Source organism: Methanobacterium petrolearium (assembly GCF_017873625.1).
GTDB lineage: Archaea > Methanobacteriota > Methanobacteria > Methanobacteriales > Methanobacteriaceae > Methanobacterium > Methanobacterium petrolearium.
In genome coordinates this window covers 173,014-222,368 of the sequence record NZ_JAGGKL010000005.1, presented here as the reverse complement: position 1 = coordinate 222,368, position 49,355 = coordinate 173,014, and the positions used below count along the sequence as shown (strand labels likewise).

At 38.3% G+C, this 49,355-nt stretch carries 45 protein-coding genes, 2 tRNA genes and 1 pseudogene (1 of these 48 running past the window's edge); 15 read left to right on the top strand and 33 right to left on the bottom strand.

Translation table 11 applies throughout. The annotated features are described in order from the left end of the window. Positions 1 to 118: AsnC family protein (locus J2743_RS06530; protein ID WP_209625777.1), on the bottom strand; the 118-nt coding region annotated here is incomplete at its 3' end. A gap of 128 nt (positions 119 to 246) precedes the next feature. On the opposite strand from J2743_RS06530, the gene J2743_RS06525 reads away from it, so the two are divergent. After that, entirely contained in the window at positions 247 to 3,543 is a 3,297-nt protein-coding gene (locus J2743_RS06525; protein WP_209625761.1) for a DUF11 domain-containing protein, read from the top strand. Positions 3,544 to 3,618: 75 nt separating this feature from the next. Here the strand turns inward: J2743_RS06525 and J2743_RS06520 are convergent, their stop codons facing one another. The 6 genes from J2743_RS06520 to J2743_RS06495 all read right to left on the bottom strand — a co-directional run bounded on the left by J2743_RS06520 (position 3,619) and on the right by J2743_RS06495 (position 9,336). Continuing rightward, positions 3,619 to 4,482, bottom strand: a complete 864-nt coding sequence (locus tag J2743_RS06520) for a damage-control phosphatase ARMT1 family protein (RefSeq protein ID WP_209625760.1) — start codon at positions 4,480 to 4,482, stop codon at positions 3,619 to 3,621. A gap of 96 nt (positions 4,483 to 4,578) precedes the next feature. Then, positions 4,579 to 5,634, bottom strand: a complete 1,056-nt coding sequence (locus J2743_RS06515) for a site-2 protease family protein (RefSeq protein ID WP_245248105.1) — start codon at positions 5,632 to 5,634, stop codon at positions 4,579 to 4,581. Further along, positions 5,624 to 5,824: a MoaD/ThiS family protein gene (locus tag J2743_RS06510; RefSeq protein ID WP_209625759.1), complete on the bottom strand. Its 201-nt coding sequence runs from the start codon at positions 5,822 to 5,824 to the stop codon at positions 5,624 to 5,626. The genes J2743_RS06515 and J2743_RS06510 overlap by 11 nt, the downstream gene beginning before the upstream one ends. A 164-nt stretch (positions 5,825 to 5,988) precedes the next feature. Beyond that, a complete protein-coding gene (locus tag J2743_RS06505; protein ID WP_209625758.1) occupies positions 5,989 to 6,462 on the bottom strand; it encodes a hypothetical protein in 474 nt (157 codons plus the stop codon). A gap of 248 nt (positions 6,463 to 6,710) precedes the next feature. Further along, entirely contained in the window at positions 6,711 to 7,634 is a 924-nt protein-coding gene (locus J2743_RS06500) for a TIGR00269 family protein (protein ID WP_209625757.1), read from the bottom strand. 118 nt (positions 7,635 to 7,752) lie between these two features. After that, on the bottom strand, positions 7,753 to 9,336 hold the full coding sequence (locus tag J2743_RS06495) for a dihydropteroate synthase-like protein (protein ID WP_209625756.1): 1,584 nt from the start codon (positions 9,334 to 9,336) through the stop codon (positions 7,753 to 7,755). Between the two features lie 394 nt (positions 9,337 to 9,730). Between J2743_RS06495 and porC the strand changes: the two genes are divergently transcribed. The 6 genes from porC to J2743_RS06465 are packed head-to-tail and all read left to right on the top strand — an operon-like array spanning position 9,731 to position 13,479. Continuing rightward, the gene (gene porC / locus J2743_RS06490) at positions 9,731 to 10,255 is read left to right on the top strand and encodes a pyruvate synthase subunit PorC (RefSeq protein ID WP_209625755.1); all 525 of its coding nucleotides are present in this window, start codon (positions 9,731 to 9,733) and stop codon (positions 10,253 to 10,255) included. A gap of 18 nt (positions 10,256 to 10,273) precedes the next feature. Continuing rightward, positions 10,274 to 10,516 (top strand): pyruvate synthase subunit PorD, encoded by a 243-nt coding sequence (gene porD, locus J2743_RS06485; protein ID WP_209625754.1) that lies wholly within the window; start codon positions 10,274 to 10,276, stop codon positions 10,514 to 10,516. A 1-nt stretch (position 10,517) separates the two neighbouring features. Further along, the gene (gene porA, locus J2743_RS06480) at positions 10,518 to 11,666 is read left to right on the top strand and encodes a pyruvate synthase subunit PorA (protein WP_209625753.1); all 1,149 of its coding nucleotides are present in this window, start codon (positions 10,518 to 10,520) and stop codon (positions 11,664 to 11,666) included. Then, positions 11,667 to 12,530 carry a pyruvate synthase subunit PorB gene (gene porB, locus J2743_RS06475; protein WP_209625752.1) on the top strand — a complete coding sequence of 288 codons (864 nt, stop codon included), beginning with the start codon at positions 11,667 to 11,669 and terminating at the stop codon, positions 12,528 to 12,530. Between the two features lie 11 nt (positions 12,531 to 12,541). After that, on the top strand, positions 12,542 to 13,045 hold the full coding sequence (locus tag J2743_RS06470) for a 4Fe-4S dicluster domain-containing protein (protein WP_209625751.1): 504 nt from the start codon (positions 12,542 to 12,544) through the stop codon (positions 13,043 to 13,045). Positions 13,046 to 13,047: 2 nt separating this feature from the next. After that, positions 13,048 to 13,479: a 4Fe-4S dicluster domain-containing protein gene (locus tag J2743_RS06465; protein WP_209625750.1), complete on the top strand. Its 432-nt coding sequence runs from the start codon at positions 13,048 to 13,050 to the stop codon at positions 13,477 to 13,479. A gap of 132 nt (positions 13,480 to 13,611) precedes the next feature. On the opposite strand, the gene J2743_RS06460 is transcribed toward J2743_RS06465, so the two are convergent. Next, on the bottom strand, positions 13,612 to 15,666 hold the full coding sequence (locus tag J2743_RS06460) for a histidine kinase dimerization/phosphoacceptor domain -containing protein (protein ID WP_209625749.1): 2,055 nt from the start codon (positions 15,664 to 15,666) through the stop codon (positions 13,612 to 13,614). A gap of 278 nt (positions 15,667 to 15,944) precedes the next feature. Here J2743_RS06460 and J2743_RS06455 point away from each other — a divergent pair, with 278 nt between their 5' ends. The 3 genes from J2743_RS06455 (at position 15,945) to J2743_RS06445 (ending at position 19,347) form a co-directional block, all read left to right on the top strand. Further along, a complete protein-coding gene (locus J2743_RS06455) occupies positions 15,945 to 17,495 on the top strand; it encodes an MFS transporter (RefSeq protein WP_280904481.1) in 1,551 nt (516 codons plus the stop codon). 29 nt (positions 17,496 to 17,524) lie between these two features. After that, positions 17,525 to 18,349 carry a phosphate ABC transporter substrate-binding protein gene (locus J2743_RS06450; protein ID WP_245248103.1) on the top strand — a complete coding sequence of 275 codons (825 nt, stop codon included), beginning with the start codon at positions 17,525 to 17,527 and terminating at the stop codon, positions 18,347 to 18,349. A gap of 152 nt (positions 18,350 to 18,501) precedes the next feature. Then, the gene (locus J2743_RS06445; protein ID WP_209625774.1) at positions 18,502 to 19,347 is read left to right on the top strand and encodes a fumarate hydratase; all 846 of its coding nucleotides are present in this window, start codon (positions 18,502 to 18,504) and stop codon (positions 19,345 to 19,347) included. An 804-nt stretch (positions 19,348 to 20,151) separates the two neighbouring features. On the opposite strand, the gene phoU is transcribed toward J2743_RS06445, so the two are convergent. The 8 genes from phoU to J2743_RS06405 all read right to left on the bottom strand — a co-directional run bounded on the left by phoU (position 20,152) and on the right by J2743_RS06405 (position 25,977). Continuing rightward, positions 20,152 to 20,835, bottom strand: coding sequence for a phosphate signaling complex protein PhoU (gene phoU, locus J2743_RS06440; RefSeq protein WP_209625747.1), 684 nt, complete (start codon positions 20,833 to 20,835; stop codon positions 20,152 to 20,154). Position 20,836: 1 nt separating this feature from the next. Next, the gene (locus J2743_RS06435) at positions 20,837 to 21,280 is read right to left on the bottom strand and encodes a DUF2226 domain-containing protein (RefSeq protein ID WP_209625746.1); all 444 of its coding nucleotides are present in this window, start codon (positions 21,278 to 21,280) and stop codon (positions 20,837 to 20,839) included. Between the two features lie 3 nt (positions 21,281 to 21,283). After that, positions 21,284 to 21,952, bottom strand: a complete 669-nt coding sequence (locus tag J2743_RS06430) for a phosphate signaling complex PhoU family protein (RefSeq protein ID WP_209625745.1) — start codon at positions 21,950 to 21,952, stop codon at positions 21,284 to 21,286. A 13-nt stretch (positions 21,953 to 21,965) separates the two neighbouring features. After that, positions 21,966 to 22,721 (bottom strand): phosphate ABC transporter ATP-binding protein PstB, encoded by a 756-nt coding sequence (gene pstB, locus J2743_RS06425; protein ID WP_209625744.1) that lies wholly within the window; start codon positions 22,719 to 22,721, stop codon positions 21,966 to 21,968. Between the two features lie 3 nt (positions 22,722 to 22,724). After that, complete coding sequence (gene pstA / locus J2743_RS06420) at positions 22,725 to 23,579, bottom strand: phosphate ABC transporter permease PstA (protein ID WP_209625743.1); 855 nt, start codon at positions 23,577 to 23,579, stop codon at positions 22,725 to 22,727. Between the two features lie 42 nt (positions 23,580 to 23,621). Continuing rightward, positions 23,622 to 24,497, bottom strand: a complete 876-nt coding sequence (pstC, locus tag J2743_RS06415) for a phosphate ABC transporter permease subunit PstC (RefSeq protein ID WP_209625742.1) — start codon at positions 24,495 to 24,497, stop codon at positions 23,622 to 23,624. A gap of 389 nt (positions 24,498 to 24,886) precedes the next feature. Then, on the bottom strand, positions 24,887 to 25,030 hold the full coding sequence (locus J2743_RS06410; protein ID WP_209625741.1) for a hypothetical protein: 144 nt from the start codon (positions 25,028 to 25,030) through the stop codon (positions 24,887 to 24,889). A 107-nt stretch (positions 25,031 to 25,137) separates the two neighbouring features. Then, positions 25,138 to 25,977, bottom strand: coding sequence for a phosphate ABC transporter substrate-binding protein (locus J2743_RS06405; RefSeq protein ID WP_209625740.1), 840 nt, complete (start codon positions 25,975 to 25,977; stop codon positions 25,138 to 25,140). 186 nt (positions 25,978 to 26,163) lie between these two features. Between J2743_RS06405 and J2743_RS06400 the strand changes: the two genes are divergently transcribed. After that, on the top strand, positions 26,164 to 26,973 hold the full coding sequence (locus J2743_RS06400; protein ID WP_209625739.1) for a citryl-CoA lyase: 810 nt from the start codon (positions 26,164 to 26,166) through the stop codon (positions 26,971 to 26,973). A gap of 128 nt (positions 26,974 to 27,101) precedes the next feature. Here the strand turns inward: J2743_RS06400 and J2743_RS06395 are convergent, their stop codons facing one another. The 7 genes and pseudogenes from J2743_RS06395 to J2743_RS06365 all read right to left on the bottom strand — a co-directional run bounded on the left by J2743_RS06395 (position 27,102) and on the right by J2743_RS06365 (position 32,841). Further along, positions 27,102 to 28,562, bottom strand: a complete 1,461-nt coding sequence (locus J2743_RS06395) for an MFS transporter (protein WP_245248101.1) — start codon at positions 28,560 to 28,562, stop codon at positions 27,102 to 27,104. A 699-nt stretch (positions 28,563 to 29,261) separates the two neighbouring features. Next, positions 29,262 to 29,612, bottom strand: coding sequence for a hypothetical protein (locus tag J2743_RS06390; protein WP_209625738.1), 351 nt, complete (start codon positions 29,610 to 29,612; stop codon positions 29,262 to 29,264). A gap of 329 nt (positions 29,613 to 29,941) precedes the next feature. Beyond that, positions 29,942 to 30,841, bottom strand: a complete 900-nt coding sequence (locus J2743_RS06385; RefSeq protein ID WP_209625737.1) for a phosphate signaling complex PhoU family protein — start codon at positions 30,839 to 30,841, stop codon at positions 29,942 to 29,944. A 20-nt stretch (positions 30,842 to 30,861) separates the two neighbouring features. Beyond that, positions 30,862 to 31,491 (bottom strand): hypothetical protein, encoded by a 630-nt coding sequence (locus J2743_RS06380; protein WP_209625736.1) that lies wholly within the window; start codon positions 31,489 to 31,491, stop codon positions 30,862 to 30,864. A 286-nt stretch (positions 31,492 to 31,777) separates the two neighbouring features. Next, positions 31,778 to 32,582 (bottom strand): annotated as a pseudogene (locus tag J2743_RS06375) (metallophosphoesterase family protein). A 61-nt stretch (positions 32,583 to 32,643) separates the two neighbouring features. After that, positions 32,644 to 32,716: transfer RNA gene (locus J2743_RS06370), tRNA-Thr, on the bottom strand. Positions 32,717 to 32,758: 42 nt separating this feature from the next. Next, a tRNA-Leu gene (locus J2743_RS06365) sits at positions 32,759 to 32,841 on the bottom strand. A gap of 205 nt (positions 32,842 to 33,046) precedes the next feature. On the opposite strand from J2743_RS06365, the gene J2743_RS06360 reads away from it, so the two are divergent. The 3 genes from J2743_RS06360 to J2743_RS06350 all read left to right on the top strand — a co-directional run bounded on the left by J2743_RS06360 (position 33,047) and on the right by J2743_RS06350 (position 35,862). Then, positions 33,047 to 33,223, top strand: a complete 177-nt coding sequence (locus J2743_RS06360; protein WP_209625735.1) for a 4Fe-4S binding protein — start codon at positions 33,047 to 33,049, stop codon at positions 33,221 to 33,223. Beyond that, positions 33,213 to 34,361 (top strand): NAD(P)/FAD-dependent oxidoreductase, encoded by a 1,149-nt coding sequence (locus J2743_RS06355; protein WP_209625734.1) that lies wholly within the window; start codon positions 33,213 to 33,215, stop codon positions 34,359 to 34,361. Before J2743_RS06360 ends, J2743_RS06355 begins: the two co-directional genes overlap by 11 nt. A gap of 148 nt (positions 34,362 to 34,509) precedes the next feature. Next, positions 34,510 to 35,862, top strand: coding sequence for a HEAT repeat domain-containing protein (locus J2743_RS06350; RefSeq protein WP_209625733.1), 1,353 nt, complete (start codon positions 34,510 to 34,512; stop codon positions 35,860 to 35,862). A 144-nt stretch (positions 35,863 to 36,006) separates the two neighbouring features. Here the strand turns inward: J2743_RS06350 and J2743_RS06345 are convergent, their stop codons facing one another. The 9 genes from J2743_RS06345 to J2743_RS06305 all read right to left on the bottom strand — a co-directional run bounded on the left by J2743_RS06345 (position 36,007) and on the right by J2743_RS06305 (position 47,503). After that, positions 36,007 to 36,477, bottom strand: a complete 471-nt coding sequence (locus J2743_RS06345) for a 4Fe-4S dicluster domain-containing protein (protein ID WP_209625732.1) — start codon at positions 36,475 to 36,477, stop codon at positions 36,007 to 36,009. Positions 36,478 to 36,523: 46 nt separating this feature from the next. Then, positions 36,524 to 37,915: an acetyl-CoA decarbonylase/synthase complex subunit gamma gene (gene acsC, locus J2743_RS06340; RefSeq protein ID WP_209625731.1), complete on the bottom strand. Its 1,392-nt coding sequence runs from the start codon at positions 37,913 to 37,915 to the stop codon at positions 36,524 to 36,526. Positions 37,916 to 37,927: 12 nt separating this feature from the next. Further along, positions 37,928 to 39,091 carry a CO dehydrogenase/acetyl-CoA synthase subunit delta gene (cdhD, locus tag J2743_RS06335; protein WP_209625730.1) on the bottom strand — a complete coding sequence of 388 codons (1,164 nt, stop codon included), beginning with the start codon at positions 39,089 to 39,091 and terminating at the stop codon, positions 37,928 to 37,930. Positions 39,092 to 39,107: 16 nt separating this feature from the next. Beyond that, entirely contained in the window at positions 39,108 to 39,860 is a 753-nt protein-coding gene (locus J2743_RS06330) for an ATP-binding protein (RefSeq protein ID WP_209625729.1), read from the bottom strand. 95 nt (positions 39,861 to 39,955) lie between these two features. Next, entirely contained in the window at positions 39,956 to 41,362 is a 1,407-nt protein-coding gene (gene cdhC, locus J2743_RS06325) for a CO dehydrogenase/CO-methylating acetyl-CoA synthase complex subunit beta (protein ID WP_209625728.1), read from the bottom strand. An 86-nt stretch (positions 41,363 to 41,448) separates the two neighbouring features. Beyond that, positions 41,449 to 41,970: a CO dehydrogenase/acetyl-CoA synthase complex subunit epsilon gene (gene cdhB, locus J2743_RS06320; protein WP_209625727.1), complete on the bottom strand. Its 522-nt coding sequence runs from the start codon at positions 41,968 to 41,970 to the stop codon at positions 41,449 to 41,451. After that, on the bottom strand, positions 41,971 to 44,331 hold the full coding sequence (gene cdhA / locus J2743_RS06315; RefSeq protein WP_209625726.1) for a CO dehydrogenase/acetyl-CoA synthase complex subunit alpha: 2,361 nt from the start codon (positions 44,329 to 44,331) through the stop codon (positions 41,971 to 41,973). Positions 44,332 to 44,590: 259 nt separating this feature from the next. Next, entirely contained in the window at positions 44,591 to 45,715 is a 1,125-nt protein-coding gene (locus J2743_RS06310) for a type II secretion system F family protein (RefSeq protein ID WP_209625725.1), read from the bottom strand. Positions 45,716 to 45,877: 162 nt separating this feature from the next. Next, positions 45,878 to 47,503: a TadA family conjugal transfer-associated ATPase gene (locus tag J2743_RS06305; protein ID WP_209625724.1), complete on the bottom strand. Its 1,626-nt coding sequence runs from the start codon at positions 47,501 to 47,503 to the stop codon at positions 45,878 to 45,880. A gap of 183 nt (positions 47,504 to 47,686) precedes the next feature. Between J2743_RS06305 and J2743_RS06300 the strand changes: the two genes are divergently transcribed. Then, positions 47,687 to 48,562 (top strand): class I SAM-dependent methyltransferase, encoded by an 876-nt coding sequence (locus J2743_RS06300; protein ID WP_245248099.1) that lies wholly within the window; start codon positions 47,687 to 47,689, stop codon positions 48,560 to 48,562. Positions 48,563 to 48,638: 76 nt separating this feature from the next. On the opposite strand, the gene J2743_RS06295 is transcribed toward J2743_RS06300, so the two are convergent. Beyond that, on the bottom strand, positions 48,639 to 49,355 hold the 3' portion of the coding sequence (locus J2743_RS06295; protein WP_209625722.1) for a tripartite tricarboxylate transporter permease. The gene runs 531 nt beyond the window's last position; the window shows 717 of its 1,248 coding nt (coding positions 532-1,248); the start codon falls outside the window, past its right edge; its stop codon occupies positions 48,639 to 48,641.

Below are 49,355 nucleotides of genomic sequence, written 5' to 3'. Positions count from 1 at the left end.
CAAGACGTTTGGCGATCTTTCTATAAGACATTCTACCATCTTCGTTAAACAAACTAATGATTTTACGATCTATATCATCAATTTCCACTGTATCTGTCTTTTTTTCATTTTCGTTCATCTTGATCACCAATTATATAAACATTGTTTAGATTTTATGGATATGATTACCGATTTATTATGTATTATTACAAAATTGTTGCAAATAATTTAAATACTAGTTTGTAAAAGTTACTATGAGGTGATCAAATGGGTTTGCCCACTATTAAATACAGAAATATAGATCTAAAAAATGAACAGGGGGTGAAAATAATAAAAAATCAAACAACTCGCTTATTTCTAGTAGCACTTAGCTTAGTATTTGTATTTACACTTTGCAGTGCAGTTTCTGCAGCAGAAGATCCCACATTGAATACTACCATCGGTTCTTGGGAAACGTCAGGATTGGACAGTAACAATGTAAATGTAGGTCCCAATCAAACTTTAGTACAAGTAAGGGTTGAAAACAACGACACTACTGATGCTCATGACGTTAATGTTACTTTCACATGGGATAACACACCTTCACCTAACTACATTAATTTAGCTCAAGGTGAATCAACTGTTAAAAATCTGGGAATCATAACTCCTGGAGAAGTTAAATATGCTTTTTTCCTAATGGAAATAACACGTGCTGATGGTATTTATCCTGCAGGGGCGTATTATCAGAACAGAACATTCACCACCACTACAGCAGGCAGTAACACTCCCACCTACACCAACCCCAGTTACATATTTGGTGAACGGTTAATATCCCAAAATCGTAACAATATACTCTCAGTTACTACTTCTAACCCTAACCCATCACCTGGCGAACTATTTACAGTGACTGTGACTGGCAAAACAGCTTCAGCAAATTACCAAACAGTTAATATGCCTTTGATTAACTACGATCCTGCTTCAATACAGCCAGTTAATGTGACAACAACATACGGTGCTAATGTAACTGACCTTTTGAAAATCGATACTCCAAATACTACCAACTTCGTATCAGTATGGACCTTTATAGCCCTGGCTGAAGGGACACAAACCCTGTACTCCTACATACACGACCATAGTGGAAACAGCGATCACTACAATTCAGATTACGGGGATGAAGTAGTGGTAGTTAATGTAACCAACAGGGCGGATTTGGTTATCTTGAAGACAGTTGGTGACAGTAGTACCAATGTAGGTCAAATAATACACTATTATCTTTCAGTGACTAACAATGGCCCCAATAATGCGACAGGAGTAGTGGTACTGGATACTTTACCCAGTCAAGTTACTTTCATATCTGCAACTCCATCAGCAGGTGTTTCAGTTGTGGGTAATCTGCTGACTTGGACCATTGACAACCTGGATGTTGATGACATAGTTACTCTGGATATTCTGGTTAGAATTGACCAGGCCGGAGAATTTACCAACATCGCCAATGTAACTGGAAATGAACAAGACCCCAACCTCTCCAATAACCATGATTCTGTAACAGTGAATGCACAACAACCCACCGCAGACTTAGGAATATCCAAAACAGTTGATAAATTAGTTCCTCACCTGGGGGATACTGTCACCTTCCATATTGTGGTGACCAATGATGGTCATGATGAAGCCACAGATGTGGTGGTTAGTGACATTTTCCCGGCTGGCTTAATTGGAATAAACATCGGCACTCCCAGTCAGGGTACTTTTACATTCATAGGTGGAATTTTAACCTGGAATGTAGGTAATCTTGCACCGGAAGCATCAGCCAACTTGGAAATAACTTCTGTGGTGAACCAAACCGGTACTATAATCAACACTGCCAATGTAACCGCAACCACCTTTGACCCTTATCCAGATAACAACAACTCCACGGTGACTGTTAATGGTCAACCAGTTGCTGATCTGGGAATTATCAAAGAAGTTAACAACAACAACCCTACCCAGGGACAATCTGTGAGTTTCACTTTAGCAGTTTATAACAACGGACCCAGCACTGCAAACAACATCAAAGTAACTGATCTTTGGCCCATAGGCCTTGGAACTCCCATCGAAGACAGTATTTCAGCAGGTACCTGGTCTTTCACACCACTCATTGGAGATCCTCTTTACTCAGGAATCCTATATTGGAACGTAACATCTCTAACCAGTGGAAGTTCTGCTCAACTGGTAATCAATGCCACTGCAGATCAATTGGGACAGCTAAACAACACTGCCACTGTAACTGGAGATGAATATGATCCCATCATGACCAACAACCATGCTCTGGTGACTTTAAATGTTGAAGAACCTTACATACCAGTAACATCACTATCCATGCAAAAAATCGCAGATGTAACCATGCCCCCAGTGGGGGATGTGGTAACTTTCACCATCCACATAACTAACAACGGACCGGACACTGCATACAACGTGGTTGTAGACGATGCCATACCTGCTGGACTAATTTACATAACTGGATCAGCAACTCCATCTGTAGGTAACGTCAACTATGCAGGAGGTATTCTAAGTTGGTTTGGATTTGATCTGTTAGATGAACAAACAGAATACTTGACATTTCAGGTAAACACCACCACCCAGACAGGTTTCATAACTAACCTCGCCAATGCCACAGCCTATGCTAATATCACTGATCCCAACACCAAAACAGAAGCTTCAACTGGTGAAACTATTGAAGTTCTTCCGGTGGCAGATATTGGTGTGGAAAAAACTGGTACTCCTACCACCCAGAACTATGGACAGGAAGTCACCTATCATATCAGTGTAACCAACTATGGTCCTAACGATGCAACTGGAGTGCATGTTGTTGATCTGTTACCGGATCAAACTTCACTTCTCTTTGTTCGTGTGGCTAACATTTCACAGGGTACTTATGATTCTCTAAGTGGAATATGGCAGGTTGGTGACCTGGCTAATGGAACTTCAGCAACCATAGATCTAGTATTCAAAGTAAACAGAACCAACACTACTTTAAACAACACTGCCACTAAGACATATGCTAATGAATTAGATCATAACACCAGCAACGACTCTTCAGAAGCTAGTGTGGAGGTACCTCCAGCAGCAGATCTATCCATCACCAAAGCCGTGAGTAATCCTCAGCCCTACGTGCATGAAACAATAACCTACAAATTAATTGTCCAGAATCACGGGCCAGATGATGCTACCGCTGTTTATGTGGTGGACCAGTTACCAGCAAGTGTTAACTACGTCAGTTCAAGTGCTAATTATGGTTCTTACAACCATAATACAGGTATTTGGACCATAGGTGATCTACCTAGTGGTGCAGTGGCTCAACTGAATATTGTAGTGACTGTTGAAAAAGTTGGACCTATTGAAAACCATGCCCACGTATATTCCAACACTTATGATCCGATCATAAACAATCAAGATGCCTATGCAACAGTAACTGTTCATTCTACAGAAGAACAAGTTGAAGTTTCTGCAAAAACTATAGGCATGCAAAAAACTGGTGTTCCATTCGGAATTTTGGTTTTAGCCTTGTTGATGATCCTATCTGGTTGTGTGATCAATAACAAAAGGTAAACTTTAAAAAAATTGTACTCGGGGAACTTATTCTTTTTAATTCCCCATATTAATCCTTTTTTATAAAAATTTCAGTTAATTTAATTTTAAAACCACATTTCCACCAAGCTCAGCCGGGATATCCCGGGCAATTGGTTGACATTTAACATTTAAAAGACAGAAAACTGGTTTATCACCCAGGCCCATCTCAGTCAAACCTTCATAGTTGCCCAAACCCTTGGCTATAACCAGATCAGCCATTTCAAATTCCTGTTTGAAATCATCGGAAAGATCATGGTATATTACACCTATAGAGTCCGTGCCAGTGGTTATTAGCCGGGCCACTTCATCGAGACCTACATCCAATGCTTCTTTCATACAAGCATCGTTGAGAATTGGATCTTTTTTAAGAGCTACCGTGACTTCAACATTATATTCCTGAAGTTTTTTGAGGAGTAACTTGTCAAATACTATTTCACCCACATTATCCGCAAGATAAAGAACTGTCTTGGCTTTTTTGAGATCTTCTTCCAGTTGGGATGTGTGATCAATGGCCAGATCCTTTTCTACCGTAGACATTACCCTACCTTCAATATCTGATTTCAACCCTAATGCCCCGAAATCCAAAACATTCCCGGCTATAGCAACTTTAAGATAGTTTTTTAGTGATTTATCGTTGTCCAGTAACTTTTCCACTTGGGGCAGGAATTGGAGAGCGATTTCATCAGATTTTATCCGTAAATCATGGTATGGATCAGGATTTCCCGTCTCTTTTTTGATGGTACGATGTATCTTGGTACCTATCTGATTGGACACAGCTCCTTTTCGGAATTCGCTGCATAATATTTGGTTTATTTTTTCTGTAACTTGCATTTTAAGATCTTCATCATCTGTTGCCAGATCCAGGGCTTCTCTTGACTGGCGCAGGAAACAAGATGCGCATTCATAGTGAACTTTCAATTTATCACCTTATTATTGATAGTGTCATAGTTCATTAGATTTAGTTTAATTGACTTAAAATTAATTGATTACTCTAATTTGATTCTATGGTATTTATTATAAAGTACTGACCGGGGCTGGTGAAAGGCAGAGAATTAAAATTACCAACATCAATACTGCTATTATCTTTCTATTCCGGTTTAGAAGGACAACATTATCTAGAGCACCGGGATGGCTCTTCCCCATAAAGAAAATGAAAACCATCAGCGCGGCCATCAAATACCATCCCAATATAGTGGTTATCATTATTCCAAGGACTGAGATAAATTTGTGTATATTTTGCCCGAAAAGAGACCGTGATATGTGCCCACCATCTAGGAAAGCGACAGGCATCAAATTAAGCATGGTGACCAGCATCCCTGCCCATCCTGCGAAAACTATAGGGTGAGCAACTATATCCTTATCAAATGTGTAGTTTGGAATTACAATTTGACTGATTATTTTTATAATTAGGGGATCTGGAAACATCACATCCACATTTTGAGTGGTTAACACAGTTGAATAATATAATCCTATGAAAAGCACCGGGATGGCCACTAGAAATCCGGCTAAAGGACCACTATATCCCAGGTCAAATAATGCATTTCGATTGGGAATTGGAGATTTGATATTAATTAGAGCCCCAAATGTTCCAAGAAATGTAGGTGCAGGTATAAAATAAGGTAAGGTAGCATGAACACCATGTTTACGCGCTGCAAAATAGTGGGCTAATTCATGAGCACCAAGTATCACCAATAATGCAACTGCAAATTCCAGAGCTTCCCAAATATTTCCAGAAGCAATATAAAAATATCCTGCAAATACAGTGGTGCAAATAGTAACCAGAAGAAGAATAACATTAAAATGAATTTTAGATTTGCCTTTTTCCTGTTTTTTACCTATATTAATTTTGTAATGATTACCATCCTGATTTATGTAAGGAACAAAGCCATGTTCTCCGAGTTCTCTTATCAATGCTTGAAAACTTTGGGGATTATAATCTCCTACAATAAAATAAGATTCTTTACCATCTTCACCATTAAAAAATCCGATTAATGGAAAATGGTGCGAAATTGATTGTTCAATCAGGTGAAAATCATCCACAGATACACTTCCAGATTGATTATCCGCCATAAATTACTTTTATTACTTCAATAATGTCGCCATCTTCGATGATCTCTTCTTCCATGATGATGGACTGATTTTTCTTTACCACAACTGTTTCTACAGGTATTTCCATCATCTGAAGTAAATTTTTAATTGTTTTTCCTTCCTCAACATCCAGTTTTTTTTCATCTTCCCCGATGATAACTTTTATTTCCATGATGTTCAAATCCTCAAGCATTTAATCTCAAGTCATTAATCACTTGGTCATTCTTGATTTTTTTTATAAATTTTGATTTATTATTCGAAAAATATTCAAACCACATTTTTTACCATTATTTTATAGAATGTTGTTTATTGAATGTTGTTATGTGGATTATGTGGTTAACATTGATATTCTTTAATTACTCCTTTGTAATTTATTGCAGTTTCTACAATGGGGCCTTTAACCACGAAAACACAAGCTTTGTTACTTCCCCTAATAGAAAGTAATTTATCACCTTCTTTGATATTAAAGCAATTTAATGTTTCTAACGGTAATTTAAGAATTCCGTGTTTATTTATATTAACCCAACAATAGTGTCTGCCTTTCCATTTAACAGGTCTTCCTTCCGGTAATGAATAATTCTTGAATTCAGGGTGATCCAATAGTAAACCTTTCATAATGGATTGTTCTATTAATTTTTGTCTAGATACAGCAAATCCACCGGAAGTTTTACTTCCCGATAATAAAATTAATTTATCTTCTCCATGTAAACCATATTCCCTAATTACATCATCCGGTATTTGTACACAGCCTTCTTTTCCAATTTTAGACCATCCGAAAACAAATTTTCCCCCTTTAACAAGTTGTGGCATGACTAATCCTTCCCTGTTCCCATATTCCCTCTTATAAGTTCTGTAGTATAATTAAGCTTCATCTTAATTCCTACATATGACTCTGACTTCCCTATTCTGCAAGTCATCAATTTTTTTTCTATAAATGAATTATTATGATTATATGTTGATTCAATTTTTTTAAGCCAATAATAATTTAAAAAATGTGACTATTTGAATTTATAACTCTATTGAAGTACTATTTAAACTAACTCCTCATCATTAATTTGTTACTCATCATCCCACAACCTGCGAAAACTGCAGGCCTTGCAGATTTCACCCGTGGAAGGCTCGCCACATATCCTGCAAACTCCCATAGAACCTTTTTGAGAAAATTCTTTTTTAAGTACGGGTTTGATCTTATCAAAACCCCGCAGGGTAGAGTACATTATGGTGGGATGGTCCTGGCTGATCTGTTTAATGAAAGTTCCTATTTTCGCCCGGAAAGAATCTCCAGCATATGGACATCCTGCCAGATGAACGGGTAGATCACGGGCTAAGGTATAAAGTGCAGTTTCTTTCTCAGGGATCTCTCTGAGAGGTTTAATTTTAGGGGTGAAACCTTCATAACCTGAATCTGAACAGGCACCAATTCGAGTTAAGTTGTGGATGTTTCCTTCCAGGTAGTTCATCAGTATGGACTGAGTTTCATCATCCAGGTTGTGTCCGGTGGCGATCTTGGTGGCATTCTCTTCTCGGGCAATTTGATTTAAGATCCATCGTCTAAACACACCACAGTAAGTGCAGGCATTTCTATCCCCTGAAGTTGCCATTATCTCATCAAGAGTATGACCAACATAGTCCTGAAAAGAAACTATCCTGTGCTCAACACCTGTTTTTTCCGCATTTTGAGCTGCTATTCTAACTCCTTCATCTCGGTAGCCACTGATTCCTTCATTAATGGTTACTGCCACTAGATCAATGATCCTTCTTTTCCGAAGACTGTTTAATATGTCTAAAACCATTACACTATCCTTACCACCGGATAGGGCAACTAGAACTTTGTCTCCTTTTTTGATAAGTTTCTGTTTGCGAATATCTTTCAGGACTTTTTCCTGAATGGATTTTATGAAACATTCCTGACAAAGCATCTGCCCCGACTGCTTCCTCTTAATGATGATCTGAGGGTTACCACATTTATGGCAAATATCCATTCACATATACTCCTTCTATTTTGTATACTTCTAATTTGCTAGATCATTCTGTTAATATAATGAGTATGAAACTGGAAGATAATTTAAACTGAATTTAATAAGATTTTTACTCTAGATCCTAGATCTGATACTCCATGAATTTATGGAAAATTGGGAAATCCTGAACATAATTTTTACCAAGTTTAAGAGCATCTTCTGCTTTTTGAAGCTCCTGACCCAGATAAGCAGCATGTTCAATCCTTGAAACCAGTTCTCTTTTTATGATTTCATCATATATTTCCTTAGCAGTCTGTCCATAAATCACCAGGGTGGGCTGCATTTTATGGTAGTGAACTGTCATGATCCTCCCGTCCACGAGGTTAATTTTAAAACTACCCGCCGGATCCCGTACGAATTTATAGTTTGCCACTCCTTCTATTGTGGGAGCGTCAATTTCCTCAAGAATTGTTTCTCCTCTGCGTTTATCTTTAAAGACCAGAAGATTGATTCCCAGATCCTTGGGTATGGAACCTCTCATTTTAGCCAGGAACATCATTTTTGACGAAACTGCCAGTTCTTTCACACTTCCTAATGTTTTACCACTTTCTTCCGGAGTGAATAGGACGCTAGCCCCGAGTTCCATGGATATCCCTGCCAGAAGAGCATTGACCCCCACTGAATCAACATCTAAAAGTTCGGTGACATTTCCAATACCAAAAAAAATGGGACATGGATCTAGTCTAGTTGCTTCTTTGAATTTTCGGCAAGCTATAATGGAATCTACCATACTTTTACTGTTAAGGGGGTCAAGTATAGGGTCTGCTATGACTTTTATTCGGTTACATTTCTTTTTCAAATCTATTAGGGATTTAACTCGTTCCTCAATAGTTTCCGGTACCCATCCTTTCTGATAATCTGTTGGTAGGATGACTGCAGGTATGTTTTCCTCGTGAAGATATGGTAGAACCTCCTGATAATTCCCGTGATCAAGACTTAAAACCATGTCAACCCCGGAATCAGCAGCAACCCTGATTTCTTCTGTTTGTAGAGTATCTATGCTCACCGGTACATCCAAGTTTTCTTTTAGAAGTTTAACCATTGGTGGTATCTTGGAAGCCATGTTTTCTCCAGCTATCATTCCAATATCCACCATATTGGCGCCGGATTTAACAAAATATTTGGCACGTTTTAGAAGTTCTTCATGACTCAGGAGGGGTGCATTAGCTATTTCAGCCAATACTCGCATGGGAAAATCTTCACCAACCGGTAGATCACCTACTAAAATGTTTCCATCTTTTTTAAGGAGTTTTTTGGTATTTTTTTTGTCCTTTTCAAAATCAGAGATATATTTTAGGGCTCTTCTTCTCTGCTCTTCTTCAATGAGTTTATCTGCAGATTTTTTTGTGGATAAATCCAGTTTATCCACCATTTCCAGAACAATGTCCAGGTCAGCAGCATCTGTGGATCCTTTATATGCTGGTATTCCTATTTCTTCTTGAATAGGACTTACATCCTTTCGAATAAGCCCCGGAGTTAGGATCATGTCCAGTGATATTAATTCATTCTCTGGTAAAGTTCGCAACTCTCTAATCATTTTGTTAGGAGTTAAAAAGGCAGCTATGGGTGTTTTAACCATATGAACCTGGACATCATGGGCGGATTTTAATGATGCATCCTTAACAAGACCGCTTGCAAGTTCACCGGTTATTATCAGTATTTTCATTGGAATATTCCCAAGCATTTTTTAGAAATGATTTTCTATATTTTCATAGTGCTTAAAAAGTATATAAAGATAAAAAAATTTCCCCATGATTTTAAAAAAAAGAAACTTGTTTTTTTAGAATTTTTTTGGGGAAAGTGTGGTGCAGATAATTAAAAAAAATAGATGGAAAAAATGATAAATTCAAAAGGAGTATACTAACTCATTAAAAATATTTAAGACCCTAATTTAAAAAACAAAAGAATTTAATCCAATATTTTTATAAAAAAAAGATAATTTAAACTAATAGAACATTTAAACTGCGTTTGATGTCTAACTTCACTTCATAATAATACCCACCAACATGTATATATATGTATATTTATAATGATTAACTATGAGGAATGGAGGTAAATAGATGATCGAGATTCGCTTTCATGGACGCGGCGGTCAAGGAGCAGTAACTGCCGCAGAGATACTGGCAAAAGCAGCATTTGAAGACGGTAAATACTGTCAAGCGTTCCCATTTTTTGGTGCCGAGCGAAAAGGTGCACCAGTCATGGCTTTTACCAGAATCAATGACAAACCAATAAGAAGAAGATATCAAGTTTATAACCCCGATCACGTTCTTGTATTAGATGAAACTCTACTTGAGGCTGTAGATGTATTATCTGGCCTTAAAAAAGGAGGTAAAGTAATCATTAATACGAAAGAAGATTTAAAATTAGGTGATACTGAAGTATACACCATTGATGCCACTGGAATTGCTTTAAACGTGCTGGGAGTCCCTATTGTAAACACGGTGATGTTAGGATCCTTTGCCAAAGTAATTGGTGGGGTTTCCTTAGATTCAATTATAAAAATAATCAAAGAAACATTCCCAGGTAAAGTTGGGGAGAAAAACGCTGAAGCAGCTAAAATCGCCTTCGAAAAGGTGAAATAACAATCAAAAGGTGATCTAATGGTAAACATTGGAGCGTGTGTTAAAGAACCAGGTAGCACCCGAAATAACAAAACTGGAAGCTGGAGAACCTTTAAACCCATTCTCGATAAGGAAAAATGTATTGATTGTGAGAATTGTGTTCTTTTCTGTCCTGAAGGGTGCATAAACAAAGATTATGATATAGATTACGATTACTGTAAAGGCTGTGGCATATGTGCAGAAGAATGCCCAGTTAAAGCTATAAAAATGGAGAGAGGATAAAATGGTTAAAAAAGTTTTCACTGCAAACCGATCCGTTGCAGAAGCTGTTAAACTAGCTAAACCAGAAGTAGTTCCTGTTTATCCCATAACCCCTCAAACCACAATATCTGAATATTTAGCCCAGTTCGTGGCAGATGGTGACCTGAAAGCCGAGTATATTCGAGTAGAATCAGAACATAGTGCTATCAGTGCTGCTTTAGGTGCTTCTGGAGCAGGAGTGCGAGTTTTCAGTGCGACTTCTTCTCAGGGTTTGGCCCTGATGCACGAAATCCTCTTTGCAGCAGCAGGTATGAGGAGTCCCATTGTTCTGGTGGATGCTAACCGAGCATTATCTGCACCACTAAGTATATGGAACGACCAACAGGACACCATATCTGAACGTGACTCAGGATGGCTACAAATTTACGCAGAAAATGCCCAGGAGGCATTGGACGCGGTGTTAATAGCTTACCGGGTAGCAGAAGACCGTGAAGTGCTCTTACCATGCATGGTCTGTATTGATGGATACTTCCTAACCCACACTGTGGAACCTCTGGATGTACCAAGTCAAGAAGAGGTAGATAGGTTCTTACCTCCTTACAAACCATATGCCTTCCTTGACCCTGAAACCCCCATGTCCATAGGTACTTTCACTGACCCTGAATATTACATGGAAGCACGTTATGCAATAGAAGAGGCCATGGAACGGTCAAAAAAAGTCATAACCAAGGCAAATAAAGAGTTTGCAGAAGTATTCGGTAGAAAATATGATTTTGTTGAACCATACCAGTGCGATGATGCAGAAACAATCATAGTAGCCATGGGATCTGTTTGTGGCACTATAAAGGATGTTATAGATAATCTTAGAGATGAAGGAGAGAAAGTGGGCCTATTAAAAATCAGGGTGTTTCGCCCATTCCCTACTGAAGAGTTGAAAGAAATCCTGGAAAAAGCATCCAAAGTGGCGGTCCTAGATAAAAATATCTCATTTGGGATGGGAGGAGTGCTTTACAATAACATTAAAGCAAAAACCAATGCCAACGCCTATGGATTCATAGCAGGATTAGGTGGAAGAGACATAACACCAGAATACATCAGAGAAATGGTTGCAAAAACTAAAAATCCCACCCATGATGTTGAATGGATAGGACTCAAAAAGGAGGAAGTCTAAATGGAAATCAGTGAACAAGAATTCCTGGCCCCTGGACATCGAGGATGTGCAGGTTGCGGAGCCACCGTGGGAGTTAGGTTAGCTCTGAAGGCACTGGGAAAAAACACTGTGGCTGTTTCTGCCACCGGGTGTTTGGAGGTTATAACCACCCCCTACCCAGAAACTGCCTGGGACATCCCCTGGATACATGTAGCCTTTGAAAACGCTGCAGCAGTAGCATCTGGAGTTGAAAGAGCTCTCAAAAGTCAGGGAAAAGACGCACAAGTAGTTGCATTCGGTGGAGATGGTGGAACTGCTGATATTGGACTGCAAGCCCTATCTGGAGCCATGGAAAGAGGACATAACATTATTTACATCTGTTACGATAACGAGGCTTACATGAACACTGGTGTGCAGAGAAGTGGAGCCACACCTTACGGTGCCTCAACTACCACCAGCCCTGCAGGTAAAGAGAGTTTCGGAGAGGACAAACCAAAAAAGAATATCCCCATGATCATGGCTGCCCACGGAGTGCCCTATGTGGCAACTGCCAGTATATCTTACCCTGAAGACTTCATGAAAAAAGTTCAAAAAGCCAGGGCAACTGATGGACCCGCCTATATTCACCTTCACCAGCCATGTACCACTGGTTGGGGTTACGACCCATCAAAAACCATTGAAATGGGACGTCTGGCTGTTGAAACTGGTTCATGGATACTTTATGAGATCGAAGATGGAGACTTCCGTGTTACTTACCGTCCCCTGCAGCGCAAAGCAGTGGATGAATATTTAATGACCCAAAAACGTTTCAAACACCTCACTGAGGAGGAACGAGACCGTATCCAGAAAAATGTGGATGCACTCTGCACCGAACTTAAAATATAGGAGGCTTAGCCTTGGAGAAGATAATAATCCAGCCAGATCTCTGTGATGGGTGCCTGGACTGCCAGGAAGCATGCGCCAAGCTCCATGGAGCTTCAGGGATTTTGGTAAGGGAAGTGGAAGGATCATTTTATCCCATCATCTGCCAACAGTGTGAAGACGCACCCTGTGAGCTGATCTGCCCTACTGATGCAATCAGCAAGGAAGGTATTGATAAAGATAAGTGTATTGGCTGTGGATTATGCATGATGGTCTGTCCCTTTGGTGCAGTGGTGATTCACGAGCGAAAAGCTCAAAAATGTAATCAATGCCCAGATCTTGGTACACCTGCCTGTATAAAAGCCTGTTCCAAACGAGCTATAACCAAAGTGGACACTGATAAATTGCAAGCAGAAAAACAACGCAAACATATTGAAAAAATCACTGGCATCGGCAAAAAGAAACGAAAAAGTTCAGAACTTATCAACGTGATGACCGCCAACACTAGGGCCAAAAAAGCCCTGGATAAGGAGGCATAATTATGAAGGAACTGGTTTCGCGACCGGAACTCTGTGATGAGTGCGGTAAATGTGAACGTATATGTCCCAAAAACGCTATCAGAGTCATCAACGGAGTTCCAGTGTTTTGTCTGCACTGTGCCGAAGACCGTGCCCCATGTATGACTGTCTGTCCTGAAGGAGCCATTGAGAAAGTCGAAGGCGCAGTAATCATTCATGAAGAAGATTGTATTGGCTGTGGACTCTGCAGAGATGCCTGTCCTATTGGAGCCATTCAACTAGATGAGTGTGGGATAGCCCGTAAATGCGATCTCTGCATTGACCGTGACGAACCACTCTGTGTTTCTGTGTGTCCTAAAGAAGCTCTTAAAATGAGTTCAGAGGATATATTAACTGATAAACGGGACCGTATAGCCAAAGAACTGGAAAAAGTCAAGATGATCATGAAATACTGATTGATCATCACTTATTTTTTATTCCGATATTTATTTGAGTTTATAGCCTAATTCCATTTGTTCCTAGTATCTTCCCTTATTAAATTTTGAATATCCCAAATAGAATATTGATTGTGTTAATTCTTTTAATAATTAAATCCGTTTCATATAATTAAGTTCTTTAAATTGAATTTCAAAACGTGTCCCATTAACAATTTTAACCTTAATTTTTCCTTCTAACTGTGTTGTTAGAGCATCGATAAGCTTCATGCCCATGGTTTTTGGATTATGAATATCAAAATCTTCAGGTAATCCAATTCCATCATCTTCAACAATCAAAGTAAACTCATCTTGGCAAGTAGGTTCATCTTCAGATGTAGATGAAAACAGCTCAACCTTTATTGTTCCTTTTTCACCAGGTTTAAAAGCATGTTTTATGGAATTACTTACCAATTCATTTATCAAAAGACCTAATGGTACTGCGGTGTCAATATTTAACATGACCTGTTCTGCCTTTATTTTCAGCCTTATTAAGTTGATGTCCACATTATGAGATGCAAATAGTCCTGCAGTCAATCTTTGGATATATTCCCCTATATTGATATGGATCATGTCCTGTGAATGATAAAGACCATCATGAACCATTGCCATGGACCTGATTCTGTTTTGACTCTCCAGTAAAACACCCTTCAAATCATTATTACTAGTATGCCTAGCCTTCATGTTCAGCAAACTTATCATGATCTGCATGTTATTTTTAACTCTATGATGAATTTCCCTGAGAAGTGCATCTTTTTCTTTCAAAGATTTTTTTAGCAGAGTGATATCCATTAAAGAAGCTAAAAGCTGTTTAGTGCCTGGAATGGTTGTTACTGTAAGATGAACATCTTTGAATTTTCCTTCATTATCTAAAAAACGAGCTTCGTAATTTCGTGGAACTAAATCAGGTTTTGTTTTTCTCATCTTATTGAATTTTCGCATTTTTTCAATATCTTCTGGAAAGAAATCTTCCCAACTTTTTATATCCTCCACTTCTGCCTTTTTAAAGCCAGATAAATTCTCAAATTCTGAATTGATCAATGATAAAGTCCCATCCTCTTCAATTATGATCATAGCCGTGCCGGTGTTATAAAAAATATTTCTGTACTTCATCCTACTTTGCTGAATTTCGTTCCAAGAACGTTGCAAAGAGATTAATAAACTGTTAATGGAAATAGAAAGCTTAGAAATTTCGTCATGTGTACCGTTTGTTGGTAAACGCTGGGATAGATCATTGGTTTTAGTTATTTCCTGTACCTGGTTACTGAGTTTATTCACTCTAAATAGAACAATTCGATCCAGGTAGATGAGTATTACGAAACCTAAAACTAGTCCAATAACTAAAAAGGAGATGATTGAATAGATCAAAGTTTCCTGACCTTTATTTTCAACATAAAGATTTTCTGACATTTTGACCTGAAAAATAGCACGCCCTTGGCTGTTTCTCAGTAACGAAAATCCATTTATAGTATCATTTTCCGTTCTTTTTATGATTATAGGAGAACTGTATGAAAAACCACGATTTACATCATGAAAAGTGGGAACTGCATCACCAGTTATGAATGGAGTTATTTCCAAAGATAACCCTGGAATTTTAGTTAACTGGCTATCTTCAGGGAACTCTAAAGAGCGTCCTAAAATTAAATAACTGCCTTGTGATCCTGAAATGGGGTTTGATGAAACAAGATATGTGCCTGATGAAAGTAAAAGAATCCCTTTACAACTATTGTTATTGATGTCTGAATCAGGATTATCTGAATATGGAAACGAGTTATTTTTGGCTAAATAACTTTTTAGATCGTCAGATAGATTCCCATTTTGACTATTGAAGGCATCATAATATATCACGCCGTCTGACGAGGATGAGATTATTACGAAATCAATACCAGTGCTATTAAAGATATATTTGGTTTCTGGATTTAAGGCATAACTTTCTTCATCATACAATGATGATTCACCCATAGCTGCCCAATGTTTACTAAGTGTATTTAACTCATCCAAATCTTTGAATAGTAGATCATTTATGCTTTCAAGATCTTTTTGAGTACTTTCATCCTGTATTTCAGAAAGACTTCCCATTAAAAGACTTTGAGATATAACATAAAGCGCTAACACAAGTAATACCAGTGATATCGCAATGGTAATCAAAGTACGTCTACGCAAATTCAATGATTTCACCACAAATTATGCAATTATGCACATTACCCAATTATTAATTTTTATCATTCCTCAACAAATTTCATATTCGTCATGGATTTTTGTAAGCTGAATTATGAATCATCACTCTATTATATTTTTTGCTATTTGCACAATTTAATTCTCAAAGTAGGAACATAACTTAAAAAAAATAATCGAGAAACTAGAATCCCCTGACATTTATACACAATATGTGAATTATAGTTCTAAATTAGTAAACTATTTATGTGATTTTTGTCACAACCTTGTTTATGTCACTGAATATTATCAAACTCCAAGTATCCCTGGAAAGCCCACACCAAATGTGGCTTGTTTTGCTTGCCATTTGTTTGGTAAATTTCATGTTCAACTTTTACATTGGTCTGGTCAATGTTTGCTTACCCACAATAACCGAATTTTTTGGTGCCAGTGTTATGACTGCCACTTGGATATCCAACATTTACTTGCTATGTCTCACTGTATCAGTGATAATTCTGGGCAGGATAGCTGGAATGTGGAGTCGTAAGAAATTCTTCATGTTGGGAACAATAATATGGGTTTGTACCTCTTTAAGCTGTTATTTTGCCACTTCCGCCGACATGTTAATAATATTAAGAGGTATTCAAGGTTTTGCTGCTGGTTTCATGGCAGCAGTATATTATGCAATATTAGACAAAACATTCCCAAAAGAAAAACTGGGACTGGCAATGGGCTGCCTTCTGGTAGCCTTATCCGGAGGATATGCCATTGGCCCTCTGGTAGGGGGCTATATTGCAGCATATCTAGGCTGGCAAACTATATTTTTAACTGTTATACCCTTTGGTCTTCTGAGTGTCTGTGTTTACCTATTTACTGCCCAGAACCCACAGGCTGATAAAGATTTCGAATTATTGGAAAAGAAAGAAAATTACGAAAACGATCATCCTCCCCTCTCCAAACAGAAGATCTGGTCCATACTCATGGATTATAAGGGAGCTATTTTACAAGCAATTTTTCTTTTTACATTGACTTATGCACTTATATTATCCCAGCAGTTCGGATTGAGCATTAATGACATAATTTTACTGGCAATGGCCCTGATTTTCGGAGGATTATTTGTCTGGGCAGAAGCAAAACATGAAGAACCCTTATTTAAATTCACTGTGTTTCGAAGCATCACTTTCTCTGCATACATCACCGGGCTCCTCTTAAACTACATCATATTATATATGGCATTTTTTACTCTGCCTTTCTACTTCCAAAAGGTTATGGGAGTTCCAGTTAATGTATCAGGGATACTTATCAGCATTATAATGTTTACAGCCATGTTTTTATCAATTATTGCTGGTGGACTTTCTGATAGAATTGGAGTAAAACCCCTGGTAATATCCGCTAGTGTTGCCTGTATAATAGCTTCAACTCTTATTTACACCTTTCAATCCACAACCAGCATTCCTTACATAATTGTGGGACTTATAACTTTAGGATTTGGATACGGCCTTTATCAATCCCCCAACAATAAAATGATAATTTCTGTTGTACCAGAAACCTTCAAAACCCAGGTTTCAGCAATGATGACCCTAACCAAAAACCTTGGATCTGTTTTAGGTAATTGTTTTGCTGGATTGATATTAAGTACAGCCATTTCACAAACTGCATTAAGTGGGAAACTTACCCTGGTGGGAGTACAAGCCACCGAGTTCATTACCGGCTTAGAGAGAGTATTCCTTTTTGGAGTGATATGTAGTGTAATCCTGCTAATTTCAACTTTTGACCTTCAAAAGTACTTTTCCCAACCTATAAAAGCGTCCATAAAGATAAAAAATACTATCAAATCCCAATAATACCGTTAACTATTTATGGTGAATAAAAAATGGAAAACATGAACATGTACCTGTTAATACTTGTTATAATAGTAGCGGGGCTAGTTTTTGTGTCATATATTGTAATAAATGACTCTGACAACCATGAAATAAAAATTGTAGGTTCCACTACAGTACAACCAGTAGCAAAAGCTCTGGCCCAAGCATACATGGAAAAATACCCTGATGTAAAGATAACTGTCCAGGGTGGAGATTCACTGGTAGGAATCAAATCAACCCAATCAGGGAATGCTGATATTGGAACTGCCTCTAGAAATTTAACCAAAGAAGAAAGTGAATGCTTAACACAATATCAAATCGGGACCGATGGTATTGCAGTTGTAGTTAACCCTAATAATCCAGTAAACAGCTTAACCACAGATCAATTAAAAGGAATTTATGAAGGTAAAATCACCAACTGGAAACAAGTTGGTGGAAAAGATGAGACTATAACTGTTATCACTAGAGAAATAGGTTCTGGCACTCGCCTGGCATTTGAAGATATACTATTTGGCAGGGAAATAGAACAAAATAATGTCACCACCATAGCCATATCAACCCATCAAGTTATGCAAGATGTAGCAGTGATTCCCAGTGCTATTGGCTATCTATCTACAAATTCTTTGAATCCTGATCTCAAATTATTAATGATGAATAATGTTTCTTTGAGTAAAAAAAATGTAGATAATGGTAAATACACATTACAAAGGCCAATAATTTTTTTAGTCAAAGGAACACCAACAGGAGTGGTGAAAGATTTCATCGACTTCACATTAAGCCCAACAGGACAATCAATAATTAATAAGACTGAATATAACTCTATCAGCAATAATTAATCCCAAATATGAGTATTGAGTTGTAAAATATTGGAATCCTCCAAATATATCTCATTAAAATATAGTTCAAATGAATAAAGTATCAACCTATTCACAAGGATCTATTTTAGAAACTGTTATTAAACTCTAGAATAAACTATTTATCCATGCCAATGATACATCAATCCCATGTTGAAGAACTCACATGTCAGTTGTACGAGGAAGCAGTCATTAAACTCCCCTCTGATGTTAAAAAAGCTATTGAATATGCCTATAACTCTGAAAAAGATGAAACAGCTCTTTTAAACCTCGAAGCCATACTCGAAAATATAAAAATTGCTGAAAAGCAGAGTATACCCTTATGTCAAGACACTGGTCTACCTATTATCTTTGTAAAAATGGGTGATGTGGATGTGGAAAACCTGAAAGATGGTTTAATAAATGGTGTGATGAAAGCCACTAGCAAGGTGCCACTTCGTCCTAACGTGGTGGATCCCCTTACCCGTCGAAACACGGGAAATAACATTGGTCGCCACATTCCACAGATAGATGTTGAACTGGTTGATGGTGAATTACTTGAAATAACCGTCTTCCCTAAAGGTTTCGGTTCGGAAAATAACAATGCTCTAAATATGGCCCTTCCTGGAGAAGGAAAAGAAGGCATCAAAGACTTTGTTCTGGAAACTGTGCTAGCTGCAGGTGGTAAACCATGCCCCCCCATTGTGGTAGGTGTGGGAATCGGCGGATCATCAGATATGGCACTTAAACTAGCCAAAAAAGCCCTCCTACGAGAAATTGGAGAACATCATCCCGAGGAACGCATGGCCAATCTCGAAAAAGAAATGTTAGAAATGGTCAACTCCACAGGCATTGGACCTATGGGAATGGGCGGGAAAACAACTGCACTGGATGTTAAAATAGAGTATGCAGACACCCACACTGCTGGACTTCCCATCGGAGTTTGTATCCAGTGTTGGGCTGCCCGTAGGGCTACAGGTATCTTAAAAATTGAAGATTAATTGATTAGTACAATTTCATATTTTATTACCTTCATACACCTATTCACGTTTCACAATATTTCTTGTTCAATTTGAAGAGCATTATTTTTCTTTTTTCCAACCATTTAACTAAAATTACTTCTAAGATTTATATTTATTAACCTCCATTGTTTAACTCATCTTCTACTGCGGCAACTAAAATGTATTCCTGGTTAGTGTAATCATCTAACAGTTATTGAAATATTTGGGTTATTGTTTAGGTAGTTTAGGATATCCCTTCTTAACTGAAGTTTTAAATTTCATTTTTCCACTTATTTTCAACCTATCAATCCTTTTTTGTGAATTTAATGCCTCAAATTCGATGAAATAATGCAAAACCACCTAATTGACATATATTTCCATCACAACCAACATTGTGACACAAATTATGATCTATTTTACACTTGAAGTGTATGTCTAACATGATTAGTTAAAGATTTAGAAAACAACCACAAATAACAAAATTTGACAGAACCAGAACAAAAAAAAGATGGCATAAAAAGCTAAAAATCTATTAACATCTTATAATGATTTTATTCATTTTAAAAAGGATGTTATCAGTTTAAACTTGATTAAAACACATCAATAAAAGTTTCAACAGGTTAATTCAGTAACTATATCAACTTCATAGTTTTAACTTAACGTTTAACTGTTGTCTAATTTAAAACATCTGCCATATTAAACGAAAACTGCAAAATAGACTAAACACTTAATTCACTTCAAAAAGCATATAATGCCCATATAAATAAAAAAAAATTAAAAAAATTAAAAAACGTTTAAATAAGCCTAATCTTTTTCTTCACCAATGAGTGGTAGTTTTTCACAGGTGATCATGAAAATGGTTCTATCCCCAATATTTTCTGCACGATCAGCTATCCTCTCCAAGAAACGTGCCAAGAATAAAAGATAGATGGAATAAGAAATTGACTCTTTATCCTGGAACATACTTTTTGTTATATCTTTCAGGGCCTGATCAAAAAGATCATCTACCTTATCATCATCCCGATGAAGTTCCCTGGCAACAGCCATATTTTTCCCTAAAAATGCAGCTAAACTCTTACTGACCATACCATCCACAATGTCTGCCATACGTTGCAGATCAAACATGGGTTTTTCAGGGATCTCTTCATCCTTCACATGACTTGCTACCTCAGCAATGTTAGAAGCCAAACCAGAAATCCGTTTTAAGTGGCTAGAAACTTTTATACTGGTCTCTATAAACCTTAAATCTCCAGCAACTGGTTGTTCAGCAGCTATAATTCCCATAGCATCGTGTTCAACTTGGTAACCCATTTCATGGACCTTTTTATTAGTTTCCATTACATTATTTACTACTTCTACATCATAATCAATGAATGTGCTAAAAGCATCACGGTAAGCTTTTAAAGCAGCTTGCCCCATTTTATCCACTTCATTTTTTAGTTCATCCAACCTTTTCTGGAACCGTACCCTTGGGTATCCTTTTTTCATATTATCTTCCACCTATCTTGGATTTATAATCTTCTAATAAGTTATCAATATCATCTTCAGACGGATCTATTATCCGGTATTTAGATAGAACTTCTTCACGACTACTTTCTCCTACTTTTTCCAGTAAAAAGTCTATTTCCACGGGTAATGGCAATTTACATTCCTCATTCAAATCAATGATAGTTGAAAACATATTATCATCCAGTTCATATACTTCTATTCTTGATTCTGGACTTATAATAACTAAATCCATTGCTTTGTTTTCATAAGTTTCTTCAAGAGATTGAACGTTCAAATTCCAGGCAGCAACAATTTTTTCCTCTTTGATTAGAAGTAATGATTCGTTGCCTCCTTCTAAAATCTTGATGTAACCCAAATCAGGCATATGAGATATTTTCAAGTTACCCCTAACTATATGTTGGGGTTCTTCTGAAGGAAGCCACATTTTTTACCTCATTAACATGTTATGGAACAGTTTGTGATGCATAACCTGTTTGCCCACTATCGAGTAGGCAATACGGTCAGCCATCCCCATTATATGATGTCCCATGCTCAGTAAATTCCTCCCAACCAGTATTAGTGAAGTTTGCGAACCTCCGTGTGTTATTTCATCATATTCAGAGAACATCTGATTGTAGAAATCCTGCAAGTTCACGTAACTTCGGGTTGAACGTTTTAATAATTGTACATCCTCGTTTAAAAGTGCTCCTACCGCATCTTTCAACATGTCCTGGGCTGTTTGAGACATGAACTCAATGTGAGGCGGTTTATAACATTTACGAGGGCTTTCAGCTGCATCAATAGCATAGCGAGCTATGTAAGCGGATAAGTTATTTATACGTTCTAATTCTATGGAAGTTCGTAAAAGAGCTGCTCCTAAACGCAAATCCTTGGCCAGTGGCTGGTGTAATCCCAGAACTTTCAAACATCCATGTTCTATTTTATAGCTTTCTTTATTGATCTCATCGGTTTTTTCGATGATCTCTCTTGCCTGAGATATGTCCTCTTCCAAAAAACTTTTAACAGATGTATCCACTCTTCTTATGGTCTCCCAACTAAACCCAAGAAGTTCATCTTCCAAGGATTGCAATTTTCTTTCCAAGACCATCGTAAGCATACCAACACCCATGTTAACCAAATCTACCGGTTATGTAATCCTCAGTTCTTTTATCTTCCGGTTCAATGAAGATTTTTTCAGTGAGTCCACTTTCAACAATTTCTCCATGGAGGAAAAATGCTGTGTTTTTAGATACCCTGGTGGCTTGCTGCATGTTGTGGGTTACAATAATAATTGTATAATCCTTTTTCAACTTATGGATTAGGTCCTCTATCTTAGTAGTAGATATGGGGTCCAGTGCACTGCATGGTTCGTCCATAAGGATTACTTCAGGCTCCACTGCGATGGTACGTGCTATACAAAGACGTTGCTGCTGACCCCCAGATAACCCCAATGCCGAATGTTCCAGTTTATCATGGACCTCCTCCCATAGTGCAGCTCCCTTAAGACTCTGTTCCACTCTTTCCCTAAGTACATGTTTATCATTGATTCCCTGAATACCTAAACCATAGGCCACGTTATCAAAAATGGACTTTGGGAAAGGGTTTGGTTTCTGGAAAACCATGCCCACCCTCATCCGGAGGTCAACCACATCCATTTTAGGATCATAAATATCTTCACCATCCAGAAGGACGGTTCCCTCTTTGCGGAAAGTGGGTATCAAATCATTCATTCTGTTAATGGTTCGTATGAACGTTGATTTTCCACAACCAGAAGGACCTATAAGCGCGGTGACCTCGTTGGTTGGCATTTTAATTGAAATATCTTTAAGAATATGTGATTCTCCAAAGTAAACATTCAATTCATTTGTTTCAATCCTATATTCCATTGGTTATCTCCCCATCATTTTCTTGATGTATCTATCAACTAGGTAGTTTGTTACTATGGTTATTACTAAGATTAGTATCACCAGTACTGCGGCAGTACCATAAGCATTCTCCATGGAAAGTCCTTCTGTAGCCAGGTAATACAAATGAAGTGGTAAAGGCCTAGCAGGATCAAAAACAGATATGGGTATAAGAGTAGCAGACCCAACAGTGTATAAAATGGCTGCTGTTTCTTCAATGGCCCTGGCCATTCCCAGTATTATTCCTGTAATTATCCCTGGCATGGCAGCTGGTAACACCACTTTATATGTGGTCTGCCATTTAGTGGCTCCTATAGCCAGACTACCTTCTCTGTAAGATTGGGGTACCGCTTGTATAGATATTTCAGATGTGCTCAGTATAGTGGGAAGGGCCATGAAAGCTAGTGTTAACCCTCCTGAGAGAACACAGAAGCCCATTTGAAGGAATACCACAAAAAATGCTAGACCAAACAAACCAAAGACAATTGAAGGAATGGATGCCAGAGTTTGGGATCCGAAACGAATGGCCCGCACTATTCTGTTTTTACCAGAGTATTCTGCCAGATAAATAGCAGAAAGCACGCCTAATGGAGCTGCAACAGCAACTGCAATGAAAGTTACATAAAAAGTTGAAACAATCATAGGAAATATTCCTCCCTCTCTTCCTGCATTTGTTGGAGAACTAAGCAAGAATTCAGGAGTTATAACAGGTAACCCATTAAATAATATATAACCTATGATAACCAGCAATATCACGACAGTTAAAATTCCTGAAAACCAGAATACAACATTCATGATACTCTGGGCATTTTTGGGAGGTATGATCCTATGTATTACCATTATTTTTCCTCCATGTCCTGTTTAAATTAAGTAAATAGGATTTCACAAATTTCCTCCCCCTATTTCCACCTTACTCCTGATTTGTACATAGTTAGCAACCACCAGTAGGATCATGATAACTATGAAAAGAATAATTCCAGTAGCAAATAAAGCATTATAATGTAGTCCAGTAGCGTAACCCATTTCTATGGCTATGTTAGAAGTTAAAGCTCTTACTGGGTCAAAAATTGAGTTGGGTATGTGAGCCACGTTTCCTGCTACCATAATAACAGCCATGGTTTCACCCACGGCTCTACCCATACCAAGGATGATGGCAGTAACAACTCCTGGGAGAGCTGCAGGAAAAATAACATTTTTGATGGTTTGCCATTGGGTTGCACCTAAAGCCAGAGATGCTTCCTTATATTCAAGAGGAATTGATCTTAGGGCATCTTCGGTTATACTGACAATGGTAGGAAGTATCATAATTGTCAGAATAATTGACGCAGCGAACATACTGAATCCTGTACCTCCAAATTGTTCTCTCATAAATGGAACCAGAACTATCAAACCAAAAAATCCATAAATAACTGAAGGAATTCCGGCAAGAGCCTGCAGAGTGGGTTTTAAAATTTTCCTCATGGAAGTAGGGGCAACTTCTGATAGGAATATTGCACAGAAAATTGAAAGAGGAACTGCCATTAACAAAGATAGAGCAGTGATACCAAATGTTCCCACAATCATCGGTAATACACCGTATTCACCCCTATTTGGAGCCCAATCCATTCCAAATGTAAAATTAAAAAATCCAACATCTGCTATTGCTGGGAAGCCCTCTTTGAAAATAAAGGCTATAATGAGAATAATGATAATAATAGAAGATATTGCAGCGGCAAACAAACCTACTTGAATCATTTTCTCTTCACTTTTTCTACTCATATTGATTACCTCATATTCAAATTTCAATGAAATCAAAAGGGTTTAACCTAATCATGCCTCATGGTTTTATTATATTTGATCATTTATAGTTTATTTACGATAGTTTATTTACAGGATTGCACAAACATGCCCGAGGAAAGTAGATGACAGAATAGTTTATATGGGGATGGATCCATTCTCTAGGGTTATGAGCTTGCCTTACCCTAGAGAACAATTACCCCTGACATTTCCAATTCCCTAAGGTGGTTGATCTCTCTCCTGATGGTTAAAGTCACGTATGAATTTCGAAATTTTCACCTATTACTCTTTCCATTTCTTCCTATCTGATTCTATAAAGTTGTGATGATAAAATACACGTGAATTTGCATTTAAATCATGATTAATAAGTCTCACATGGCCCAGGTCTCTCCATTGTAGGGTATCCATTCCTTACCAATCTTCACGTAATCAACACCAGAAGAATGAAGGAACCCAAAAAAAGAGTCTATTGTTCCACAAAAATTATTGTAAAGGGCCACACTTACTGTTTTCATTTCTTCACCTAAAGTAAAACCTTAAACCTAAAATATAAAAAAGGAAAATTTGGTGGTTTAACCACCTATTCCAAAAATTCCAAGATATATTCTTTAGTGGTGCACTGTTAACTGGTACTATTAACCTGTACTCCAGTTGGTACCACTTTTTCAGACTCGATGATAGCCTGACCTTCAGATCCGTTAACCCAGTCAATGAATTCTTTAATTGCTCCAGTTGCATCTCCTTTAATCAGGAACAAGAATGGTCTCTGTATTACGTAAGTACCATCTTTTACGGTCTCTTCTGAAGGTGCCACGCCATTTATCTCTAGTGCTTTGGTATCACTTAATGAGGCAAATGATATGAAACCAATAGCGTCAGGATCCTGAGCTACAGCTTGTTGTACAGCTTCAGTGGAACTTTGTACGATGGCTCCGTCTACGAATTCAGCTTTTTTGTCACCCAAAACTATTTCAGCAACAGCATCACGGGTACCAGAACCTTCTTCACGAATTACTACATTAATATTCGCATCAGCTCCACCAACTTCATTCCAGTTGGTTATTGAACCATCGAAAATTCCTTTAACCTGTTCCAGAGTTAATCCGCTTACATTATTTTCTTTGTTTACAGCGATAGCAATTCCATCAAGACCTATCTGCCACTGCGTTAATCCTTCGGATTCATTGGCTTTCAAGTTTTTGGAACTGGTTCCTATATCTGCTGTTCCATCCTCAACACTCTTAATACCCACAGAAGAACCTCCACCTTGAACTGTAATCTTCACGTTGGAATGTGATTTCATATATTCTGTGGCTAATTTTTCTGCTACAGGTTGTACTGATGTGGAACCAACAATTGTTATTGTTTCTTCCTGTCCACCGCCACTTCCGGCAAGGACAAGATAAGCACCAACTATTACTATTATGGCTACTATTATTCCGATTATGTATTTCATGTCCATACATATCACCTCATCCCTTACTAACTTCTAAGACTATATAAATCTTACTATTAGTGCACTAAAAGACCCATTTTGTGAACGAAAATCGTGTTATAATTTGCTATTAAAAAGAAAATAACACACTTTGTGAACCAAACAATACTAAAAGCGATAAATATTTATATCTTAGAGTAGCTAGGGTCTTACATGATTAGAGAGGAAGCACTTAAGGGAATGTTCCAACCCAGAACTAGCCCATGGAAAACATCCATAACCATGGTTGAACCCAACAGAATTGTTACTCGTGGGCATTCCCAGGAAGAGATCATAGGAAATATATCGTTTCCAGAAATGATACATCTTCTAATTAAGGGAGTACTACCCACCAAAAACCAGGAAAAAATGCTCCAGGCAATATTGGTTTCATTCTGTGACCATGGTATCACTCCACCCAGCACTCAATCAGCACGATTAATGGCTTCTGCCGGATCCCCTGTGAATGCATGTTTAGCTGGAGGAATACTGGCTTTTGGTGAAAACCATGCAGGCGCCATTGAAATAGCAATGCGAATGCTACAAAAAGGCATTTTAATGTCTAAAAGTACTAAAATACCCCTGGATGAAACGGCACAGAAAATATGCGAGTATTTCAATAATAATAAGAAAAAAATACCCGGATTTGGCCATAGATATCACAAAGAGGATCCAAGGGCCCCTCGTCTTATTGAACTTGCCAAAGAATATGATTGTTTTGGAGAACATGCTGAGTTAGTTATTAATATTCAGGACATCCTCTGGGAAAAAAAACAGATAAAAATGAATATTGACGGGGCAAACGCAGCATTACTCTCAGATTTGGGTTTTAACTGGCAAGTAGGGTGCGGATTGTTCATTGTGGGTAGAGTTCCAGGTCTTCTAGCCCATATTCAGGAAGAAAAAACCCAGGAACAACCTTTCAGGAAACTCCATGAGATTAACGAAATTGGGCATGGAAACGACACCGTTAATTCTTTTTAGTTAAATTATTTGGAGCTATGTTTATCATTCTTAGGCATTTCACTCTATGCTAACTTTCAAAAAAAATCATTTTATTGAACTAATTTTTATTGAACTAACATTAATTCTGCTAAATAATAAATTCAAAATTAATTCGAATCTTGATCACCAATTAAATCATCTACCTTGCCTTTAAGGTGTTGAATATCTAATTTTTCCCTTTTAAGACCTGCAAGGGAAAGTAAAGCCATTATTATACTTATAATTCCCCCAAATATTACCACTCTATGCATTCCCGTGGTGAAATCATAGGCAGCAAGATTATACAAAACCGGTACCTGAAGTGTGCTGGGTTCTATGGTGGTGTAAAGCAGAAGTCCTGCAAAACTAACTGCAAAAACCATCCCCAGATTTCTCATAGTCACAATTATGCTGGAAACCATCCCTGACATCTCATCAGATGCATTAGCCATGATTGCACGGTTATTAGGAGATTGGAAAAAGGCTGCCCCCACCCCCAAAAGGCCAAATCTCCAAAAAACGTCCACAAAATTGGAGAATATTGTTAATTGAGTCATTGAAAAAAGAGCCAGAGCTGATAAAATTGAACCAGCGAAAGCCAGATACCTTGATCCAAATTTATCAGAAAGAACCCCACTCACCGGTGCCAAACCCATCATAATAACCGGAGCTGCAGTCAATGTTAACCCTGTGACATTTGAACCAAGATGTAAAACTTTCTGTAGATAAAATGGCATTATGAAAAACACCATGTACATGCAAAGATAGTTAAGAAAAAGAGCCAGGTTAAAGGCAGAAAATTTGATTCTCCTAAACAGTGATAAATTCAATAAGGGATTTTCAACCTTTTTCTCATTCCATATGAATAAACAAAAGGTTACTATGGTGAATAGTCCAATAATTACTGCTGATATATCTATTCCTGATGTTTGAATATAATTCAACTCATAAACAATAGAAAAAAGGCATGAAAATTGTAAGATGGTACCACTTAAATCCCATTTTACAGTGTCTCCGGTACCCCTGTCCAATATAAAATAACATAAAATTAGGCTGAAAGCACACAACGGAATGTTTATCAGGAAAATGGTTCTCCATCCACCAACATAATCAATTAAACCCCCAATTGCCGGGCCTAACGCTAGTCCAGCAGCTATGGCAACTGCATATATTCCCAATGCCCTGCCCAGTTCTTCAGTTGGAAATGATTTTTTCACAATTCCCAGGGATACTGAAATCATCATGGCTGCAGCTACACCCTGCAATGCCCTAAATACTATTAAAAAATGTATTGATGGAGATAAACTACACAAAATTGAAGAAAGTATAAAACATACCAATCCCACAAGATAAAGACGTTCATGTCCTTTAGAATCCCCAACTCTGCCAAAAAACAACACTAAACTCAACATGGATATTAAATAAGCAGTTAAAACCCATTCTGATGTTGCAACCGAAACTTGGAAAAATTCAGTTATTGCGGGAAGGGATACATTTACTATTCCTGCATTTATAGGAACCACCGATGTTCCCATTGCCAGGGCAATTAAAATTTGCCATTTCTTCTGGAGAGTAAATCCAATCTTCAATTTTTATCGCCAAATCCCTACTATCTATTTTTCAATTTCTCAAATGCATTGATCTTCAAATCTATTAATCACAAACTATGTCCAATTTTACACTTGAAGTGTATGACCCATATCATTTCATGATATATAAATTTATTCAAAAGTTTCATTCCTGGAAAAGAACAGATTAACTTACTGGAATTTAGAGTTCCAGATAGTCAAAAAGTTTTCATCAGTACAAATGTTTATAACAGACCTAAAACCACTTACTGGATGGTTTTACCCAAGTTTCAAGGTATTATTATAGTTTGTATGATTTCTATCAAGGATAAAATTCCTAAAAAATGAGTATATTAAATTCAATGCCATGAATTAAATCTTCACGGAATTATTCGAATCAAAGAATTTAAAGTATGGTTTTTTCTGGTAATGAATTTTTTATTACTATTTATCCCGCCGGAAATCCTGAATTTTTATCTCAAAGTACCTTAAACTACTTTAACATCAGTTAATTTTTAGGGAGAGGATTGAATGACTCGTCAAACCCCCTATATGCTTTTTGTGTTTTTTTATACACTTGAAGTGTATGTCTTATTTAATGTTACACATCTAAAAAGATCAAAAAAAGTTTTTTTTATTATGACTTTTTTTATTATAAAAAGACTTTATGACATAAATTCAAGTTAAAAAACCCTAAAAAAAATAAAATAAAAAAAATAATTAAAATTTGTGACTTATAGTTACCACAGGATAATCAGAACTGTTAGTCTGAGTTTCAACCACAGTTTCACCTTGTAATAATTGTACCGTTAGCGGCCCTGTAGAAGTGACATTTTCCTGTACAGTGACGGTAACATCCCCAGGATTAGGCCCTAAATCATATGAAGCATTACCTGTTCCATTTATTAAGCTGTTTCCATCTTTATATGCGTATTCTCCACCCCAAGTAGAGTTAGAATTGATTTTTATAGTCACATTACTACTTTGATTCGAGGTATTGTTGTTTGTACAACCTGAAGAAATAACTAACAAAACCATAATGGCTACAACAAATAAAACTATTTTTTTCATTTTTTCCCCCTATACAATATTAATAGCTTTTCAAACCAGTTTGCCATCATTAATTAAATGATGATTCTTAAAGGACCAAGACCAGTTATTTCTTTCATAGATTTGATCACATCCTAAGATAAATTTTACACATGATGTATGAATGATATCATACTTATATTAAACCTAACGATCTGCTAGATCTAGGGAAAATATTTAGTATTCTTAACACAGCATGATTCTCTATAATATATGCCAAAACAAAATCATATGATCTATACATCAATCTAAGGCTATAATTAAAAAAAATAATTAAAAATAAATATCTAAATTCAAATAAAATCTGCCTTTTACGATCTAGTTCTACGGAACCTCTCGGGAGTAGTTGTCCTTGGAATATTTCTATAAAACTCACCGGCAGTGTCAATTATTTCTATGGATATGTCCCCTATTCTCTCAAATGCCTTCACCACTTTTGATAAGGATAAATAGTAGTTGGATCGATCTTTGTCCATATCATCATCAGCCATTTGAGTGGCAATATTGTTTAATGCTTTTCTTTGCAGTGAATGGATCTTTTCTTCATGATCCATTACCTTATCTTTAAGTTCAAGACGCTCATCTAAAAAGGCTTCCATGGACTGATTCAGCATTTTACGTGAAGTCTTATACATGGATTTTAGGGTTTCCATCATTTCATCATCAATAGGGTCCGACTCTTGCAGGGCAAAGTTGGCAATGTGGCAAGTATGGTCAGCAATCCTTTCTAGATCGTATCCCACTTCTCCTAAAACCATGGTTTTACTAAATTCGGAGTAAGGATTAATTGATATAACAGTCTCCACAGAGGATCGAACCTTTTCATGCATGTTGTTTGAAACATAATCAAGCCTAAGGGCTTCATCAGCCATTTCAGAATCGTAATTTAAGAGTGCTTCAAATGACATGTCAAACTGGCGGCATACATGTTTAGCCATGTCTCTGAGCATATCCTTAATCAGGAACGTGCCTGCATGTTCACGGGAAGTTTTTTCCTCATCAAACATCTCGGAAAACTCTTCAAATTTCTTAAGATCAAGAATGTAAGCTCTACGGACCACACCTTCTTTGATCAGGGGTTGTAAAAGTTTGGTTACATATCTACGTGTCAAACCTAATTTATCCGCAATTTCATCCTGTGTTGCCGGATTATCGTAGAGGATTACCTCCAATACTGCCTTAAGTGTGCTATTTTTTGCTCGATTAGTCATTTTCATCATTGCCTGATATGTTACACTTTCTGATCCTGTTTCTTTTTAATATTTATTTTTTGGTTCTCTTCACCTTTAATCTCTGAATCCTGGATTAGGGATACTATAACATATAACAGGACAGCGATAAGTACTATGGAAATTAATTCATTGAATTGTTGGAATAGTGGTAAATATAATGACACCAGAGAAGAGTTATAATCCACAAATCCCGCCAATAATTTCACCAGTCCCACAGCCATTATCATTAAACCATACTGTGGTGATATTCTGTCAGGTTCAAGGAGGGGATAAACACCCATAATCAGGAGTCCCACACCTATAGTCCTGAAAAGATTCCATCCAGTTGCTGTTTCCAAGGATTGGAATACCACATCAAAGGTATGGTAAAATGAGGAAAATAAATATAAAATTTCTATACCCAAGATTATGATGAGTGGAAAAACATAAAATACTCTGCTTTCCACATTTCTAGTTTTCAAACCATCTACATTATCCAGTGGTTCCCGGAAGAAATGTGTCATCAACTGATAGAGCATTGATCCCAATACCGCACCGATTATAGTACCTGCAATTCCTAACTGTGATGTTGTGTAAGCAACAATACCGGAAATAATTCCAGCCATGACTATATCTAAAATTTTTGACATTAAGATCCCTTCAACGAAAAACGAACAGAACAACCAAATTTAAGTCCTCTTGATGTTTTAAATCATCTTCTCCTTAACCTGGTAGTTGGAAAAAAATACACAAAAATTATGTTATATCTTACTATTGATAAATTTTATCTTATATAGTTTAGTACAGTTTAAACCCAGAACAAACCCAAATATTGACCATGGATTAATATCTTTTTTAGAAGGGAATTCCTTTAATTAGACCAAAAAAAGGATGATGATTTTTATACAAACATTAAAAAAAATGGGGAACCTCTTATTAAACATTTCCTTTTGAGTTATGATGAGCTGAACAGACTACATACTCATCATTTTCAACTTTAACCTGGTAAGAACCTAATTGTTGTTTATTACCAGTTTCTGTATCTACCAAGTCTACCTGGAAATCCTCATCTTCAAATGAAAGTTGATTGTAGGAAGGTCTGGTGTGTCCCCTAAGTTTACGGGTAGTTGCAGTTCCAGAGTTAAGAGTAACCATCTTTTCAACCATCCAAACATTAGGAACGTGTTTATGGCCATTTAAAACAAGATCAACACCATTATCGGTTAAAATTCTCATAAGATCTCCAGAATCAAGTAAAATATTCCTTTCTCTCCCTGTTTGAGGTATTGGTAAAAGATGATGGTGGAATGTAACTATTTTACCCATGTTATCAGGTATTCTTTCCAACTGAATTTTTAACCATTCCATCTGATCAATACCAATCTGCCCATCATTGATGTCTGGTTCAGATGAATCTAGACCAATAATCGCGTATTCTTCATCTTTATCAATATGAACAAACTTTCTGTTTCCAATAAGATTTTCATAATGAAGAATACCTACATTACGAGCATCGTGATTTCCAGGGATCACATACGTTTTGGTGATGGATTTTAACTGGTCAACAAATGCTGCTGCTTCATATTCATGATGATATCCATTGTTGGTTAGATCCCCTGGAAACAATTATCAAATCAGGATTTTCATTTTCTAACTGCATTAAAAGGTTGTTTTTAAGATCAACTGAAAAGTTCTTCTCTCCAAAGTGGATATCTGAAATTTGGATTATTCGTTCTCTCACTCAAATTACCGGGTTGTTAATATAATCAGAAATTAATAAAAAAGTCACAATTTTTGTAAAAAGCCTTAGGGGGGATTCGAACCCCCGGCCTATACCTTACCAAGGTATCGCTCTACCGGCTGAGCCACTAAGGCACTTCATTTACAGTTCAAATAATATTTAAAAGTTTAACAGAGTGCAGGGGAAGGGATTCGAACCCTCGAAGGCCTACACCAGAGGATCTTAAGTCCTCCCCCTTTGGCCGCTCGGGCACCCCTGCATACACCCAAGTGGGCGAACTTCATATATTAAGTTAACGGTTCAAACTGATAAAATACAGGATGAAAAGAATCCGAAAACCATAGTTCATTCACAATAAAATTATTCACAATAAAATAAATGAAGTTTTATAAATATAACTCAGATTATACTATATATATGTAAAAAATGTTTAATCACGTGCTTAAGTGGAATTAGGTGTTAAAATGATAATATCTACAGAAGAATGCGGATATTGTGGGGCATGTGTATCGGTGTGTCCCCGTAATATCCTGGAACTATCTGAAATGAAAATCATTGCACGCGAAGGATGTGAAGAATGTGCTTTTTGCAGGGTAGTATGTCCTTTAGGGGCAATTAAAGAGGGGAAAAATGAAATATGATATTGTAGTTGTAGGGGGCCGTATTGGAGGGTCCACTGCATCAATATTTGCATCTAAAAATGGTGCAGATGTGTTGATGTTGGAAAAAAATCAGGAAATAGGAACTCCGGTTCAGTGTGCAGAGGCCACCAGCTCCCGTACTTTCAAAACCCTTGAAATGAAACCATCTTCTAAGTACGTTTGTTCTGAAATTAAAGGAGCTGATATATACGCCCCTGACGGTACTCATGGTCATCTGGAAGGAGGATATGCAGAGGGATTTATTTTAGAAAGAAAACTATTTGACAAACACTTGGCAATAGAAGCTGCCAAATCCGGGGCGGACATAATGGTGAAAACCATAGTCAAAGACGTCCTACGAAAAGAAGGAAAGGTTTGTGGAGTGGTTGCCAAACACATGGGTCGTACCATGGAAATTGAAGCTGATATTGTTATTGCCGCTGATGGGATTGAATCCAGGGTGGCTCAGATGGCAGGGCTTAACACCAGTCAAACTACCAACAGTTTGTGTTCATGTGCACAGTATGAGATGGTGGGTTTAAACACCGATCCAAATTATTTAAAATTTCATTTTGGCGAGAAGATAGCCCCCAAAGGTTATGCATGGATATTTCCCAAGGGAGATAATGTGGCCAATGTAGGAGTGGGAGTGAGGAGTAACACTGAAACTGCATACCATTTCCTTAAAAAATTCACAACCAACATGGATGCCACCCCAGTCGAACTTAACATAGGCGGAGTTCCAGTGCTGGGACCTGTTAAAAAAACATACACTGACGGCCTTCTGGTGGTTGGAGATGCTGCAGGGCAAGTTGAACCATTCACTGGAGGAGGAATTCACATTGCAGCCCATTGTGGACGTGTAGCTGGAGAAATAGCAGCTGAAGGAATTGAAAAGGAAAAAAACACGTCAAATTTCTTGAAAAAATATGAAAAACGCTGGAAAAATGAAATAGGGAAAGATATTAAAGATTCATTAAAATATCGTAAGATACTGGACAAATTAACTGATGAAGAGATTAATATACTGGCTAAATTTCTTAAAGAGCAGGATTTAGAATCAATCTCCAAGATGTCCATGTTGGGCTTGGTAAAAGAATACCCTCAATTTTTAAAACTCTTAAAGGACTTACTATAATCTTTGGATATGCCCTACTCGTTGAATAGACACTGTCAAAAACTTAGGGGTTTTTGATTTTTTTAATATTAAACTTATAAACTCAATGCACACAAAATATTATTATAATGATTTTAGTGGGTAATTCTTAATTTCCAGGAGTATGTTTATGGATTCAAGTGATCCCGATATAGAATATCTTGAAGAAGAACAAGATGTTGATGGACTTATAAGAGCCCTTAAGGATCGAAACTATCTTATGAGAAAGGAAGCTGCTAGAGCTCTGAAAAAAGTGGGAGATGAAAAGGCAGTGAATGCATTGATTGATTCTTTACGATATAAAAGCTGGCATTCTGATTATATAATTTTAAATTCAGTTAGAGAAAATTCTGCAGAAGCTTTAGGTAGAATTGGAGATGTAAGAGCAGTACCATACCTGATTGAATCCATGGAAGACGATCCTGATGATGAAGTGCGGTTAAAATCAGCATGGGCACTGGGAGAAATAGGCGATGGTGAAGCAGTAGATGCATTGATCACTGCTCTGGAAGATCAAAAATGGGATGTGAGAAAAACTGCTGCCAATGCTTTAGGAATGATTGGTGATCATCATGCAGTTCCCTACCTCATAAAAGCCCTTGAAGATAGTGATTGGCAAGTACGCAAATATGCAGCTGTATCACTGGGAAAACTGAAAGATGAGAGAGCCATTCCCCTTCTTTTAGATTCCATGGAAGATGAAGATGCTGATGTGCGCTGGAAAGCCATGCTGGCTTTGGCAAAAATGGGTGAAAGTGCAATTGAGCCCTTGATAAAAGCACTGCGAAATAAGAACTGGCGAGTCAGAACCAAATCAGCAGAAGTTATAGGGAAAATAGGTGGCGAAAAAGCGTTGAATGCACTGATATCCGTGCTTTTGGGGAAATATAGAGATAATAATCGCCATGTGAGAGGAAGAGCTGCCGAAGCCCTGGGCAGAATCGGAGATGAAAGGGCACTGAAAGCACTTCAAAACGCTCAAAAAGACGAATATAAATATGTTAGAGAAAAAGCCAATATATCCATCCAAAAAATCCTTGAACCTCCTAAAAAAACTCGTATATTAAATTTTGACAATGGTGAAGTGTCTTTCGATTATTCAGATCAGTGGGAGATCATCAGCACTTCCGATGCCAAGAAGGTAGTTAGAGGGTTGTATGCAAACAACTCTATAACCCTCTCACTTAACCGAAACACCAATGTGGCTGAAGTATCATCCCATGAATTTGCAGAGATGCTGAAAGATGTGTTCAAGGTCCAGGGTAGTGAAGTAATTGATGAACGTGATTTTGAAAAATATGGGATGGAAATTTATGAAGTATATGGTGAGAACCACGAGGTCACACCCACCAGTATTTTAATAGTGTCCTTTAAGAAAATGGATTTATTGTATTACATGTGGTTTGTAGGGGATCCAACTGCCTTTGATGAAGCAGGTGAAGACATAGAAATCATGGTGGATAGTTTCTATATTTACGGCTAAATTCAACATAGGAAAATACGTTTTTATTCATAATGTAAATTAATAATTCAATTAACAGGATACAAGTTAAAAAAAAGAGTTTGAAGATAACAGCTAACACTACTATTATCTTTCAGATTTTATTAGGTATTAAAAAATATTTTTCTAAAGTTTTTCCTGATATGCTTTCATTGCTTCGTTAAGAACTTCGGTGTAGGAAAGATCTTTTTTCAGGTCTTCCAGTTCTTCTACAGAGAATATCTTAAGCACATTATCCTTACAGGCTTCTACACAGGCAGGGAGTATCTGGTCTTCCGCATCGAGGCATAATGTACATTTCTGTACTGCCTTTTTCCCATCATCAATAACCAACATCCCCACAGGACAGGCGATCATGCACAGACGACATAATATACAGGCGTCCTCATCCACTATTAAGGTACCATCCTCTTCTCGTATAGCTCCTGTGGGACATATTCGGGCACATGGTGCTTTGTCTGGATGGCATTGCAGGCAAAATATAGGTACGGTGCTGGTTTTCTTGGTCCTGGCCACACCATGAATTTTTTTACAAGCATTGATACAGTCTTGGCATTCACTGCAGCGGCGGGGGTCAACTACCATCAGAGTCTTCATTTTTTATCACTCATCCATCTTATTTCTTTTTTAACCTGTGCATTTCTTAAGATTTTCCTTTAAGATCTTCCAGGAAGCCAGGTACCCCTGATGAGTCTCGTGGACCAACCAAAACTTCCCATCCACTTTCATCCTCGATTTCTCCACTTGCTGGGGCAGATAATCCCGGTATGATCAGAGTGCGGGTATCCACCTTATCTTCAATTCCAGTTTCTTTAATAAGATCTGCTACAGCTTCGGCATTGAGCTGGCCTCCAGCCAGGGACACATCCACAGCCCGACCTTCAGTGTCCAGTACCAGTAGGTAAGCAGTGGTTTTGCCTTTGATGTCTCCCTCCACTGTGTAGAAGGTTAAGGCGAAGTTGGTGGTCATGAGTACTGGAGAATCCTTGCCCACTTCACCAAACTCATAAACTCCGGGATCCACAGCCTGTGGCTTTCTGGGGTCGGTGTAGATACCCTGTCTTAAAGTAAGAACTGGTATTAATTCCCAGATATTGGTTCCATGGAGTATCAGCACATCAGCATATTTGTTCATGAGGGTGGCGGCAATGGTAGCTTCTTTGATACCTCCCTGCACTTCATCCTTTTCATGTATCCAGGTGAGGGCGGGTATGCCCAGTATTGGGAAGCGGAAATCATCATCTCTTTCTTCCACTGCCAATCTGCGGATCATGACAAAATCATCCAGACTGTCTCCAATACCTTCTCCCACAAATGTTCCCGGGTCAAGAACAATATCCTGTACTCCTTTCTCCCTCAAGGTTCGACTGATTTGTTTCATCTTTTCCAGGTCGTTAGGAGAGAATATACTTATTGGACAATCATATTCCAGTGCTAGTGCTGCCATTTCATCCATATTGGCCTCGTTAACAGCATATATGAGTGGTCTTTCATTTCCAACCTTTTCCAGGGCTGCTTTCATGGCTACTGGGTCGAATGAACATAATATTAATGGTAGTTTAGCGTTTTTAAGTTTTGATGCGGTTTCAGCAAATTTTACTGCATCCCCTGATGCATTTCGAAGAGCTATGGCATCTAAAGTGAGCATTTCACCTATTCTTTCAAACTCAGTTTCTTCGATGTTTTTAACTCTTTCTGCGAATTCTGCATCATCCAGGTTATCTGCTATATCAATAACCAGGGCTGTGGGGTTGTAGTAGGTTAACTCGTATCGGTATAATACTTCATCTCCACCAATGGTGATAGCTTTATCGTCGGTTCCTATGGTTATTTCTCTTACTGCTGGAGCCAGTAAGGCTTCCAACTTGGTGAATGATTCTTCAGAGAGTTCTGTGCATAGTCCCAGTTGGGACTCCTTTTCTGAGAGTTTGGTGGCGAAGGCCATACATGAAGCTTCCCCACAGGCAGGTGCATCACAGTCTTCACAGTTAGTCTGGGGAAGCAGTCTGTATATATCCATTGCAGTGACTTGCATACTCATAACCTCCTATTCTAACTCCGTTATCCAATTTGAAATGTCTGGTGAATCTGTGGTCAGGTACTCCTTGGTGAAGGTGGAACCGATTTCACTTAATAACTGCACTGATAGTGGGTGCAGCATCATGAAGATGTCCACTCCGCAGAGCATCATGGTTAATCCGGTGATTATCTCCCAGATTGGTCCTCGGTAATCTGTGGGTCCCCAGGCATCGTTTTTCATCCAGGCTTCTCTGGATCCCCAGGCATTGGTGGTTCCAGAGCTCATTGGCATCTGCAGGTCTTTGTCTCCTTTGAGTGCTGCTAGCCTGGTTCGGGTGATTACATCAATTGAAAATTCAATACCATATCCCAATGCACAGGTGGTTGGGTCCATGACAATGTCCTTTTGCGTTAAGCCTTCTTTCATTAAATATTTGTTAAGGGTTTTTTGCATGTTTATGTCGGTGATGGCCCAGCTCAAGACCGCATGGTTGTAGTCCACTGCTGCTTTGGCAACTTTCTTGTAATCCAGATCTAAGTTTGCTGAAGCCAGTAAACATCTTTCATCTTCAGCTGCTGCTGCAGCAGCTTCCAGTATTATTGGATCTTTTTTTGGGTCTCCAGATCCTCCTACAACCAGAGGCACGTCCACTGCCTGCAGGACTTCTTCAATATCTTCAGCAGCCTGCCTTGGTGTTTTGTCCATGACTTTGGGTCCAGTTCCAATGAGGTGTATGGTAACCATGTTGGCTCCGAAATCTTTCACCGCCTTTTTTGCCCAGTCTCCAGGGTGTTCCATGACATCAGCGAAGTGTTCCCTTATAGGACGTGGTAGTCCCGGCATGGGAATGTCAAATACGTCAAATGTCACCACTGGTGGATTGGGTTGGGGTTCTTCGAAGCGATAAAGTGCCTGTTGTCCTCCTAGGTAGACTGGTTTTCTGCTTCCGGCCCCCAGTTGCACTTGGGCCACTTCTCCAGGGTAATCCTTTATGGGTGGAGTAAATTCAATAGCTTCCATTTTCTTCATGGTTTCCTGGACTGCAGCCTGTTTGGTTACTGCCTGCTGCACAACTTTCTGAACAGCGGGCATTAGCTGCAATTCCAGTTCCTCAAAATCCATTCTAAATTCATTTATCTCTATATAGTCCGTTTTCTCCAGTAATTTAAGAAGTTGCGACATTTTATCCATATACCCACATCCTTACTTACTTTAAGATACGGGATAATATCCCGGATACTGCCTTTACAGTATAAGATTCATCTGGAAGCTCCACCAGGGGCCTCCCCTCAATATCAAACTGGGTTACCTCATCATCCTCATGAATTATACCCACCATATCCAAACCGGTTTCTCTGACTTTTTGCACGATTTCATCCTCATTTTCAGGGTTAACACGGTTTAAAACCAGATAAAGATCCTGAAATTTAATGTCCAGTTCATCGGCGAGTTGACCGATTCTTTGTGCGGTGAGAATTCCTCTTTTGGATTTATCAGTGACCACCAGCATCACGTCCACGTTTTGAGTGGTTCGACGACTTAAGTGCTCAAGTCCAGCCTCGGCATCAATGACAATCACATCATAATTGGATGATAAGTTTTCGATTATTCTACGGAGCATGTTGTTAACAGCACAATAACATCCACTGCCTTCCGGCCTCCCCATTACCAGGAGGTCGAAGTTTGGTGTTTCAATAATTGATTCCATGATTTTGTAGTCAAGAATATCCCACTTATTCATTCCAGCAGGTATCCGGCCCTTGGTAGTGTCTTCCTTTAAGTCTTCCCTCACATCTCCCACTGTTTTGTGCACATCTACCCCTAATGCTTCAGGTAAATTGCTGTCAGGGTCGGCGTCAATGGCCAAAATATCTTTTTCTGTGTCTTTTAGGGATTTTATGAGAAGAGAGGATACCAGTGTTTTCCCGGTTCCACCTTTACCACTTACTGCAATAATCACGTTATTACTCCGATTGAATCCATGTAGGCTTCATTTTATTTATTATATTCTCCAATAGAATTTTTACTTTCCATCTATGTTATAAAGGGTTTATGTTACTTTTTCTTTATTATCACCTTTTCTGCATAGACTTTAGCGTTTTTGAAAACTATTTTAACTCCACTAGATGAGGGTAAAGTTAATTGAGGTGCATAGGCTACTGGAGCCATGGTTTCCCCTTCCATTTGCATCTCTTCCATTAGGATTGGTTCTTCTTCAACTGTAACTTCCTCTTCTTCTTCAGAAGTTTCTGATTTTACTGTTTTTAATCTTTCTAATATGGGATGACCTTTATCTTCCAAGAATCTGCGGATTTCTTTTAGAGTGGTACCATCTTCTTCAGTAGGGATTTTGTCTCGAATTTCTGTAGGTATGTACTCTTCCACTGCATCTTTGATCTCTTTGGGCAACCACACGATCCGTTCATAAGCTCCGTCTGCCTGTAGGAACTTGGGTGAACGCATGTATTCCAGGCTGAGGCCAGTGAATCCTTCCACCTGCTTTCCTCCAGAGCACTGGCCTGCCATTGCTGAGAATGGTATTCCTAGAGGTGTTTCTCCGTTGAAATCCCGATCAACAATTCCTATTCCATCAAGTTCAGGTATGTAGAAGGCAACTGCCTCAAAACAACCACAAGAAGTGTGAGGATATTCAAATACACTGTGTAAAAATACTCTTTCAACTGTTCCCTGGGATTTTTCATTTACCACTGCGTTTACATTAGTGTATTCTCCCTTAACATCATCAACAAGATCTCCTTTTTCTACTTCGAATATGGGACCTTCAGGATCCATTTTTGCAGCGGCTCTGCAGTCAAACCAGTTTATAGCACCACATAAGGCAGTTCTATCTGGAGTTACCACACATACATGGGTAGGTGCAAAAGATTGACACATAACACAACCATAAAATACATCCACATCTTCATCAGATAGTTCTCTGGCTCTTGCATCCCGGGTCTGGTATTCTTCATTGGCTTTTGAAACGAATTCTTCAACCTTTGCAGGTTCGGTCATGATGGTAACAGCTATAGATTCAATAAGTGGAAATTCTTCCTTAAAAAGTATTGAAAGGGTTTTCGCAAGGTGTTCCAGTTTAAAACCAGCTTCAAGGGCTTCTTTACTTACCCTACACCATATGGCATCTCTCTGGTTGAGGTGCATGAATCCTTTGATGTAGTTGCAGAGTTCATGAGTTCGGCGTTCGATCACACCTTCCAGTTCTTTTTCCAGGTGTTCTCCCTGGATTTCAATCAGGATTCCCAAAGGATGAATATCTCCTTCCTGCATGGCATCCAGTTCTGGCCCTATAACTGTAACTTTACCATTTTCAACATTTTCTTCAACTTGTACCAGTTCTGCACCCATGGACTTAGGTCCTGCAAGTTCCACGAACATGTTAGCTGCTCTGATACGCTCTCCCTCATACATGGGACTTACGTCAACAGGTATATCTTCAAACATCCAATTCCTCCTTTACAAACGCCTTTTTCATTCGCTCTTAATCTTATACTCTTAATCATACTCCTTAATTGGAAAATTTATACCCCTCAACTAACGGTTTCACCCATTTTTTCAAGATATTTAAACCATTCTTCATCTTTCAGGTTAGGAAAAGATGCATCTGCGTTAGAATGGAAAAATTTACATATAGTGAGTGTCTTTAAGTGGGGTGCATAATGTTTTAGGCTTGAAAGACCCTGTGAACCAATGTAATATATACATCCCATGAAAATAACCAGGTCATGCTGTCCTTCCCCATCCACACCCTGCCATTCTGGGTCTTTTAATAGGTTGACAATTTCTACAACCCCATATGCCGTGGGATTAAGTCCTTTATCATAAAATGGTTTGTAAGCATCAGCTGTGGTAACCACTGGCAGGTTCCATTTTTCCGCTATTTTAGTAGCATAGGTACGGAGGGGATCCTCCTTTACCAGCGGCCCTAAAATAAAAAGGGGTTTTTTAGCCTTTTTAATCATTAATTCGGCTGTTTCTGGAGTTACCAGTAATGCCTGCTTTGGTCCGGCAATCACTGTGGGTTGCCATGGTATCACTCTTTCATTAGTCATCTAATCACCGTCCATTCCCATCAATGAGGGTTCCTGAGGAATTTCACGGGGTTCCCATCCTACTTCCTCAAGTATTTCCTTTACATCCTTTTTATAGGTTATAGGAATATCCTTCTCGTTACGTACAAATAGATGGATATCTGGAGGTAATCTACCATAATATCTCTTATAAAGATCTATATAATGGTTCAATTTAATTTGACGTCCTTTACCAGTATCCGTTGGCCGAATACACAGTTTAGCTGTCATTACAATGGCTTCTCCCATGTTTTCCGCAGCATACACCAAGTGTTCTGGTGCTGGTTCACCATCCATTATTTTTCCAGTCCGCATATCCTTAATTTTCCAGTTTTCCTTCTTATCCGTTCTTCCCAAATATAATCGACGATATTTTGATCCATGAGGGCCAACAACAACTGGTATTCCCCATCGGTTTACCCCAGTGGCAATTGCAGCTGCTTTTTGGGAGTATGCTCCCCATGCTATACCACATGCACCGACTCGGTTGAGGATGTAGTCTGCGATTTCCTCAAAGTTGCCTTCCAATGGTTTTTTGGCGAATATGTTGGCAATTTTTATACATGCACCTGATATGTGAGCATTGGAAACACATGAGCCTATATTTAGTAAACCTCGAGCATCAAAATCTCCAGTGTACTGTTCATACAGGGTTTTTCCTTCTTCATCCAGGTATTCTCCGATGGACATGGCTCCACATCCTGTTGCCACCACAATGTAGTTACGTTCCAGGAATTCTTTGGCCATTTCTGCAACTTCTTTTCCACCGTCAGGATAGTTTGAGCATCCTACAATGGCAATTACTCCAGGAATATCGCCTAAAACGATAGGAGCACCTACACGCCGGATTTCCACATCCTGAACAGGTCCTCGGCCGGCACGGATGTTGAATTTCTCGGTTTTGGCTAATTTTTCTCCAACTTTAGCTAACATGGACATAAGGGGAAGTTCTCTTTCACATTCCTGTTCACACCTTCCACAGGAGTAACAAACATCATTGAGGTATAATTTTTCGAATCCTGAGAAATCACCATCTCTTGCTGCTACCACAGCCTCCATCATTGGTTTACTGTTGGGACAAACACGGTTACACCAACCACATTCTGTACATTCAGCAGCCATCTTTTGCACTTCATCCAATTCCGGTAGTAATTTGAGTTTCTCTCGTTTTGGGGCCAAAATCTTGGCAACCTTAACTGAAACTTCACCTACTTTCTCAGAATCCAGTATTAAAGCACCTTCAATTTCATTGTTTAATAATTTGGACACAATTATATCCGGTTCTTTATCTGTCATGTCAGGTAGTCCCAGACACATCTTATCTGTAGTGGCGATCACTGCTGTGTTTTTTTTCTGGGCTTCTTCCAGGACATCAGTCCGGATACATTGCTCATCTACTATAATAACATCTGCCACCCCACTGCGAATGAATTTAAGCTGTCTGGAGAGGGGCCCAACTACTTTAGCCCGGTCATTGTATCGGGAAATATCTATGGCAGCGCAACAAATACCACACACCTCAAAATCCTCTTCCTGACCAGTTTCATCCAGGTAATCCATAATACTGGCTCCAGGAACCACATTATGACCTATACACAATATTACTGGCTTATCATTATCAATGGTACCCACACCCATTTCAACTAAAGGAGCATCCCCATCTCCTTTAGGCATGTTTAAGGCCACAATCTGAGCTATATCTCCCACTTCACGAGCTAAGTCATCCATAACACCAGAATGGAGGGCTTTAGATTCAAAATCTAGACTACTTCCTTCTTGACCAGTATGGCATGCGGATAAAAGATGAGATAACTGTTCCTCCACATAATTCAACGTTTTTGCTAAATCACCGAGATTTTCTGGTTTTTTGCCAATTATAGTTCTGGTGATGGGGGCTTCAATATCTATGTTAAGTCCCAGATCAAGTGGATAGTCTTCACCCAATTCACCAATGAGGTGGTGAACCAGGTGTCGGGCATGTCCTGCATGTGCAGCAGTACCAATGTTACATGCTAAAAGCACTATACGGGCTTGTTGTGCCTCAGAACTAATCCCACAAGCTCCTTTCTTGTTTAATAGGTCACACTTTCCGAATGTACATAGACAGCACATGTCACAAAAAGGTGCGTAAAAGGGCTCATACCTACCCAACAGTTTCATATCCCATGATCTTAAATCTGTGACATGAGGTTTGGGAGTGGGTCCCATAGGAGTTTTTTCTTCAGATATTTCTCCTTCTTTTTCTACTATTTTACCAATAGATATTTTAAAATCCTTGGTCTTCCAAAAATCATCCTTAAATTTCTTTGGTTCCGTCTTTGGTTTAGGGGCCACAACTATCACCGAATTAATTAATGATTTATAATGATTTATAATGATTTATAATGATAATGATTTATAATGATATTACTTGTTAGGCTAATTAGGATATATAAAGTTTGTGCATATCAAAGCCAATTTCCGATAAATTTAATAATAATTCCACGATTAGTCATAAAAAATGATAAATAGATAGTAATGTCTTGAATTCAATGATCAAACACTAAATACTACATAATAAAATGAAAGCACACACTAAAAAAAAGAATTAAATGAAATAAGTTTAAACCTTGGGTTCCAACCTTTTTATCATAAACGCCATGAAAGCCACAATAGCAGGGAATAAAAATAAATACATTATTAAAAGTAGTATAGGTGGTATAACTGACCCCATAACTGTGGCTGCTGCCATTATCATCACCATAAATATAACCGGACCCAGTATAGCTATAAACATGTAGATCATGGTGAATGAATTTAATTTCTGGGCGTAATCCTTGATTTTCATTCGCATTTCATAGGCAGTGTCATCAGCAATAACACTTAAGGTTTTAGCTAGATCCCCACCGCTAGTAAGGGTTCTGGTGATCTGATATATAGCTCGGGTCAGGCCTTCCGAGTTAATTCTTTGACTCATATCAACCAGGGCTTTTTCAGTGGTTTCCCCATATTTTATTTCTTCCAACGCTCTGGCAAATTCTTCAGATAAAGGACCGTAACCAGACATGGCCACAGACCGCATACTATCATGCAACCCTAATCCTGCCCTCAATTCAGTGGCCATCTGTCGCAGAGCATAAGGTATTTCTTTAGAAGCCTCTGTTGAGCGACTACCCATCTTAATTTTTGGCAGATAAACAATGAACATGGTCATTAAAAGAATTAAAATACCGAAAACTAGACCAATTTCAACACCGAATCCCAGTAACACTATAACCGTGAACATAACTGCAAATCCTATCACGCCCATGATCATAATAAGACGAGGTTCCAGTCCCGGTTTTTCCTCTTCTTTAAGGAGTTCTTCCAGGGAAGCTTTGCGAACAGCAGCTTTTGCAGATTTATCTTCCTCTACTTTTTCAGTTCGATCATACTTCTGGTCGATGAGATCACGGAATATCTCTATTTCATCTTTTTCCATTCCCATCTTTTTAATGACCTTACGGGAAGAAGAACCCTTAGAAGAAGATTTAATGTCTTTAAACGAGCCTAATTCAGCTTTTTTTTCTTTTTTTTCTTTTTTTCTACTGGGCCTGGTGACTTTGGGTCTTTCAACATCTCTAATTTTTTTTACCGGCTTTTGCACTCCTTCACCGACTTTTTGAATTCCCCCACCAACTTTTTGGCTGGAATTAACAGTCAAATCACCGATACGGTTGAATATATTCCTAATGCCATCAAAGACCATTTATCTCACCAAATCTTTAATATGATCAAACACTTAATTCTAATAATTTTTTCCAAATATAATCCTCTAAACAACCCAAATATACATCTAATAACTATGTTTTAATTTCTTCCTATCTAATCTTTTCTATATTCCTATAAAATCTCTTCAGAAGTTAAAATTTTAAAGAATTCTTTCCAACATCTCATCAGGATCTTTGTAGTAACTGTTTATACATCTACCAACTTCTTCAATGGAACGTATGTTGTTATCAGCCAGATACTCCAAAACCAGCCTTCTTTTTTCAATTTCTTCTTCAAGATCAGTTACACTCACTCCTCGCAGTTCTGCTATTTCTCGCAGGGTTTTACTGGAAATACCCACATATTCCACTTTATCAGTGACATTATTCCATTCAAACACACGGTTAAGTTGAACATTACCCTCTTCCATCCCCACAACCTCAGCAACTTCAGTTACTCGACGGATGGATCCACCTTCAGCACGGTACATCCGGTTTTGCATTATAATGAAATCAAGAGCAGGAATCATAATGTTTGGTACGTTCATTGGCGAATTTATCAACCTAGTAATGGTTTCTCTGGCAGTGTTGGAGTGAAGGGTTCCCATTCCAGAGTGTCCTGTGTTTAAGGCTGTGAAAAGTGTTATGGCTTCTGCTCCACGAACTTCACCTACAATCACTCTATCAGGCCTCTGACGGAGAGAGTTTTTCACCAGAGTGTCCATGGTAAGTTCTCCTTTACCTTCAATGTTAGGTGGGCGGGTTTCCATACGCAACACATGTGAGTGAGGGAGTTGCAGTTCCAAAGTGTCTTCAATGGTTATAATCCGTTCTCTAGGAGGTACGAAAGCAGCAACAGTGTTCAGTGTGGTGGTTTTACCAGAACCAGTACCTCCGGCAATAATAGCGTTACATGGTTTTACTCCCATACCATCGGTACACACCCAGAGGAAACCTGCCAGGTGAGATGACATGGTTTTGAAGTTGATTAAGTCCACCACAGTGAGTGGATCTTTTCTGAACTTCCTGATGGTAAGGGTGGGCCCATCAGCAGATACCGGAGGAAGGGTAGCGTTAACCCTGGAACCATCTTTAAGACGGGCATCCAGTATTGGAGTTTGCTGATCTATACGACGGTTAACTTGCCGGGCAATAACATCTACTATGGCCCGGATATCATCATCAGTTTCAAAAACCACATTGGTAACCATCATCCCTATCTTACGATGGTAAACAAATACATTGCTACCCGTGCCTATAACCATAATTTCCTCTAAATCATCATCCTTAATCATGGGGTCCAGTTTCCCATACCCCAACATTACCTGAGCTATTTGTGTGGCCAGTCGTTCAACATCTCGAACTCCCCTGGCCCTTAAAAACTGTTTAACATCCCCTACAAAAGATTCTTCATCAATATCGAATTCTTCACCCTGTGAAACTGCTACTTCAACCAGTTTCTCCCGTACTTCATTGAAAATTTGGGTTTCTTTATCAGAAAAATGAGGGACACTTACATTATATTTAGGAACCAACCCTTCCTCAATAATCTCGGCCTTGAAAGCATCAGATGCCTTTTTAACTTTTTTAGTGCGTTTAGATGGTTTTTTAGGCTTTTTTTTCATTATTTTATCTAATGAAAACTCTTCTTCCTCCTCTTCTTGAATTGGAGGCGTTTTTTCCTGGGGAGGTAAAGGTTTTTCCTCTTCAACAACATAGTCAGTATCATCTTCAGAACCAAATTCTCCTAAAAGGTCCTTCAGTATTTCTTTGCGTTTGTCCTTCATTGTCTCACAAACAATATCATCATATCAGTAGATTATCTTAATATTATTTATATAAAGTATCAAATATTTAAGCATATGGACATACAGTGCAGATGCCAACAGGAATGTATAAAATCCCCTTCTCATGTTTTAAATAACATCACATCCCTATATTACCCCTGTGATAATTGCCCGGAACTGAGATTGAAGAAATTTAAACCGTTATCTGAACAATTAGATCCAGATCAAAAAATAGATGAAAACTGGAAAAAATGTGTCTGTGGTCGCAGACACTTGGATGCGGTGATAAGCCATATCTTAACCATCATGCAGGATGAAGGTATTAAAAATGAAAACTCCACACTGCGAGATACTTGTGTACCCCTTATCACCCCTGCATATCCCCTTCAAACAGTACCATACCTTTCCCAAGATAGTCTGGTGATATTATCTCCAGCTGTTAATCGAAAATGCGCGGAAAGAATAGTAAAAGAAGTTCCTGAAGTTAAAGGAGTTCTCAAAGGGGATATTAAAGAAACTGTGGGGATGAAAGACTCTAAATCCCATCCCCACATATATAAACTTCTGGCTGGTTGTGACATGCGCTGTGATCTGGTGCAAACCCCATTTGGACCTATTCTTATCCATAAACATCAAGCGGAAATACATATTGAATTTCCTAAACCAGTATCTCCCAAAATAACTCTCCTAAAAAGGGCAATGGAAAAATATGAGGATCCTAAAATACTGGACTGTACCTGTGGTCCAGGAACTCTGGGTATTGCTGCTCTTAAAGGAGGTGCCAAAAGAGTTGTTTTTAATGATCTCTGGTATCCTGCTGCACACACAACCGCTCTTAATCTGGAAGTTAATGAATATCCCTTAGAATTATCCAGCAAAAAGCAGGGTCTGATTGCCCGTGGTGAATCCTGGGATGTTTACTGTATGGATGTACGGGAACTTGGATGTGTTTTAAAGGAAAAATTCGATATTTGCCTGATAGATACCTTCCCTGGAGTTAGTACTGAAGAGTTTATGAAGTCTATTACGGATTTATGCAAAGAAGTAGTAATAATATGACCTTGTGATTTCAATAAACTGATTTCGATATATCCAATAACTATAAACTCTAAAAATTTCTCTTTATTCTCATTATTTAAGCCATTCCAGTGTATACAACAATAGCTGGGACAATAAGCACACCCATAAGGTGGGATTTATTTATATCCAGATAATGTGGCAGGAGTCCCATTGCAATGGATGTCACATAGATTATGAAAATAAAGATCAAATTGGCATTTTCCATCAGTGCAAAAAGCACCACTAAAAAGCTCATGAAAATGATCACAAACCATGAAAGTTTTTCATAATTAATTTTTTGCATTGAACGACTCAAATAATCCCCTAATTTTATACATAAAATCATGGACATTGACACTGCAATTACTGATGAAAATATCATTATTAAAAGATGATTGAAGTCCAATCCCTGCAGTAACTGATTGACATACACCGCGATTCCACTGCGAGGATTACCTATTAAATAGATAGCAATCAACGAAAAAAGAGCATCTGATGCATTAACACCACTCATAGCCACTAAAAATCCTTCCCTCTCACTACCGGAATCTGAACCACCACTCAATTCCTGGGCTAGAAGACTCCCCTGGGCTGGTCCCATCCCGGGAAGAAACCCCAAGATACTGCCAGCAATCCCACCTGCAAATATGCCCTTAAGGACATCTCTATCAATTTCCAGATGGTAGTGATCATCCTGTTCTGGCATCACTGATTTTTCAGAAAGACTGTATAACAGGGTGCTAACACCAAAAAGGCCTGAAAAAATACATAAAAGGGAAACACTTGAGGAAAG

Coding starts and splice junctions, on each gene's coding strand:
- J2743_RS06525 (WP_209625761.1), top strand. CDS start 247: ATGGGTTTGCCCACTATTAAATACAGAAATATAGATCTAAAAAATGAA.
- J2743_RS06515 (WP_245248105.1), bottom strand. CDS start 5,634: ATGGCGGATAATCAATCTGGAAGTGTATCTGTGGATGATTTTCACCTG.
- J2743_RS06510 (WP_209625759.1), bottom strand. CDS start 5,824: ATGGAAATAAAAGTTATCATCGGGGAAGATGAAAAAAAACTGGATGTT.
- J2743_RS06505 (WP_209625758.1), bottom strand. CDS start 6,462: ATGCCACAACTTGTTAAAGGGGGAAAATTTGTTTTCGGATGGTCTAAA.
- J2743_RS06500 (WP_209625757.1), bottom strand. CDS start 7,634: ATGGATATTTGCCATAAATGTGGTAACCCTCAGATCATCATTAAGAGG.
- J2743_RS06495 (WP_209625756.1), bottom strand. CDS start 9,336: ATGAAAATACTGATAATAACCGGTGAACTTGCAAGCGGTCTTGTTAAG.
- porC (WP_209625755.1), top strand. CDS start 9,731: ATGATCGAGATTCGCTTTCATGGACGCGGCGGTCAAGGAGCAGTAACT.
- porD (WP_209625754.1), top strand. CDS start 10,274: ATGGTAAACATTGGAGCGTGTGTTAAAGAACCAGGTAGCACCCGAAAT.
- porA (WP_209625753.1), top strand. CDS start 10,518: ATGGTTAAAAAAGTTTTCACTGCAAACCGATCCGTTGCAGAAGCTGTT.
- porB (WP_209625752.1), top strand. CDS start 11,667: ATGGAAATCAGTGAACAAGAATTCCTGGCCCCTGGACATCGAGGATGT.
- J2743_RS06465 (WP_209625750.1), top strand. CDS start 13,048: ATGAAGGAACTGGTTTCGCGACCGGAACTCTGTGATGAGTGCGGTAAA.
- J2743_RS06455 (WP_280904481.1), top strand. CDS start 15,945: ATGTCACTGAATATTATCAAACTCCAAGTATCCCTGGAAAGCCCACAC.
- J2743_RS06450 (WP_245248103.1), top strand. CDS start 17,525: ATGGAAAACATGAACATGTACCTGTTAATACTTGTTATAATAGTAGCG.
- J2743_RS06445 (WP_209625774.1), top strand. CDS start 18,502: ATGATACATCAATCCCATGTTGAAGAACTCACATGTCAGTTGTACGAG.
- phoU (WP_209625747.1), bottom strand. CDS start 20,835: ATGAAAAAAGGATACCCAAGGGTACGGTTCCAGAAAAGGTTGGATGAA.
- J2743_RS06435 (WP_209625746.1), bottom strand. CDS start 21,280: ATGTGGCTTCCTTCAGAAGAACCCCAACATATAGTTAGGGGTAACTTG.
- J2743_RS06430 (WP_209625745.1), bottom strand. CDS start 21,952: ATGCTTACGATGGTCTTGGAAAGAAAATTGCAATCCTTGGAAGATGAA.
- pstB (WP_209625744.1), bottom strand. CDS start 22,721: ATGGAATATAGGATTGAAACAAATGAATTGAATGTTTACTTTGGAGAA.
- pstA (WP_209625743.1), bottom strand. CDS start 23,579: ATGGTAATACATAGGATCATACCTCCCAAAAATGCCCAGAGTATCATG.
- pstC (WP_209625742.1), bottom strand. CDS start 24,497: ATGAGTAGAAAAAGTGAAGAGAAAATGATTCAAGTAGGTTTGTTTGCC.
- J2743_RS06410 (WP_209625741.1), bottom strand. CDS start 25,030: ATGAAAACAGTAAGTGTGGCCCTTTACAATAATTTTTGTGGAACAATA.
- J2743_RS06405 (WP_209625740.1), bottom strand. CDS start 25,977: ATGGACATGAAATACATAATCGGAATAATAGTAGCCATAATAGTAATA.
- J2743_RS06400 (WP_209625739.1), top strand. CDS start 26,164: ATGATTAGAGAGGAAGCACTTAAGGGAATGTTCCAACCCAGAACTAGC.
- J2743_RS06390 (WP_209625738.1), bottom strand. CDS start 29,612: ATGAAAAAAATAGTTTTATTTGTTGTAGCCATTATGGTTTTGTTAGTT.
- J2743_RS06385 (WP_209625737.1), bottom strand. CDS start 30,841: ATGACTAATCGAGCAAAAAATAGCACACTTAAGGCAGTATTGGAGGTA.
- J2743_RS06380 (WP_209625736.1), bottom strand. CDS start 31,491: ATGTCAAAAATTTTAGATATAGTCATGGCTGGAATTATTTCCGGTATT.
- J2743_RS06360 (WP_209625735.1), top strand. CDS start 33,047: ATGATAATATCTACAGAAGAATGCGGATATTGTGGGGCATGTGTATCG.
- J2743_RS06355 (WP_209625734.1), top strand. CDS start 33,213: ATGAAATATGATATTGTAGTTGTAGGGGGCCGTATTGGAGGGTCCACT.
- J2743_RS06350 (WP_209625733.1), top strand. CDS start 34,510: ATGGATTCAAGTGATCCCGATATAGAATATCTTGAAGAAGAACAAGAT.
- J2743_RS06345 (WP_209625732.1), bottom strand. CDS start 36,477: ATGAAGACTCTGATGGTAGTTGACCCCCGCCGCTGCAGTGAATGCCAA.
- acsC (WP_209625731.1), bottom strand. CDS start 37,915: ATGCAAGTCACTGCAATGGATATATACAGACTGCTTCCCCAGACTAAC.
- cdhD (WP_209625730.1), bottom strand. CDS start 39,091: ATGGATAAAATGTCGCAACTTCTTAAATTACTGGAGAAAACGGACTAT.
- cdhC (WP_209625728.1), bottom strand. CDS start 41,362: ATGTTTGAAGATATACCTGTTGACGTAAGTCCCATGTATGAGGGAGAG.
- cdhB (WP_209625727.1), bottom strand. CDS start 41,970: ATGACTAATGAAAGAGTGATACCATGGCAACCCACAGTGATTGCCGGA.
- J2743_RS06310 (WP_209625725.1), bottom strand. CDS start 45,715: ATGGTCTTTGATGGCATTAGGAATATATTCAACCGTATCGGTGATTTG.
- J2743_RS06305 (WP_209625724.1), bottom strand. CDS start 47,503: ATGAAGGACAAACGCAAAGAAATACTGAAGGACCTTTTAGGAGAATTT.